General features: G+C 37.2%; 41 protein-coding genes and 2 tRNA genes (1 of these 43 running past the window's edge). 17 read left to right on the plus strand and 26 right to left on the minus strand.

The window, feature by feature from the left end:
• From Q0947_RS14490 to Q0947_RS14500, 3 genes are all read left to right on the plus strand, one after another.
• Window positions 1-1,182 carry the 3' portion of a M3 family metallopeptidase gene (locus tag Q0947_RS14490; RefSeq protein ID WP_299399322.1) on the plus strand. 852 nt of this gene lie to the left of the window's left edge, so only the last 1,182 of its 2,034 coding nucleotides appear in the window; its start codon lies beyond the left edge, outside the window; its stop codon occupies window positions 1,180-1,182.
• A 134-nt stretch (window positions 1,183-1,316) separates the two neighbouring features.
• Window positions 1,317-1,871, plus strand: a complete 555-nt coding sequence (locus tag Q0947_RS14495; RefSeq protein ID WP_299399327.1) for a sigma-70 family RNA polymerase sigma factor — start codon at window positions 1,317-1,319, stop codon at window positions 1,869-1,871.
• A 7-nt stretch (window positions 1,872-1,878) separates the two neighbouring features.
• Window positions 1,879-2,145, plus strand: coding sequence for a hypothetical protein (locus Q0947_RS14500; RefSeq protein WP_299399331.1), 267 nt, complete (start codon window positions 1,879-1,881; stop codon window positions 2,143-2,145).
• Here Q0947_RS14500 and Q0947_RS14505 read toward each other — a convergent pair.
• Window positions 2,116-2,874 (minus strand): hypothetical protein, encoded by a 759-nt coding sequence (locus Q0947_RS14505; protein ID WP_299399334.1) that lies wholly within the window; start codon window positions 2,872-2,874, stop codon window positions 2,116-2,118. The two genes, Q0947_RS14500 and Q0947_RS14505, sit on opposite strands and share 30 nt — an antisense overlap.
• Window positions 2,875-3,065: 191 nt before the next feature.
• Here Q0947_RS14505 and gcvP point away from each other — a divergent pair, with 191 nt between their 5' ends.
• The 3 genes from gcvP to Q0947_RS14520 all read left to right on the plus strand — a co-directional run bounded on the left by gcvP (window position 3,066) and on the right by Q0947_RS14520 (window position 8,340).
• Window positions 3,066-5,915 carry an aminomethyl-transferring glycine dehydrogenase gene (gene gcvP / locus Q0947_RS14510; protein ID WP_299399338.1) on the plus strand — a complete coding sequence of 950 codons (2,850 nt, stop codon included), beginning with the start codon at window positions 3,066-3,068 and terminating at the stop codon, window positions 5,913-5,915.
• 183 nt (window positions 5,916-6,098) lie between these two features.
• Entirely contained in the window at window positions 6,099-7,157 is a 1,059-nt protein-coding gene (locus Q0947_RS14515; RefSeq protein ID WP_299399343.1) for a 3-oxoacyl-ACP synthase III family protein, read from the plus strand.
• Between the two features lies 1 nt (window position 7,158).
• Window positions 7,159-8,340: a glycosyltransferase family 4 protein gene (locus Q0947_RS14520; RefSeq protein WP_299399348.1), complete on the plus strand. Its 1,182-nt coding sequence runs from the start codon at window positions 7,159-7,161 to the stop codon at window positions 8,338-8,340.
• Between the two features lies 1 nt (window position 8,341).
• On the opposite strand, the gene Q0947_RS14525 is transcribed toward Q0947_RS14520, so the two are convergent.
• Together Q0947_RS14525 and pafA are read right to left on the minus strand one after the other, a co-directional pair.
• On the minus strand, window positions 8,342-9,145 hold the full coding sequence (locus tag Q0947_RS14525; RefSeq protein ID WP_299399352.1) for a DNA/RNA non-specific endonuclease: 804 nt from the start codon (window positions 9,143-9,145) through the stop codon (window positions 8,342-8,344).
• Window positions 9,146-9,147: 2 nt separating this feature from the next.
• Window positions 9,148-10,815: an alkaline phosphatase PafA gene (gene pafA / locus Q0947_RS14530; RefSeq protein WP_299399354.1), complete on the minus strand. Its 1,668-nt coding sequence runs from the start codon at window positions 10,813-10,815 to the stop codon at window positions 9,148-9,150.
• A 113-nt stretch (window positions 10,816-10,928) separates the two neighbouring features.
• Here pafA and Q0947_RS14535 point away from each other — a divergent pair, with 113 nt between their 5' ends.
• Complete coding sequence (locus Q0947_RS14535; protein ID WP_299399358.1) at window positions 10,929-11,666, plus strand: ABC transporter permease; 738 nt, start codon at window positions 10,929-10,931, stop codon at window positions 11,664-11,666.
• Window positions 11,666-12,433, plus strand: coding sequence for an ATP-binding cassette domain-containing protein (locus tag Q0947_RS14540; RefSeq protein ID WP_299399361.1), 768 nt, complete (start codon window positions 11,666-11,668; stop codon window positions 12,431-12,433). Before Q0947_RS14535 ends, Q0947_RS14540 begins: the two co-directional genes overlap by 1 nt.
• 35 nt (window positions 12,434-12,468) lie before the next feature.
• Here the strand turns inward: Q0947_RS14540 and Q0947_RS14545 are convergent, their stop codons facing one another.
• The 3 genes from Q0947_RS14545 to Q0947_RS14555 form a co-directional block, all read right to left on the minus strand.
• Entirely contained in the window at window positions 12,469-13,941 is a 1,473-nt protein-coding gene (locus Q0947_RS14545) for a DUF389 domain-containing protein (RefSeq protein ID WP_299399364.1), read from the minus strand.
• Window positions 13,942-14,018: 77 nt separating this feature from the next.
• Window positions 14,019-15,098: a mannose-1-phosphate guanylyltransferase gene (locus tag Q0947_RS14550; protein WP_299399369.1), complete on the minus strand. Its 1,080-nt coding sequence runs from the start codon at window positions 15,096-15,098 to the stop codon at window positions 14,019-14,021.
• A gap of 94 nt (window positions 15,099-15,192) precedes the next feature.
• Window positions 15,193-15,804 carry a SprT-like domain-containing protein gene (locus Q0947_RS14555; protein ID WP_299399373.1) on the minus strand — a complete coding sequence of 204 codons (612 nt, stop codon included), beginning with the start codon at window positions 15,802-15,804 and terminating at the stop codon, window positions 15,193-15,195.
• Window positions 15,805-15,992: 188 nt separating this feature from the next.
• On the opposite strand from Q0947_RS14555, the gene Q0947_RS14560 reads away from it, so the two are divergent.
• The 5 genes from Q0947_RS14560 to Q0947_RS14580 all read left to right on the plus strand — a co-directional run bounded on the left by Q0947_RS14560 (window position 15,993) and on the right by Q0947_RS14580 (window position 20,172).
• Complete coding sequence (locus tag Q0947_RS14560) at window positions 15,993-16,901, plus strand: J domain-containing protein (RefSeq protein ID WP_299399376.1); 909 nt, start codon at window positions 15,993-15,995, stop codon at window positions 16,899-16,901.
• Window positions 16,898-17,191 carry a chaperone modulator CbpM gene (locus Q0947_RS14565; RefSeq protein WP_299399380.1) on the plus strand — a complete coding sequence of 98 codons (294 nt, stop codon included), beginning with the start codon at window positions 16,898-16,900 and terminating at the stop codon, window positions 17,189-17,191. The genes Q0947_RS14560 and Q0947_RS14565 overlap by 4 nt, the downstream gene beginning before the upstream one ends.
• A 404-nt stretch (window positions 17,192-17,595) precedes the next feature.
• On the plus strand, window positions 17,596-18,183 hold the full coding sequence (locus tag Q0947_RS14570; protein WP_299399384.1) for a YceI family protein: 588 nt from the start codon (window positions 17,596-17,598) through the stop codon (window positions 18,181-18,183).
• A 28-nt stretch (window positions 18,184-18,211) separates the two neighbouring features.
• Window positions 18,212-19,480, plus strand: a complete 1,269-nt coding sequence (locus Q0947_RS14575) for a hypothetical protein (protein WP_299399389.1) — start codon at window positions 18,212-18,214, stop codon at window positions 19,478-19,480.
• Window positions 19,481-19,587: 107 nt separating this feature from the next.
• Window positions 19,588-20,172: a YceI family protein gene (locus tag Q0947_RS14580; protein WP_299399392.1), complete on the plus strand. Its 585-nt coding sequence runs from the start codon at window positions 19,588-19,590 to the stop codon at window positions 20,170-20,172.
• Between the two features lie 74 nt (window positions 20,173-20,246).
• Here Q0947_RS14580 and Q0947_RS14585 read toward each other — a convergent pair whose 3' ends face one another.
• Complete coding sequence (locus tag Q0947_RS14585) at window positions 20,247-20,621, minus strand: DoxX family membrane protein (RefSeq protein WP_299399395.1); 375 nt, start codon at window positions 20,619-20,621, stop codon at window positions 20,247-20,249.
• A 112-nt stretch (window positions 20,622-20,733) separates the two neighbouring features.
• On the opposite strand from Q0947_RS14585, the gene Q0947_RS14590 reads away from it, so the two are divergent.
• Window positions 20,734-21,405 carry an RNA polymerase sigma factor gene (locus Q0947_RS14590; protein ID WP_299399398.1) on the plus strand — a complete coding sequence of 224 codons (672 nt, stop codon included), beginning with the start codon at window positions 20,734-20,736 and terminating at the stop codon, window positions 21,403-21,405.
• A gap of 24 nt (window positions 21,406-21,429) precedes the next feature.
• Here the strand turns inward: Q0947_RS14590 and Q0947_RS14595 are convergent, their stop codons facing one another.
• The 8 genes from Q0947_RS14595 to porU form a co-directional block, all read right to left on the minus strand.
• Window positions 21,430-22,074 (minus strand): HAD family hydrolase, encoded by a 645-nt coding sequence (locus tag Q0947_RS14595; protein ID WP_299399402.1) that lies wholly within the window; start codon window positions 22,072-22,074, stop codon window positions 21,430-21,432.
• A 2-nt stretch (window positions 22,075-22,076) separates the two neighbouring features.
• Window positions 22,077-22,760, minus strand: a complete 684-nt coding sequence (locus Q0947_RS14600) for an SDR family oxidoreductase (RefSeq protein WP_299399404.1) — start codon at window positions 22,758-22,760, stop codon at window positions 22,077-22,079.
• Complete coding sequence (locus Q0947_RS14605) at window positions 22,753-23,751, minus strand: M20/M25/M40 family metallo-hydrolase (RefSeq protein ID WP_299399409.1); 999 nt, start codon at window positions 23,749-23,751, stop codon at window positions 22,753-22,755. The genes Q0947_RS14600 and Q0947_RS14605 overlap by 8 nt, the downstream gene beginning before the upstream one ends.
• A 103-nt stretch (window positions 23,752-23,854) precedes the next feature.
• Window positions 23,855-25,522 (minus strand): pyruvate dehydrogenase complex dihydrolipoamide acetyltransferase, encoded by a 1,668-nt coding sequence (locus Q0947_RS14610; RefSeq protein WP_299399413.1) that lies wholly within the window; start codon window positions 25,520-25,522, stop codon window positions 23,855-23,857.
• A 3-nt stretch (window positions 25,523-25,525) separates the two neighbouring features.
• Window positions 25,526-26,524, minus strand: coding sequence for a pyruvate dehydrogenase (acetyl-transferring) E1 component subunit alpha (gene pdhA / locus Q0947_RS14615; protein ID WP_299399417.1), 999 nt, complete (start codon window positions 26,522-26,524; stop codon window positions 25,526-25,528).
• A 198-nt stretch (window positions 26,525-26,722) separates the two neighbouring features.
• Window positions 26,723-27,205, minus strand: a complete 483-nt coding sequence (gene cdd / locus Q0947_RS14620) for a cytidine deaminase (protein ID WP_299399420.1) — start codon at window positions 27,203-27,205, stop codon at window positions 26,723-26,725.
• A 104-nt stretch (window positions 27,206-27,309) separates the two neighbouring features.
• Window positions 27,310-28,512 carry a type IX secretion system outer membrane channel protein PorV gene (gene porV / locus Q0947_RS14625; protein ID WP_299399423.1) on the minus strand — a complete coding sequence of 401 codons (1,203 nt, stop codon included), beginning with the start codon at window positions 28,510-28,512 and terminating at the stop codon, window positions 27,310-27,312.
• Window positions 28,513-28,584: 72 nt separating this feature from the next.
• Entirely contained in the window at window positions 28,585-32,442 is a 3,858-nt protein-coding gene (gene porU, locus Q0947_RS14630; protein ID WP_299399427.1) for a type IX secretion system sortase PorU, read from the minus strand.
• 327 nt (window positions 32,443-32,769) lie between these two features.
• On the opposite strand from porU, the gene gldJ reads away from it, so the two are divergent.
• On the plus strand, window positions 32,770-34,437 hold the full coding sequence (gene gldJ / locus Q0947_RS14635; protein WP_299399430.1) for a gliding motility lipoprotein GldJ: 1,668 nt from the start codon (window positions 32,770-32,772) through the stop codon (window positions 34,435-34,437).
• Window positions 34,438-34,504: 67 nt separating this feature from the next.
• A complete protein-coding gene (murF, locus tag Q0947_RS14640) occupies window positions 34,505-35,791 on the plus strand; it encodes a UDP-N-acetylmuramoyl-tripeptide--D-alanyl-D-alanine ligase (protein ID WP_299399433.1) in 1,287 nt (428 codons plus the stop codon).
• 51 nt (window positions 35,792-35,842) lie between these two features.
• Here the strand turns inward: murF and Q0947_RS14645 are convergent, their stop codons facing one another.
• From Q0947_RS14645 to Q0947_RS14690, 10 genes are all read right to left on the minus strand, one after another.
• Entirely contained in the window at window positions 35,843-35,992 is a 150-nt protein-coding gene (locus tag Q0947_RS14645; RefSeq protein ID WP_299399436.1) for a hypothetical protein, read from the minus strand.
• 82 nt (window positions 35,993-36,074) lie between these two features.
• Complete coding sequence (locus Q0947_RS14650; RefSeq protein ID WP_299399438.1) at window positions 36,075-37,613, minus strand: arylsulfatase; 1,539 nt, start codon at window positions 37,611-37,613, stop codon at window positions 36,075-36,077.
• A 253-nt stretch (window positions 37,614-37,866) separates the two neighbouring features.
• Window positions 37,867-37,941 (minus strand) — tRNA-Val (locus Q0947_RS14655).
• A 43-nt stretch (window positions 37,942-37,984) separates the two neighbouring features.
• A tRNA-Val gene (locus Q0947_RS14660) sits at window positions 37,985-38,059 on the minus strand.
• 60 nt (window positions 38,060-38,119) lie between these two features.
• Entirely contained in the window at window positions 38,120-39,340 is a 1,221-nt protein-coding gene (locus Q0947_RS14665) for a folylpolyglutamate synthase/dihydrofolate synthase family protein (RefSeq protein WP_299399441.1), read from the minus strand.
• Entirely contained in the window at window positions 39,341-40,228 is an 888-nt protein-coding gene (locus Q0947_RS14670) for an energy transducer TonB (RefSeq protein ID WP_299399444.1), read from the minus strand.
• Between the two features lie 31 nt (window positions 40,229-40,259).
• Window positions 40,260-40,652, minus strand: coding sequence for a biopolymer transporter ExbD (locus Q0947_RS14675; RefSeq protein ID WP_133759086.1), 393 nt, complete (start codon window positions 40,650-40,652; stop codon window positions 40,260-40,262).
• Between the two features lie 117 nt (window positions 40,653-40,769).
• Window positions 40,770-41,465 carry a MotA/TolQ/ExbB proton channel family protein gene (locus tag Q0947_RS14680; RefSeq protein ID WP_243835866.1) on the minus strand — a complete coding sequence of 232 codons (696 nt, stop codon included), beginning with the start codon at window positions 41,463-41,465 and terminating at the stop codon, window positions 40,770-40,772.
• A 210-nt stretch (window positions 41,466-41,675) separates the two neighbouring features.
• Entirely contained in the window at window positions 41,676-42,902 is a 1,227-nt protein-coding gene (locus Q0947_RS14685) for a Glu/Leu/Phe/Val dehydrogenase dimerization domain-containing protein (protein ID WP_299399451.1), read from the minus strand.
• 123 nt (window positions 42,903-43,025) lie between these two features.
• Window positions 43,026-44,090, minus strand: coding sequence for an anhydro-N-acetylmuramic acid kinase (locus tag Q0947_RS14690; protein WP_299399454.1), 1,065 nt, complete (start codon window positions 44,088-44,090; stop codon window positions 43,026-43,028).
• Between the two features lie 89 nt (window positions 44,091-44,179).
• On the opposite strand from Q0947_RS14690, the gene Q0947_RS14695 reads away from it, so the two are divergent.
• Window positions 44,180-45,322 carry an acyl-CoA dehydrogenase gene (locus Q0947_RS14695; protein WP_299399457.1) on the plus strand — a complete coding sequence of 381 codons (1,143 nt, stop codon included), beginning with the start codon at window positions 44,180-44,182 and terminating at the stop codon, window positions 45,320-45,322.
• A gap of 69 nt (window positions 45,323-45,391) precedes the next feature.
• On the opposite strand, the gene Q0947_RS14700 is transcribed toward Q0947_RS14695, so the two are convergent.
• A complete protein-coding gene (locus tag Q0947_RS14700) occupies window positions 45,392-47,842 on the minus strand; it encodes a helix-turn-helix domain-containing protein (RefSeq protein ID WP_299399461.1) in 2,451 nt (816 codons plus the stop codon).
• Window positions 47,843-48,052 lie beyond the last annotated feature (210 nt).

The following is a 48,052-nucleotide window of genomic DNA, read 5'->3' on the forward strand; positions in this document are numbered from 1 at the left end:
CGTATGGCAAAAGCACCTCAAAAGGTTGAAGAGTTTTTAGAAGAATTAGCCGTAAAAGCGAAACCTGCTGCTTTAAGAGAATTTGAGGAACTTCAAGAGTTTGCTAAAGAATTGGACGGGATAAACGACTTACAAAAATGGGATTCTGCGTATTATGCAGAAAAATTAAAACAAAAACGTTTTGATTTAGATGATGAGAAACTTAAACCATATTTCAAATTAGAAAACGTTATTGACGGCGCATTTAAAGTCGCTCAGAAATTATTCGGACTTGAATTCGAGGAAATCGACACCATCGATAAATATCACGAAGAAGTCCTTACCTATAAAGTAACAAATGCGGAAGGCGAATTAGTCTCCATTTTTTATGCAGACTTTTTCCCAAGATCAGGAAAACGAAATGGGGCGTGGATGACCGTTTACAAACCTCAATTTGTAAAAGAAAACAAAAATGAACGTCCGCACATTTCAATCGTGTGCAATTTCACAAAACCAACAAAAACAAAACCATCACTCTTAACATTTAATGAAGTAACAACGTTATTTCACGAATTTGGCCATGCGCTTCATGGCATGTTAGCCAATACGACCTACCCTAGTTTATCAGGCACAAGTGTTTATTGGGATTTTGTAGAATTGCCAAGTCAAATATTTGAAAACTGGTGTTACGAGAAAGAAGCCTTAGAGTTATTCGCCACCCATTATCAAACGGGAGAACTCATCTCAATGGATTTAGTACAAAAAATAAAAGATTCCTCAGCGTTTCATGAAGGAATGCAAACCTTACGTCAACTAAGTTTCGGACTATTGGACATGAGCTGGCATGGAGCAGACCCAACAGGAATTACGGATGTAAAAGCACAGGAATTGAAAGCATTTGAAGGCACTCAGTTATTTCCTGATGTAAAAGAAAATTGTATGAGCACCTCATTTTCTCACATCTTCCAAGGCGGGTACTCTTCAGGATACTATAGCTACAAATGGGCTGAAGTATTGGATGCAGACGCTTTTGAATTCTTTAAGGAAAAAGGAATTTTTGATAAAGAAGTCGCCACTAAATTCAAGGACAATGTATTATCGCAAGGTGGCATTGAAGACCCAATGATTCTTTACAAACGCTTTAGAGGTAAAGAGCCGCAACCAGAAGCATTACTAAAACGTGCCGGTCTTATTGAGAAATAAGGGATTTTGTGTAGCGTAGGTATCGATAGTAGTGTGAGATAAACTTATCATTTATAGCGTTAAATGCGCTGATGAAATAGCTCCATAATTAGGAATTAATTACCTACTTTTGATACAAACAGCGACAAACACAGATGTCAGAACATCAAATCGACCCAAATAAGTGGATTGAACATTACTCGGATTATCTCTTTAATTATACCATTTCCAGGGTTAATGACCGAGATATCGCCAAAGACCTTATTCAAGACACTTTTTTTGCAGGCTTAAAGTCAATGAAAAATTTCAAAGGCGAAGCTAGCGAACGCACTTGGCTTATATCTATTTTAAAGCGGAAAATCATCGATTATTATCGGAAAATAAATTCCAATAAAGGTCAAGCTGAAGTCAGAATGACCTACAATAATACTGAAGAACATGAAGGCGATTGGCTTGAAGAACGTATAGAAGATGAAGGCTATTTAAACGCATTGGAGACTCTTGAAAACACTGAACTTGGTGATGCCATTTATGATTGTTTGGATAAATTACCTGAAAAGCAGGCGACGGTATTTAAACTGAAAACCATTTTAAATTATGAAACGGAAACCATCTGTAATGAATTAAATATCACTCCGTCTAACTTATGGGTCATTATTCATCGCGCTAGGATTGCTATGGCAGAATGCATGGAAAAAAACTGGTTATAATTTAAGCATGTTAAAATCATTATTTATTTCAAAAGAAGAGGCATTCCACATTTGTGATAAATCACAATATAAGGAATCATCATTATGGGAAAAGATGAAACTTATGTTTCGCTGTCTGTTTTGTCGCACCACCCGCCACTACGTGGACCGTAACACCAAATTAACACAAGCCATTGCATCTTCTAAAGTAGAATGTTTAAAGCACAGTGAGCGCGAACTTTTAGAGGCGCAATTAAAAAAGCACCTAAAAAATAAAGTGCAGCAGCAACCATAATATAGGCACACTTTCTACCCAAAAAGAACTGTAATAGTCCTTCCTGTTCTTATTGGAGAACGCAATAAACAGAACCGTTACAAAAGTAATTGTTAAGGTTAGTAAGATGAGTTTTAGAGTTAGTGTTTCTTTCACGAATTCTAACATAAAAAACACCATTGCTAATGCAACACCAATAATTTTCGTGTTCTTTACCCCAATTTTCTGCGGAATGGTTGCTAATTTTAAGCTGTCATATTTCAAATCTCTAATCTCGAACGGCAACATGAGCAACATCACCAATATAAAACGCTGAACCGCCGTAATCCAAACGTCCATATTAAAAATAGCATCCTTATTTAGTACAGGAAGCAAGACCGTTACGCCGGCCCAAACCAAGGCAATCACATATACTTTTAATCCGCCGATATTTCTAAGGTTCCGACCTTTATCCATAAATAAATGCCGCGGTAAAAATGGAATGGCATATAAAAAGGTGACTGCGGCAAAAACGGCAATATAAACTAAGGTCTGATACTCCAATTGCAACGCAAACCACAGCATTAACAAGAAGCAAAAGAATGAAAATACCTGAATAATTTTCAACCATTTTGCCAAGCTTCGGTGGTGGAATTTCGCCAAACCAAAATACTTTACAAAATTATAACCTGTAATTGTGGAGAAAAACACGAAGCATAACAACGGCCAATCGGGTCCTAATTGGAGTTCCAAAAGTGTTACGTACGTCATTGAAAGCACCGCTAAGGCCACGTGGAAACTACTGTTGATATAAAAATCAAATAAAGACCTCAAACGCTTCATCTTACAAAAATAAGCATTGTGTTAATAAGACTTTCAATTGGTTAAAAACTTTAGATTTAGTTAACTAAAAATGGTCATTATTTCCGTAAATTCGCGCTTCAAAACACAACTATATTGTAATGAATACAAACGCTTTTGCTCTTCGACATATTGGTCCTGATGAAAACGACCAAAATCAGATGCTCAAAACCATTGGAGTTGACAGTTTAGATCAACTTATTTCTGAAACTGTTCCTGATGATATCCGATTGAAAAACGGATTGAATCTTGACGAACCAATGACGGAATATGAGTATATCAACCACGTTCTTGAACTTTCAAAAAAGAACAAAATCTTCAAATCTTATATCGGTTTAGGCTACCACCCTACTATTGTACCTGCTGTAATTCAGCGTAACGTACTTGAAAATCCGGGATGGTATACTGCTTACACTCCTTACCAAGCGGAAATTGCGCAAGGGAGATTGGAAGCTCTTTTAAATTTCCAAACCATGGTTACGGATTTAACCGGAATGGAAATTGCCAACGCATCTTTACTTGATGAAAGTACTGCAGCTGCGGAAGCTATGAGCTTATTGTTCGCAGTTCGTGATCGTGATCAAAAGAAAAATAACGTCAATAAATTTTTCGTTTCTGACGCTATTTTGCCTCAAACATTATCATTGTTAATGACAAGATCAACACCAATCGGTATTGAATTGGTTGTTGGTAATAAAGACGAATTTGACTTCTCATCAGAATTTTTTGGTGCAATCCTACAATATCCTGGAAAAGACGGATTGGTGAGCGACATTAAATCGTTTATAGAAAAAGCAAATGCCAACCAAATTAAAGTAGCGGTTGCTGCTGATATTTTGAGTTTGGTAAAATTAGAAGCTCCAGGTAAATTTGGTGCTGATGTAGTTGTTGGAACAACGCAACGTTTCGGAATTCCTATGGGTTACGGTGGTCCACACGCAGCATATTTTGCAACAAAAGAAGCTTACAAACGCGATTTGCCAGGTCGTATTATTGGTGTTACAAAAGATATGAACGGCAACAGAGCATTACGTATGGCGTTGCAAACACGTGAGCAACACATTAAACGTGACAAAGCAACTTCAAACATTTGTACTGCACAGGTGCTATTAGCGGTTATGGCTAGTATGTATGCGGTTTATCATGGGCCAAAAGGCTTAACATTTATTGCAGACAAAGTACACAATACAGCATCTAGCGTTGCAAAAGCCTTGACACAATTAGGATATAAGCAAAAGAATACTTCATTTTTTGACACCATCAAAATTGAAGCGAATGCAGAAAACATCAAAAAGATTGCAGAACGTCATGAAGTGAATTTCTTCTATCCAAATGCGGATACGGTAACGATCTCTATCAACCAAACCACGTCTTTGCAAGATGCTAATAAAATCATTGCCATTTTTGCTGAGAACCGTGAGAAAGAAACCATCACCCTTACAGCTATTGAGGATGCTAATAACATCAATGCAGACTTACAACGTCAAACAGAATTCTTGACTTTAGACGTGTTCAACAAGCACCATTCTGAAACTGAATTGATGCGTTATATCAAAATGTTGGAGCGTAAGGATTTGTCTTTGAACCACTCTATGATTGCTTTGGGTTCTTGTACGATGAAACTTAACGCTGCTGCAGAAATGTTACCGTTAAGTTGGCCAAATTGGGGAAGTATTCACCCATTCTGTCCTATTGAACAAGCTGAAGGTTACCAAATTGTATTAAAAGCTCTTGAAGAACAACTGACTGAAATCACAGGTTTTGCAGGTACTTCATTACAACCAAATTCTGGTGCTCAAGGTGAGTTTGCAGGATTAATGGTGATAAAAGCATATCACGAATCTCGCAACGAAGGACACCGTAATATTTGTTTAATTCCATCATCAGCTCACGGTACAAACCCTGCGAGTGCAGTTATGGCCGGGATGAAAGTTGTGGTTACCAAATCTACGGAAGAAGGTAACATTGACGTTGATGATTTACGTGAAAAAGCGATTAAGCATAAAGATAATTTATCTTGTTTGATGGTTACTTATCCATCAACACACGGTGTTTACGAATCTGCAATTAAAGAAATTACTCAAATTATTCATGACAACGGTGGCCAAGTTTATATGGACGGCGCTAACATGAATGCACAAGTTGGTTTGACTAATCCAGGTAATATTGGAGCAGATGTATGCCATCTTAATTTACATAAAACGTTTGCCATTCCTCACGGTGGTGGCGGACCAGGTGTTGGCCCAATATGTGTGGCTGAACAATTAGTTCCATTTTTACCAGGCAATCCATTAATTAAAACTGGAGGAGACCAAGCAATTACGGCTATCTCAGCAGCACCATTTGGTTCATCTTTGGTGTGTTTAATCTCTTATGGTTACATCAAAATGTTAGGCGCTGAAGGCTTAACAAAAGCGACAACCACTGCTATTTTGAATGCCAACTACATCAAGCAACGTCTGCAAGGTCATTTTGACACGTTATATTCAGGAGAACGTGGTCGCGCAGCTCATGAGATGATTGTAGATTGTCGTCCATTTAAAGAAAATGGAATTGAGGTGACTGATATTGCAAAACGTTTGATGGATTACGGATTCCATGCACCAACTGTTTCTTTCCCAGTGGCAGGAACATTGATGATTGAACCTACTGAAAGTGAAAGCAAAGAGGAAATGGATCGTTTTTGTGATGCCTTGATTTCTATCAAAAAAGAAATAGACAATGCTTCGAAAGATGATGTTCAGAACGTTCTTAAAAACGCACCACATACTTTAGCAATGCTTACTGCTGATCAGTGGGATTTCCCATATTCTAGAGAAACGGCAGCATATCCATTAGATTATATCGCAGAAAACAAGTTTTGGCCAAGCGTTAGACGTGTTGACGATGCATATGGCGACAGGAATTTAATATGTACCTGTGCTCCTATTGAAGACTATATGGAAGCTTAATTTTGCTATCTACTACTATCATAAAGCGCTCTTTAATCTATTTAATGGGCGCTTTATTATTGATTTATATTTGAAGTATGGTTTTTTTTTATAATTTGGCAAAAATCGCTAAAAATCATCCTAATTAGCCATACGCAAAACGAATATTAAGTACATTAGAGAATTGAATAAATTTCAAAGAAAATGACAATAAAGATTACTGGCACCGGTAGCTACATCCCTGAAAGTATTGAAAAAAATGAAGCCTTTCATAATCATCAATTTCTAAATGTTGACGGTTCGAACATTACACAACCTAATCCTGTGATCATTGAAAAATTCAAGGCCATTACAGGTATTAACGAACGCCGCTATGCTTTTGATCATTTAACCTCATCTGATCTCGCATTTTTTGCGGCTGAAAAGGCCATTGCCAATTCCAACATTGATCCTGAAGAATTGGATTATATTATCATGGCTCATAATTTTGGTGATGTAAAACACAATACAATTCAGACTGATGTATTGCCATGTTTAGCCTCCAGAGTTAAACACAGTTTACGTATTAAGAATCCGAAATGTGTGGCTTATGATATTCTTTTTGGATGTCCAGGGTGGATTGAAGGTGTCATTCAAGCCAATGCCTTTATAAAAGCGGGTATTGCTAAAAAATGCTTGGTAATTGGGTCTGAAACTTTATCTCGTGTAGTTGATAAACACGATCGTGATTCCATGATTTATAGTGATGGTGCTGGCGCGACGGTTATTGAAGCTACAGATGATGAAGGCGGTATTTTAGCACATGAAACGGGCAGCTATACCTATGATGAAGCGTATTACCTGTTTTTTGGAAACTCTTACAATAAAGACTTATGCCCTGATACGCGTTACATCAAAATGGACGGGCGTAAAATCTACGAATTTGCATTAAAGCATGTGCCTTTAGCTATGAAAACTTGTTTAGATAAAGCTAATTTAGACATTACTGATCTTAAAAAGATATTCATCCATCAAGCCAATGAAAAGATGGACGAGGCCATATTAAAACGTTTCTACAAACTTTATAACGCTGAAATCCCTGAAGGCATCATGCCAATGAGTATTCAGGAATTAGGTAACAGTTCTGTCGCTACCATTCCTACTCTTTTTGATTTGGTGAGAAATAACAAATTAGAGAACCAAAACTTGAATAAAGGCGATATTATTATGTTCGCCAGTGTTGGTGGCGGGATGCATATTAATGCGATAGTTTATCAATACTAAAATGAATATTGGTGTTGTTGTAGACAATGAATTTGATCACGATCATCGTGTTCAAAAGGAAATCCGTATGCTACAACAGGAGGGCCATAGCATTTCTGTGCTCTGTTTCGATTTTAAAAAAACCTATAAAAGTTATCCTGATCTAAATGTAAAACGGGTTCGTATTCCTAGAAAAGTTCGAGATCTATTAGTGCTTTTGAGTACGAATTTCAGCTTTTACGAGGCTTTATGGCAAAAACATATCGCTGAATTTATCAAAGAAAACAATCTGGACGTTTTACATGCTCACGATTTATATTTAGCAAAAGCCGCTAGAAAAGGCATCCAACAATCCAAACGCGCTATTCCGTTAACTTTAGATTTACATGAAAACTATCCTGCCGCAATCAACTCTTATGAATGGGCGATAAAAGGATGGCGAAAACATGTGGTACAACCTAAAAAATGGTATCAAAAGGAAGGCGACTATTTAGGGTATGCAGACAAACTCATTGTTTTAAGCGATTCTTTTAAAGACGATTTAATTAAACGATTTCCTTTTTTAAACCCTGAGAATATTTTCGTGCATCCTAATATGCCCGATTTTGAAAGTTATCAAGACTTTGAAAAAACGGATTATTCGGTAGATTTTGAATCAGATCTTCCCACTTTATTTTATTTTGGGGTAGTTGCGAAGCGCAGGGGCATTATGGATATTTTGCCTTGGATTATTGAACTATTGGAAGAAGGCACCAAATTCCACACTCTTATTATTGGCCCTACCGATAAAGCAGATAAAGCAACTTTTCAAAGCTTTATTGATCATCCCGTTTTAAAAGATTACATCACATATATACCGTGGTCAGACGTGAACTATCTGCCTGCGTATTTAAAGAAAATCACCATTGGTTTAGCACCTTTTCAGGTGAATGCACAGCACGATTCCGGTGTGGCCAACAAATTATTTCAATACATGTATGGGGAAATCCCAATATTGGCTACAAAGTGCAAAGCACAACAGCAGCTCATTGAGGATTCAGAATGTGGCTTACTCTATGACACCAAAACCGAATTTAAGTCTGCCGTAAAACAACTCATCGAAAGTGAGTCTTTACGAAAACAACTTGGTGCTAACGGCAAGAAGAAATTGCTCGAACTTTATCAGGATAAAGCAGATCGGCAATTTTTAAAAATCTACCAATAGGCTAATTAAATTTCCAACCTTTATAGTCGGCCGAAGCTTCTAATCGATCTTCAAGTGAATCTTCCAATGCCGGAAAGAAATCAATTCCGGTTAAAACCTCAACAGAATCTACAGGAACCACAAAATTATATAGCGGCTCATTAGAATCTTTATGAGGCATCAAAAATGCAATCATTTTATTATGTGTAGCATCAAAAAGCACTTTATAAAACTGATTAGGCACTGCTACCTTTTCATTTCCTATCGTTTCCATGTCGCCTTTTAAAACCCCGCCAGTGACGACAAAAACGCCGTCATACTTTTTAGCCCATCGACGTACCTGTTGCTCCAAGTCATTCCAAATTCCCGAATTAAAATCGTGAACTTGGGGAGATATGTTACTGGTCAAGAACGTTTCGTCATGTGCTTCCTTACTATAATTTTTATCTCCCGCAGGAACCAAATGCCCGCGATCATATCCAGAGTTTTTATAATTGCGCCAACTTGCCGCACCGGTTTTTACCGCCTGATCAACTTCAAAATAAGGACGCTCAAATTTAGATCTTGAAAGGTGGGATTTCTTAAGTTCATAAGCTACCCATTCCGCCTGTTCATGTGGTTCACTATAGGAAAGCGAATACCCATTATGATGAACAACCTGTCCCGTTGTACTTGTGGGCAGGAAGAAAGTTCTTGTATCCGACTTAACGCGTTCGCCTTCTTGAACTAACTCTGTAACTTCTTTTTGATTTAGGAAATGCTCATAGCCGTAAACTCCTAAAACTAGAAGTAACGCGACAAATCCGTAAACTTTTCTTTTTCTCAAAACTAATCTAATACAAATTCTAATGGTTGACCTGTAGCTGCATTCGGGAAGCTAATACCCAAAATTGCAGAAATTGTAGGTGCAATATCAGTGATATGTGTTTTTTGATACGTACTTCCTTGTTTGATACCATGGCCAAAGAATAGCAGTGGTACGTGTGTATCGTAATTAAATGAAGAGCCATGCGTAGAGCCCGTTTGGCTATAAGAAATTACGGCCGGATCAAGCACATAGATAACATCTCCAGAACGCTTCTGGTTATAGCCATTCTGAATCAACTCTTCAATTCCTGTTGTAAAAGAAGTCTGCGACATTGAAATACCTGAGTATGCTTTATCAATATGGGTATATGCTATAATTTCATTCACGATGGCTTTCTGAACATTTTCAAGCTCAATCCCCATTTCAGAAATTTTAGCTCTGTTTAAGAAAATTTGATTATTGCTGATGGTTTCAACAAGTTCCTCTGATTTATATTTCTCTTTTAAAAACGCGTATAATTTTTCTTTAAATACTCTCCCATCAAAATATCCTGACGGAATATTCACACTTGTCAAATATGCAGGCACTTCCACCGCAGCATGGTCTGCCGTAAGAAAAACAGTGTAATTACCCTTTCCTACTTTCGCATCCAAACCTTTAAACAAACGCTCTAAATCCTTATCAAGACGCAAATATGTGTCTTGAACTTCTTTAGAATTCACACCAAAATTATGACCTACATAATCTGGACTGGAATAACTGATGGCCAAAACATCAGTAAACTCATCCTTTCCTAACGCCTCACCATCAATTGCAGCCAATGCAAAATCAGTAGTAATACTGTTTCCAAATGGCGTCGCTTTAAGAATATCAAAATTGCCATTTTTAGTCTTTATCGCCATTAAATCATAAGGAAACGTAGCAGTTTCTTTTCCATTAAAACCACCTTCAAAAGTGTTTTCATCAGGACCACTCTCAGTATACGTCTTAATGTCATATAAAGTGTTCCACTCCTTCAAGTAAGACTGAACCTGGTTTGAGGCATTGAATTTTGTAACCCATTGCGGCAATTCAGTCATATAATACGTACTTGTAATCCATTGTCCTTCATCAGCACCATGAAACCAATACGCAGCATTTGCAGTATGACCCGCAGGAAGAATAGCACCTCTATCTTTAAGCGCAATACCGATGGTTTTCCCTCTCATTTGCGTAAAAAGCCTGTTTTCATCAGTAAATGTGGTTGTTTTCATTCTTCGTGGCGACATTTGCCCAGCAGCATCTGTAGTACCTACAGACTGCACTGTGTCGTCACCTGCACAGTAGACAGATTGTTTAATCTCTTTGTCGTACCAGTTATTACCGATGATACCATGATATTTTGGAGTCGTTCCCGTATATACTGATGTATGCCCAGGACCTGTATAAGTAGGGACGTAATTAAAGTGATTATTTTGACAATTAAAGCCTTCATTTATCATGCGCTTAAAGCCACCATAACCATATTTATCATTAAAACGGGTTAAATAATCATAACGCATTTGGTCCACAACAATGCCTACAATTAATTTTGGTTGCGCATTAATAGTAGTACCTTTGTTGGTCTTGTTTTTAGAATTCTGTTGTTGCGCTTGAAAAGTAGACACAAAAAGAAGGGTAAGAATAATGCTGGAAATAATCGCTTTCATTTTAATCTGGTTAGGTTTAAATTTCAAAAATACAGCTTTTTAAAATATCAAAAATTTAAATAAAGGTTAAATACAACACAGTTTTTTTTACTTTAGCAGTAATAAAATTTAATATGAGCTACCTACATAATATTGGTCAATATTTTTTGATGATAAAGGCAATGTTCCGCAAACCAACAAAGTGGTCTGTGATGCGCCATCTTATTTTTAAGGATATTGATGATTTGATCATTAACTCCATAGGTATTGTATCTTTTATAGCATTTTTTGTTGGTGGCGTTGTTACCATTCAGACTGCTTTGAACATGACCAATCCGCTAATTCCAAAAACTCTAGTAGGTTTTGCAACACGACAGTCGGTTATTTTGGAATTCGCCCCTACTTTTATCTCCATTATTATGGCGGGAAAAGTTGGATCGTTCATCACCTCGAGTATTGGAACTATGCGGGTAACTGAACAAATTGATGCTTTAGAAGTTATGGGAATTAATGCCATAAACTATTTGGTGTTTCCAAAATTTGTGGCCTTAATGCTTTATCCATTTTTGATTTCTATTGCTATGTTTCTAGGAATCTTAGGGGGAATGGCGGCTTGTGTTTTTGGAGGCTTCGCTTCGTTAGATGATTATATTGCAGGAATCCAAATGGACTTTATTCCTTTTCACATGTTCTATGCATTTGTTAAGACCTTTGTTTTTGCTTTTTTATTAGCAACTATTCCTTCCTATCATGGCTTTTTCATGAAAGGTGGCGCCTTAGAAGTGGGTAAAGCGAGTACCACATCCTTTGTTTGGACGAGTGTGGCTATTATCCTATTAAACTATATTTTAACCCAAATGATGCTAAGCTAATGATTGAAGTAAAAAACATCCATAAATCCTTTGGTGATGCTAAAATCTTAAAAGGCATTTCAACCACGTTCGACAAAGGTAAAACAAACCTTATTATTGGTCAGAGTGGATCTGGAAAGACTGTATTTTTAAAGACATTGCTTGGCTTATTTACGCCAGATCAAGGAACCATTTCTTATGACGGAAAAGATTATTCTGATTTGACTTCTGACGAGAAAAGCGAATTAAGAGCAAAAATGGGAATGGTATTTCAAGGCAGTGCTCTTTTCGATTCCATGACTATTGCTGAGAATGTCAAATTTCCGTTGCGCATGTTTACGAAACAAAGCAAAAGCGAAATGGAAGATCGGGTCGATCTTGTATTAAAAAGAGTCAATCTTGATGATGCACATAACAAACTCCCTAGTGAAGCCTCAGGAGGAATGCAAAAACGGGTCGCAATTGCCAGAGCTATTGTTAACCAACCAAAATATTTATTTTGTGATGAGCCTAACTCAGGACTAGACCCGAGAACGGCAACGGTTATTGATAATCTTATTCAGGAAATCACCCAAGAATATGATATTACAACCATCATCAACACACATGATATGAACTCTGTAATGGAAATTGGGGAGAAGATTGTGTTTTTAAAAGATGGTCTTAAAGAGTGGGAAGGAACAAATAAAAATATTTTTAAAACCGATAACGAAGCGGTTACCGGTTTTGTGTATTCGTCAGATTTATTTAAACGCGTCCAAAAAATGTATTTGGACGAAGATTTATAGTCCGTTATTTCGCTTACACATTTATATTGGATAACCTATCGTTGGCGCTTTACAACCAATGAGTCCATCTTATATTTTTGCTTTAACCAACGTTCAAGCTTTGCTTGTTCTTTGTTAATTTCATCCTCCTTAACTTTCTTATTCCATTGTACAGTAAACTCTGCGATGGTATCCAGCTTTTTAAAGTTAGATGAAATCACGCTGGAATAGGACAGTCTATCGATATTTTCATAGTTGATTTTAACCTCTTTGGTCAAGTCTTCAAAAGGAATTTGAAGCGCTTCGTATTTTGCAAGCTTTCTAACTTTATCCTCCAAAAACACAATCTTTTGACTTTGAGACAATAAGTCTAACGAATCGCGATAGCGTAATTGCGACATGTATCTCAAGTTATCCATGTTCTTAGATCGATTCTGATTGAATATCAACTTCGCATTTGCAAGAGCAGGATAATCATTTAGGCGACTTCTTAAAACGGAAATTGTAGTTTCCGGAATTTGATCCAATCCAAAGCTGTTAAATTCCAAAACAGAAGGCTCCCCTTTTACATTCGAAAACCTAGGAACGGCATTAGATTTAATATAATCCGCATGCGGCAAGCCTTCCAATTCATTTTTTATAAAAGCGCGTGCTTCATTTTCAAACTTACTTTGTTTCCAAACATCTATAAAAGTTATCATAGCAGGAATCATTACGACGATAGCAACAATTGTAGCAATTCTAGAAGTGCGTTTACGCTTTGCAGAATTAGCGTATTTCAACATTGGGAACCCTAATATTTTCACAACGATAAACGTCGCCAACGCTATAAAAATAGTATTGATGGTAAACAAGTACATGGCACCAAAAAAGTAAGGGAAATTACCTTTTGCCAATCCGTAACCCGCAGTACATAAAGGTGGCATTAACGCTGTTGCAATGGCAACACCAAAAATAACAGAAGCGATGGTTCCTTTCTTGGTTCTGGCAATTATTAATGCCAATCCGCCAAAAAATGCAATCATCACGTCGCGAATATCTGGTTTTACACGTCCTAATAATTCTGATGTATCCTCACTTAATGGAAAGAATTTAAAGAATAAAAAAGCCGTAGTCAAACTCAAAACAATCATAATGACCAAATTGACCAAGGATCGTTTTAAAGTATCAATATCATTGATGGCAATAGAAAGTCCAACCCCCAAAATCGGCCCCATTAAGGGAGAAATTAACATGGCTCCAATAACAACAGCGGTAGAATTGGCATTCAACCCGATTGATGCCACAAAAATGGAGCAAATAAGAATCCAAGCGGTTGCACCTTTAAATGGGATATCACCTTTTATGGCGGCTAAAGTTGCATCTCTATCAGTGTCTTCGCGGAAATCCAACAATTCACTGAAAAAGGTTTTAATACTTACCCATAAACCTTTAGCGTCCTTTTTGACAGCTTCTTTAGAGGCTTCTACAGCCTTATCCTGTTCTTTTGCTTTTTCTTCCTCTGAAAAATTGAACTTATTTTCTTCCATCAATTCAATTATTGTTTTTTATAGCGTCGCCTTAATTGCCTAAATTAATAAAAAGGAGATTTTAAATATCGAAAAAGTTAACCGTAATTTTCTCCAAATTCTTTCTTAACCTTTTGAAGTACGGTCTTAATATCCTGCTCTTTTGATTTAGGAAATATAAGCAAAACTTCGTCCTTGTCTACAATGATATAATCCTTTAAACCGTCTATAACAACGATTTTATCACCTTTGGTTCTGATCATATTACCAGAAGCATCTTCGGTCAACGTTCTCGCATTTACCACAGCATTCTGATTTTGATCTTTACCAAGTTTATCATACAGACTACCCCACGTTCCTAAATCATTCCAATCAAATTCTGCAGGCAGCACAAACACATTATCTGAGGTTTCCATAATGGCATAATCCACTGAAATGTTTTCCGATTTCCCGTAATTCTCTGCAATAAACAGCTCTTCGTCGTCAGTATTATAAATATTGATTCCCTTTTCGAATAATTCAAATAATTCTGGCTGATGAAACTGGAAGGCATTAATTACACTTTTGGCGCTCCACATGAAGATTCCGGCATTCCATAAAAAATTGCCTTGATTGATAAACGCCTTGGCAGTGTTATAATCCGGCTTTTCCCTAAATTGTTGCACCGGTTTTATAGCGTCACTTGAAGATTGGTCGTATTCAATATATCCATAACCTGTATTTGGAAATGTTGGCTGAATACCCAAAGTCATTAAGACATCATTGGTTTCGCAAAACTGAAAAGCTTGTTGAACATTTTGGGTAAATTTCTCTTCATCTTCAATCCAATGATCACTCGGCGCAACGATCATCACCGCATCTGGATTCTCCTTTTGGATTTTCAAAGAAGCATATAAAATACAAGGTGCTGTATTGCGCATTGCAGGTTCTAACAATACTTGTCGTTCTGTGACTTCAGGCAATTGCTGAAACACTAAATCTTTATAAATAGCGTTTGTAAGAATAAAAATATTCTCTTTAGGGATCAACTTCGACAGTCGTTGAAAGGTTTTTTGAATTAAGGTATCTCCAGTTCCCAACATATCATGAAACTGTTTTGGAAAATCCTGCGTACTTACAGGCCAAAACCGCGATCCTACTCCTCCTGCCATTAAAATGGCGTAATAATTACTGTTCATTCTATCTATTTTTTATCCCTTACAGGACAATAAGTTATTAATTTTTAAATTGAAATATCGAATTGGTGCTAAAACCCAGTCCCAATAAATGTAACTACTCTGACTGCAAACTTTTCACCAATTCTACTTCCGCATTCGGATTAAAAAGGTACAGTTTTCCTGATGCAACCTCAACCCCTTCATAACGCGTTCGTCTTTTAACTCCCTTTCGGAAAACGCGTCCATTATAGAGTTTAAACTCACTTCCCAACGGAACCTCAAAAATATAGGTTTTATCGTTAGGAGGATCAAATTGTTTCAAGGCTAATGCTAATTTAACATCCGTATCACTACTCGCCTTGGGGTTTTTGAAATGTCGGGCCAACAACGGCAATAAATCATTAGGGAATACATTCGGATTTAAGAAGGGTAACATTAATCTTTGAAAAGTATGCTTCCACTCCTTCCCATGTGGTTTAATGTATCTTCCATAACTGTTAAAAGCTTCAAAATGTGCAATTTCATGAATCAAAGTTATCAAAAACTGATAGTGGTTTAAGTTGGAATTGATCGTAATTTGATGCTTGTTATTTGGTAATTTCCTGTAATCTCCATGCCTGGTCTTACGCTCATTCTTGATTTTAACCACCAAATTATCATGCTTTAAAAGCTCTATAACACCAGGAATTGCCTGATGCGGAATGTATTCTTGAAGCGTATTGTGCATAGTGGCAAAAATACGGGATTTAGGTATAATCTGTAAAGATTTTCGTAATTTTAGATAACAAATAGTTACCAAAAAATCAAAGCTAGCTTACTACGCTTTGAATATGTTTAACAACGTCTGATTTAGGATATAATAAACTAGCCTAGAATCAGATAAACATAGACATTTCAAATAAAAACTAATACTATATGGCGTTTATAGACTATTACAAGATATTGGGTATTGATAAATCGGCCACTACAGCAGAAATTAAGAAAGCCTACCGAAAATTAGCACGTAAATACCACCCTGACGTCAACCCTAACGACAAAGCTGCTGAAAAGAAATTCAAGGAGATTAATGAAGCCAATGAAGTTTTGAGCGATGCAGATAAACGTAAAAAATATGACAAGTATGGTAAAGATTGGGAACATGGCGAAGCCTATGAACAGGCACAGCGCCAACAACAATCCCAACGTCAGTATCAACAACAAGGTTCAGGGAATTTTGGCGGCGGTAATTTCTCAGATAGTGACTTTTCAGATTTCTTTGAATCTATGTTTGGGGGCGGAGGCGCTTCACGAGGACGCGGAAGAAGTGCAGGTTTTAGGGGACAGGATTACAATGCGGAATTGCAGTTGGACTTAAGAGATGTTTACGAAACTCACAAAAGAGTGCTCACCGTCAACGGAAAAAACATTAGGCTAACCATTCCTGCTGGTGTTGAAAATGGTCAAGTTATAAAGATCAGCGGAAAAGGCGGCCCGGGCGTAAATGGTGGTCCGCATGGCGATTTGCTGATTCAATTTAACATCAGTAACAGTACAAAATTTAAAAGAGATGGCGCTAACTTATACAGTACAGAAGCCATTGATCTTTACACTGCCATTTTAGGAGGTGATGTAACTGTAGATACCTTTGATGGCAAGGTAAAACTAAAAATAAAACCAGAAACACAAAGTGGTACTAAAGTGAAGCTTAAAGGCAAAGGTTTTCCTGTTTACAAAAAAGAAGGGCATTTTGGCGACCTTTATATCACCTATGAAATTGCGATGCCTACCAACCTTACTTCCAAAGAAAAAGAACTGTTCGCGCAACTTAAAAACTTACGATCATGAGCACAGAAACTTATATCCCATTAGAAACATTGTGTACTTACTATAAAGTGGAAACCTCGTTTTTTCAGGGTTTGAATGATTACGGTCTGATTGAAATAACCACCATTGAGCATGCGCCATGCATCCATCATAATCACATCAAGAACCTGGAATCTATGGTGCGCTTGCATCAGGATTTACATATAAACTTTGAAGGCATTGACACCGTGATGAATCTTTTACAGAAAATCAATAGTCTGCAGGAGGAATTAATCGCTACAAAAAATAGATTACGGATCTTCGAAGAATAATCTTGAGCAGATTTTTCACTTATTATTCTTCAAGCCTACTTCATCAAAAGACTTACAAACTTATCGTTTCTTATGTAACGAAAACCCTTCATTTTTTCTACTCGATTATAATTGGTACTCTTCAGAGTTATTCCTGGCTCTTAATCAATCACCTCACTATTCGTAAATATTTCCTTCTGAAATAAAAATGCTTAAAACAACTTTTCAAGCACTTTTGACAACTTTCCATTTTTTCAATTTTCACAATCCATTTAGTATAACCTTTTGAACCGATAGCGGTTAGGAACCTCCTTATATGTGCATTTTAAAAAACTTACAATCGCATAATAGTAACATGATATTTATCATTATTTAAGCTTTAGTTAATGCTCAACTTTGCAGTATAATTATAAAATCACACTATTATGACAACTACTAAAAAATACCTTAGACCACTTTGGAGCTTATTAATTTTGTTCTTATTCGCTACACCACAAATTTATGCTCAAACGTATACTCTAAATAATTCAGCATCTAAACTTACAGTATCTGGAACTTCCAGTTTACATGATTGGGATCTTGATGCCGAGCAACAAAAAGGACAACTAGTTTTAAACAGTGCTACCGAAATGAGCATTGAAAAACTAACGCTTCAGGTGACTGCTGAAAGCCTGAAAAGTGGTAAAAGCGCCATGGACAAAAACACTTATAAAGCTTTAGACACTAAAAAACACAGCACCATAACATTTCAACTCACTGAAGTCAAAAACATTAAAGCTTCAGGAGCTGACAACTATAAAGTGGACGTTGTAGGAAACCTCACTATTGCTGGCGTAACCAAGAAACAACAGATCAGTTTAGACATGCATGCAACTGCAAATAAAGTGACTTTAAAAGGCAAAAAAGCATTCAACATGAGTGACTTTGGAATTGATCCTCCTAAAGCACTGTTGGGAACTATTACCACCGGAGATCAAGTAACTATTACATTTCATACCATTTTAAACAAATAACAACCAGAACACTAAATAAACCCATACTATGAGAACACTAATTAAAAACTCAGCAATTGCTTTTGTACTTCTTGCAGGAGTTACTACTTACGCTCAAAAAGACAACAGAAGTATTGACAACTATAGAGAGCCAAACAAAAACGGAATTAATGTATTTGAGGCCGTTAAGGACACCACTTCAACTTTTGAAAATGTAAAAGTCAGAATCGGCGGCTCGTCTACCCTTCAATTTCAAGCCATTGACCACGAAAATTCTGGCGCAGTTGAGCTGATTAAAATTGGATCAAACTTTAATCTTGCAACCGCAAATCTTGATTTAGATGTGGCATTGTATGATGGTATTAGAATGCATTTACGTACATACTTATCTTCTCGTCACCATCCAGAACCATACGTAAAAGGTGGATATTTTCAGATTGACAAACTAGACTTTATCAAAGAAGGGTTTATGGAAGATATCATGAAGTACACCACAATTAAAGTTGGACACATGGAAAACAACTACGGTGATGCACATTTTAGAAGAACTGATAACGCACAAGCAATCTATAACCCATTTGTAGGAAACTTAATTATGGATTCTTTTACAACTGAAGTAGGTGCCGAAGTGTACTACCAACGTAATGGGTTTATTGGAATGCTAGGGTTTGCAAATGGTAAATTGAATCAGGCTGTGGATTATCCTGATACTGGAGGCGCTTCCTTCTTGGCAAAATTAGGCTATGACAAACAAATTAATGAAGATTTAAGATTCCGACTAACAGGATCTATATATAATACAGGCAAAGTTGCTACATCATATCTTTACAGTGCTGACAGAGCTGGTTCTAGATATTACTTAGTTCTTGAACCAACAGGATCAAAAACATCTAGCGCATTCAGATCTGGGCGTTACAACCCGAATCTACAGAATAAAATCACTGCCATTATGTTCAACCCGTTCGTAAAATATAAAGGCTTGGAATTCTTCGGAACCATTGAATCTTCAAATGGCAAAGGAAAAGCTGAACTTGAAGAAAGAACAGCAAACCAATTTGCGGGAGAATTAATCTACAGATTTGGAAACGACGAGAACTTCTTCTTAGGCGGACGTTACAACAAAGTAGATGCAGAGGATATTAGTGGAAGTGATATTGAAATCTCTAGAGTTCAATTGGGTGCTGGATGGTTTATGACCAAAAACATTCTTCTAAAAGCTGAATATGTGAACCAAAAATATGACGGATTTGGTAACGGAAGCATCTTTGACGAAGGTAAGTTCAACGGACTAATGGCTGAGGCTGTAATTAGTTTCTAATACAACAAGACTAGTTACAATTAGCAAACCTCAATTTTTTAGTCGACCACTAAATAATTGAGGTTTGTTTTTTAATAAATATATTGCAAACGTAAAATTCGAGAACGATGAAAAGATTACTCTATTTGTTACCCTTGCTGGTTTTAGTTTCCTTTACTAAGTTAGAAACAGGAACTAACAGCACATCTGTCCGCATCACGCCTCAAAGTAAATTACACATTAAAGGCACTAGTAACGTTACTGATTTTACCTGTCAATACAATATCAAAAACCTCAACGCACCTATTCGCATCCATTACGAAAGCGCTGATAATGTTATCAAATTTGAAAAATCAGAATTAATTTTAGAAAATTCAGGTTTTGATTGTGGTGGAAAAGGCATCAACAGAGATTTTCAGGATTTATTAAAATCAGATACTTATCCTGAAATTACGCTGAGTTTAAAACAAATTAAACTCAACCCCAACAAAAAAAATACTGCAGACGCTTCCATTGAAATAGAAATTGCCGGACAAAAACACACGTATCATATGGCAACAAAATTCCATCAGAATAATGGTTGGCATATTTCTGGTTTATTGAAATTGAACATTAATGATTTTGATCTTGAAGCTCCTAAAAAAATGCTCGGTCTTATCGTCGTTTCAGAAGAAATTGAAATCAATTTCAAATTGGTGGTTGAAGAATGTTAGTTGTAAGCAATATCAATAAATATTAAAAGCATGATTGCCATTCCGCAATCATACTCAAATCATCTTCCGACTTCTTAATTGTTAGTTTTTACTTCCGTTAGCTTAGCTAGCGAAAATGCTCCAATAGCCATAACAATATCTCTCACTGCAACATCCAAATAGGAGCCAATTAATATTAACGTTAAGGCGATTAATACCAACCAGAGCGACACCAGATACGCTCCAAATTGGGTCTTTGTAAACAGCAAAACTCCTGCAACTACTTCAATTACCCCAACAATCATCATAAAAACTGAAGGTTCAAATGGCAGCATAGCAGCCATACCATCTGATAGATACTGCGACCAATTGGTCAATATATTGGTGAATTTATCTAATCCCGCTACTATCGGAACAAGTCCGAAAGTGTATTTCAAAAGGGTTTTTACGAACTGTACATTTGATTCCATGATTCCTAAGTTTTAACATTACTATAATCTTTTGATAGGAATCCAGTAAAAAGGATACAAAATGTTGTAACTTTTTAATGTTTTAGCCATCTAAAGCTAAAATCATGGTATCATGGAAGCACTACACCTCAACAATTTCAACCGTCATACAATAACAGAACCCGAAATTATCAGACGGATTCTATCCGGAGAAAAAGAACTTTTTGAAATTCTAGTCCGGAGAAACAACCAAAAACTGTTTCGAGTAATCAGAAGTTATTTAAAGGATGAAGCAGAGATTGCTGACATCATGCAAAACAGCTATATAAAGGCATATACCAAGCTTTATCAATTCAAACTTGAAGCCTCATTTTCAACTTGGCTCATACGCATTGCTATTAACGAAGCTTTAGCAAGACTAAAGGAAAAAGGGAAAGTTTACCATATTAATGAGCAAACTGAGCGTCTGAACAAAAATAGCATCTTAGAAATACCTGATAATAAGCAATTGAATCCACAGCAAAAAATGATACACAAAGAAGCTAAACTCCTGTTGGAAAACGCCATTGATCAATTAGACACCAAATACAGCGTTGTTTATATGATGCGGGAAGTAGAAGACATGAGCATGCAAGAGATTGCAACTGCTTTAGATTTGACTTTGGCTAATGTGAAAGTGCGTTTGCATCGATCAAAAGTGATGTTAAAAAACAAACTCTTTGAAATTTCAAGCGATAAAGAAATTTTCGAATTTGGAAACAGCAAATGTGATCGGATCACGGAATATGTGATGCAGAATATTTAATTCAGACAGAGATTAACCAGACAATTAGCGTTCGCCTATCATCTTTAAAAGTTCAGACATAGTATTAAAGGTTCGTGTAGCCTGCCCTTTTAGTTCATTATGATAGTCATGTGCTGTATATCCAAACACGTCAAAGCCACCATTTTTGGCAGCAGTTACGCCTGTTAAGCTATCTTCAATTACCACACATTCGTCCGGTTGAAACCCCATAGTTTCCGCAGCCCATAAAAACACACCCGGATCAGGTTTCCATCTTTTTATGGTGAAGCAACTAAAAATACGGTCTTCAAAATGTGGCAGTAACCCGGTGAGCTCCAAATTCAATCTGATTTTATTTTCTGGTCCACTAGACGCTACACAAAAAGGAAGTGTCAATTGCTCCAAAACTTCAGTAACACCCTCTACTGGTTTAATATTATTTTTGAACGATTCAAAACTGCGCGTTCTGAAATTTGGAATAAAATCATCAGGCAACCGTTCGGGAATTAAGTCTGCAATTAGTTCCAGACACCGGTGAATGGAAGCACCTTTAAAGTTTTTAAGGGCATATTCCAAATTGATATTGGCTCCCAGTTCATTTGCCATATCTACCATAACTTGGTTGGCAATAGACTCACTATCTACCAATACGCCATCGCAATCAAAAATAACACACTTATATTGGGACATTTCTAAGGTGTAGAATTTGAAACTTGAAGCAACTTCCCATTAAAAAACTTTTGTCCTTTTAATGAAAAATCAACAATATAATCGGCTATTTCTTCTGGTGTGATTGGTGCTTTATATCCAGGAAAAGCTTCTTCCAACATTTCGGTTTGAACCGCTCCTAATGCTAACACATTAAACGAAATACCAGAATCTTTATATTCTTCGGCAAGCAATTCCGTTAAGGTAATCACCGCTGCTTTACTAGAACTATATGCCGCAAGCCCAGCAAACTTCATACTTCCTTGAACACCACCCATTGAACTCATGGTTACAACATGACTGTTTTTAATCATATAAGGAATTAAAAGTCGTGTCAATTCAGCCATTCCAAATACGTTGGTACGGTACACCTCTTCAAAATCGCTGACCGTGGTTTTTGCAAAAGGCTTATTTAACACCAATCCGGCATTATTGATTAACACGTCCACATGTTTCCAATGTTCAGAAATATGATTTTCCACTTTCTGATAGGCTTCAGCGTCGCCTAAATCAAAACAAAAAGCAGTTACATTTTTCAATTTCAAGGCTTTTACAGGAATATCATTTCTAGACAATGCCAAAACTTGATGTCCTTGCTTTGCGAATAATTTCACCAATTCGAAACCTATGCCTCTACTTGTACCTGTAATAACGATATGCTTACTCATTCATTTTAATTTCTGGGGTTGTTGTATTGCTCATGGTTTCAAAGGCAGGAATTAACCTGTTTACCAAATCGGCCATAAATTCATAATCCATTTTGTCGGCTTCATCACCAACTTTATGGTAATGGTCAAAATTAGTAAAATCGAAGGTAGAAATAGCATGTGCGGGCTTGTTAAAAGCTTTAAAAAATGAATAATTATCAGAGCGATAAAACAACTGGAATTCTTTGGCTTTTGGCAACAATCCTAATAAGTTATAATCTACGTATGCATTCATCTTCGGTGCCATATTAGATAGATCATACCCAGTAAAATAGGCCATATATGCTTTATCAACCATTGGGATTCCAATCATTTCAAAATTAATCATGGTATAAAGATTAATATTCTGTTCTTTTAATCGTGCTGCCAAATGCTTAGACCCTAATAAGCCCATTTCTTCGCCAGAATATAGTGTAAAAAGTATGCTGCGCTTATTATTCTTCTTAGTCGCGAAGTATCGCGCCATGGCTAAAACAGCCGCAACACCCGTAGCATCATCATTTGCACCATTGGCAATCGAGTCCCCTTCTACGGCTTTTATAATACCAACATGGTCATAATGCGCACCAAGAATAATAATTTCATCTTTCAAAACTGGATCGCTGCCTTCAATGAAGCCCACAACATTGTAAGCATCTAAACCCTTTGCCTTATAATGATCGCGATAGGTTTCAAAATACGGTTTCACATTATAAGACTTTAATTTGTTCTCAATATAAGTGGCGGCTTTTTCAATGCCTTCTGAACCTGTTGCGCGACCTTCCAATTCGTCAGACGCCAAATAGTAGACGCTTTCTTTAAGTTCATCACTAGTGACAAAATCTAAGGACTTTGCCATTGCTGTATGTTCAACAACTGCAAGATCTTTAATACCGGAGTTAGGAGATTCCTGAATTTTGCTTTTACAGGACAGGCATACTAAAAGGACACCAAAAAAGAGACTATTTTTCATACGATTTTTATATTTGATTGAAAGGTAAAAAAAATCCTGCTTCTTACATAGAAACAGGATTTTACTTTTGTTATATCAATCCCTGCTTGGGGATGGTTTTGGATTATACCAACATCGTTACCGGATTTTCAATAAACCCTCTTAAGGTTTGAAGGAATTCCGCTCCAGTTGCACCATCAACCGTTCTGTGGTCACATGCTAATGAAAGTTTCATGGTATGGCCAACAACGATTTGTCCATTTTTTACCACAGGCTTCTCAATAATAGCGCCTACAGATAAAATTGCAGAGTTTGGCTGGTTAATGATTGATGTAAAACTTTCGATACCAAACATTCCTAAGTTAGAAACTGTAAACGTACTACCTTCCATTTCTTGAGGTGTCAATTTCTTGTTTCTTGAACGTTTTGCGAAATCTTTAACAGCCGCTCCAATTTGAGGTAAACTTTGCTCATTAGCAAACTTAACAACCGGCACCACCAATCCGTCTTCAACAGCCACTGCTACACCAATATGTACGTGATTGTTTAAGCGCATTTTATCAGCAAACCATTGCGAATTTACTTGAGGATGTAATTTCAATGCCAAGGCACATGCCTTAACAATCATATCATTGTATGAAATTTTTGTATCTGGAATAGAATTAAATTGCTCTCTAAAAGCAATCGCATTGGTCATATCCAACTCTACGTTCAAATAGTAATGTGGCGCAGTAAATTTAGATTCAGCCAAACGTTTTGCAATCACTTTACGCATTTGCGAGTTCGGTTTCTCATCAAAATCTTCTTGTCCAGTAGGTACAAATTTACCAGCAGTTGCAGGTGAACTTGCGCCAGGAGTAAAGTTTTCAATATCACGCTTAATCACACGACCGTTTTCTCCCGATCCTTTTACTTCCGCTAAGTTGATTCCTTTTTCTTCCGCTATTTTTTTAGCTAATGGAGATACAAAAATACGACTCGTATCTGAGCTTGAAGATGCTGTAGAAACAGACGATTCTTTCTTTTCTTCTTTTGCAGGCGCACTTACTACTTCTTTCTTAGGAGCGTCTGCAGACTCAGCCTTTTTAGGAGCTTCCTCTTTTTTCTCAGAACCTTCTGATTTGAAATTCTTCGCAATTGCTTTCCCATCCGTTCCTTCAGGGCCGATAATCGCTAATAAAGAATCAACTTTTGCTGATTCGCCTTCTTGCAATCCAATATAAAGTAGGGTTCCAGATTGGAAGGATTCAAATTCCATCGTTGCTTTATCCGTTTCGATTTCAGCAAGGATATCTCCTTCTTCAACTTTATCGCCTTCTTTTTTAAGCCAAGTTGCTACAGTTCCTTCTTCCATGGTATCACTCAAACGTGGCATGGTAACAACTGTAACGCCTTCTGGCAATTCATTAGAAGTTTCTTCTTTTAGAGTTTCTTCCTTAGGAGTTTCTTCTTTATCAGAATCAGATGATTCAGCCTCAGCAGGTGCTTCAGCTTCTGATGTTTCTTCTTTTTTATCTGAACCACCACCATTAATCAAAGCAGAAATGTCTTCACCTTCTTCTCCAATAATAGCTAATAATTCATCTACTTTGGTAGTTTCACCTTCTTGAATACCAATATATAGCAATGTACCTTCATGAAAAGATTCAAACTCCATTGTGGCTTTATCGGTTTCAATTTCAGCCAAAATATCGCCTTCCTCTATCTTATCTCCAACTTTTTTTAACCACGTTGCCACGGTTCCTTCTTCCATGGTATCACTTAAACGTGGCATATTTATTACTTCTGCCATAGCTTATATTTTGTGTTGTATAAATGGATAATCTTGTTGGTCATAAACCACATCATACATAACGTTCTTATCTGGATAAGGAGATTCGTCAGCGAATTTTTCACATTCCGCAACAAGTTCCTTAACGCGTTTATCGATTACCTTAAGATCTTCTTCAGTAGCGTATTTTTCTTCAAGAATAATATCTTTTACCTGAGTGATAGGATCTATTTTTTGATACTCAGCAACCTCATCTTTAGTTCTATAATGTTGCGCATCACTCATTGAGTGACCTCTGTATCGGTATGTTTTTAACTCTAAGAATGTAGGTCCATCTCCACGTCTTGCACGTTGAATAGCTTCATCAAAAGCTTCAGCAACTTTTACAGGATTCATTCCGTCTACTGGTCCGCAAGGCATTTCATACCCTAAACCAAGTTTCCAAATATCTGTATGGTTTGCCGTACGAGCTACTGAAGTTCCCATAGCATATCCGTTGTTTTCACAAACAAATACTACAGGTAGTTTCCACAACATGGCCAAATTGAATGCTTCATGCAAAGAACCTTGACGTGCGGCACCATCACCAAAACAACAAAGTGTCACAGCATCACTACCGTTATATTTGTCGCCAAAAGCAAGACCAGCACCTAAAGGAATCTGACCTCCTACAATTCCGTGACCACCATAAAAACGATGCTCTTTAGAAAAAATATGCATTGAACCACCAAGACCTTGGGAAGTTCCCGTAGCCTTACCATATAATTCAGCCATAACACGCTTAGGATCTTCTCCCATACCAATAGGTTGCACGTGATTACGATAAGCGGTAATCATCTTATCTTTAGTCAGGTCCATGGCGTGCAAAGCACCTGCCAATATAGCTTCCTGTCCATTATACAAGTGAAGAAAACCTCTTACTTTTTGTTGAATATACACTGCAGCAAGTTTGTCTTCAAACTTTCTCCAGAACAACATGTCTTCATACCATTTGAGGTAAACCTCTTTTGTTATTTTTTGCATTCGAAATAATTTCTAAAAAATTAAATACATCATTAAGTTTAGAGAACCGTTCATCCCAACTCGCGTGGAAATAGTCCAGCTCTCCATTTTTGGTTCGTTTTCAAACTCGCAAAAATTGTTCGTCACTAAACGATTAACAAAAGTAACACTTTAAGCAGTAATGAAAAAACTGAAAATCGTAAAAATTATACGAAAACGTTATAGAACGGATTTATCAAAGACCAATGGCAACAGATTTGCCAAAGAATGGGATTTTACCACCTTTCCCTTCTCTCCCATAAAATAGAGTTCGATAGGTTGGTTTTGTTTTACTTCATATTCTGCAATAGACTGACGGCAGGCGCCACAAGGGGGAATTGGAGCATCAGTAACCTTATTTTTTGACCCAGCTATGATAGCCATTCTTACCATAGCAACCCCAGGATATTGTGCACCAGCATAAAAAATTGCAGTTCGCTCTGCACATAAGCCAGATGGATAAGATGCATTTTCTTGATTACTGCCCGTTATAATTTCATTATTTTCTAGAAGAATGGCAGCGCCAACACTAAAGTTTGAGTATGGTGAATATGATTTGTCCCGTGCTTCCATCGCTTTTTCCATTAACGAAATTACATCCTTTGGAAGTTCGTCTAAACTATCATAAACAGTAAGTAGGGATTCAATTTTAATTTCCTTCATAGGTTTTATATCTATTCTTAAAAATACGACACTTATTGAGACAAAAAAACTATTGTTTTTAAATAACAATAGTTTTTCTGTAATCTTAAATCTATTTGATACTACTAGAATTCACTGTACTGCCTGTCGCCAAAATTAAATGTCAACGAAAAACGCAAGGTGTTTTCTAATGGACTTTGAATTTTTGAAGCTGAGAACAAATAGGACATATCAATATTAATGGTTGTGTATTTGAATCCTGCACCTAAAGCAAAAAACTTACGTGCGCCTTTATCTTCACTTTCATTAAAATAACCCGCTCTAAAAGCAAATGAATCTTGGTATTTATATTCCGCACCTAATGCCCATGTAAATTCTTTCATTTCTTCACTAAATCCATCTGGTGCATCACCAAAAGATTGGAAAACACCGGTGAGGAATCCAACATCTTGAGATTTCCCCTTAACGATAAACGTAGGCTCATCGCCATCTTGTCTTCCGTTACCATTAGTATCCTCATAACCGATAATTGGTGGTGTTGGCACCAATAATTTAGTAACCTCAGCTGTTAATGCCAAAGTATTGTATTCATCAAAAATAAAATCGAATCCACCACCAAGTCTCATATTGGTTGGTAAAAAGTTTTCACGTCCACCATCATCATATTTAATTTTCGGACCTAAATTTTGAATTGCGAATCCTAAACGGGTTCTTCCGTTGAAATCGCCATAAGCTTGTTCTTCACTTTGATAGTATCCAGAAATATCAACAGCAACTGAACTTGCGGCGCTAGCCGAATTATCTAAGGCTTGAATCTTTAAATCCGAACGCAAATAACGCAATCCGACCGCCATAGAAAACTGATTTGACAATCTCAAGGCGTAAGAAGCATCAATAGTCAATTCGTTTGGTTTTGCAATAAGTGCTTCAGAAAATTCATCCTGAACCAATTCAATTTCCCCTAAACTAAAGTATTTGAAACTTGCAGCGAACGCACTTCTTTCATTAATTCTATTGAAATAAGTGACATTTCCTAAGAAAATATCATTTACCAATTTGCTCAAATAAGGCGTATAACTCACACCAATTCCAGATTTTGCTTCAGAAAACGCATATTTAGATTGATTCCACTGTTGGGAATAAGCATCTACAGAAGTAGCAACTCCAACATCTCCCATACCAGCGGCTCGCGCGTCAGAAGCAATTAACAAAAACGGAGTTCCTGTTGTAATAACACGACTCCCATTAGGTTGAATGATGATCGTTTCTTGTGCTGAAGAAAAATTATAAACGGTTAACGTGATAAGTATAAGTACGTATTTTTTCATATGATTTTAAGTATTACTGCAAGAGCTTTCTGACCTCAGTATTTAACAAATATAAATTATTATTATAGATTATTATAATATGACAAGTTTTTGAATCTTCTCAACTTGCTTATTTAATTGACTCGAACGTACTTTAAGCTTGTAAACGTAAACGCCTTTTCCAATTTTATCTCCAAAGTCATCACTACCATCCCATACAATATCCCTGGACAGGGACGAAGCGCCTTCATTACAGCATCCACCGGCATTTGTCTGCGCATTTATGGTTTTCACTAACTTACCTGAGACGGTGAATATCTGTATAGAAACGTCTAAAGGTTGCGAACTATTGTGGTTGAACCAAAATTCTGTGTAATTTATAAAGGGATTTGGGTAATTTAGAACGTTTTCAATTTGTAATTCCTGATCTTTATCGTGTACCACAAACTGAATTTCAGCACTGCTGGAGTTATTGTAGACATCCCAAGCTTTCAGCGTTAGGGTGTGAAGTCCGGGTTCAAGATCGCGAAATCCATACGTCACTTCACCTTTTGTATAGTCGTCTACTTGCGCTTTGTAGTAATCATTCAGCACAAAAGGATTAGTTTCATCACCATCAATTATGGCCACAATATCATGACCAATGCCACTAGCGGTATTAATACCATTACGATCTTCCAATTTGGCTGAAAGTGTTGGCGCTTCATTGGTAATTCCTCCTGACACAAAATTTTCATCATTCATATAGAGTTTAACGATTGGTCCCGTATTATCAATCTCTGCATTTTTATTGATGCCGCCAACCAAAATATCAAAATTGGCTCCTGCCTGATCTTGTACAGGACCTTCTGTTTGGGCATAAAAACTCACTTTCCCTTTCCCTACAGGCACACCAATATCTCTAGGCACCACAAATTCAAAATCAAAATGGCCATTGGTGACGGTTGCTTGACCAATAAATATTTTTTCGCCCAAGGTGGTAAAATCCATTTGAATCTTTTGTCCGTTCTGAGCCACATTATTATTCCCCAATGTTTTGCGCTGTATTTCTTTATCGAAAATTGTTGGGGTAAGCACACCATTGTAATTGGACATCACATTCCCGGCAGGATCAAGAACCTCACCAGACATTTTGATTTTGCTCAATGCTTTTAAAGTATCATTAGTTTGTCCTAAAGGCTTATCGTTGATTTTTGTCAGCTGAATGTTTGGTTTCGCGATGGCAAGTTTCATAGCCGGATCTCCTATAAAAAACACCAATCGTCTTTGTTGTATCCCGGATATCGCGGGGTCATTTTTAGTGAGACGCAAGGCTTCGGCCATTGAAGGTTGCTGGTTCGGCCCAAATCCGAACAGGTACTTTTCTAATTTGACATTAAAAGTAACGCCCACATTTACAAAAATTTGACGTGTTGTTGTAATCAAACTAATGGCCCCTCCATTTGTATTCCAATAGGTATATTCTCCTGCCGTTGGGCGATAAGGATTATCAAACCGCGTATATTCACATGTTACCGTCACAAAACAATGAAACTTGCAGAAATTGCTGATTTCCTGCGAATCATTTTTATCGAAAATGCGCTCAGATGCTAATCCGTCTTCACCTCCATGTCCAAAATAATTCACCACTAAAGCGCCTACTTCAATAGCATCTTTCACCGACTTGTTAACGTCAGGATAACGCTCCCCACTTGCTGAAGCTTGTTGCTGATAAGCATCGGAATGAATTTTAACCACGTTCAAAAATGGTTTTTCAGCTGTAATCGTATTTCCTATCTCATCAGTAGTTTCCTGTAACACACGTTCCCATGCCACATCAACATCGTCAGACAGGACAATAACATTATTTCTCCAACTGCCGTAAGACGCATCTTTATAATACAACGCAATTTTATCGACCATTTCCTTGGCGCGCTGCGGCGTTTCAACTAAAATTCGGCCTACAGCAATATCAAGTTTGTTTGATGATTCCATATCGCCCTCATTACTATCCATCATCCCAAAAAAATCATCAGACACAAAAGCATTTGTCAAACTAAAACTATCTAAGGAATGCCAGGATGGAACGATGTTGGTGTTGTTCGGAATTCTATCCTTATAATCAAAAGAAGCATCACCAAACAGGCATAAATATTTCAATCTTTTATCAGAGCTGCTTGCGTTATGATAAACGTAACGAACGAGATTTCTAATGGCCGCAATGTCTTGATTGCCGGAACTAAACTCCGTATAAATCTCATTTAAAGTGACCACCTTTACATTGAGATTATTCTGTTCTCTATTGATTTGTGCCAAACGTTCAGCTTGAGACAGCAAATTATTTGGTGTAATAATAAGATAGTCCACATCCTTAAACTGACCTTGATCATCCTTAAAAATGTTGCCTTTAATATTCTGATTGTTCACATTGCTTTTTCCATCCCGTAATGGTTCATAATAATCAGAAGGCGTTAAGGCTAAATAGGTTTTGGCTATTCCGGAAACCGACTTGAAATTCAATGTCGAGTTCTTATCAGTATTAACCACACTGGTCACATTATATTTATCGGTAATATCCCAAATTTCAGAAACCGCAGCAGCATTGCCCATAGAATATGCGACAATCCCTGGTTCGCTTGCCACTTTCCTGTTTCTAAATGTGAATTGCTTGCCTGAAAAAGCCAATCCTCGTGTAGCTTCAATGGAGATATAATCTAAATAAGCATGAGCGGTTGGGTTACCTGAATTATTATAAGTCAGTTTAACATTGACGTCGGGCGACGTTAAGTTGACATTACTATTGAAAAATTTACCATCCGCCAAAACAGGCATACCAATTGGGGCAAATGAAAGATTAGAAACGACGTTTTCATTAATCTTTACTTCCATATATGTAGGCACGTCAGAAGTGGAAGCCGCATAAACTCTTACATGCGCAGGCTCTGAAGTGACAAGATTTGGAAAACTAAATTTGAATTCCTTTTGATGTTCTATGTCAAACCGATCTCCGAACCAACGTCTGCCAACACGTACAACATTAACCTCATCAACTTCATGAAACTGATAATCCTGAAAGGTATTTACCGTGTAAGTTGAAGCAGCTTCAGGTTGCGGCATCGTTTGGATACGTTTCCCAAAACCACTACTTACATTTATAAAATAATAACTTTTATCTGTAAACACATTATGATTGGTGTTACTATCCGCATTATATCCCGTTGGTCCTTCCGCATAAAATAAGATGTAATCATTGCTGTTAAACTCCCCATCGTCCTCTCCTACAAATTTGATGGCATTTTCGGTAAGGTCTAAAGGGTACGGGTCAGCATTAGCCAAAGGCAACATGGCGCCGCCGTTCCCGTAAATTTTAATAGTTCTCGGATCGACAGTGTTTGTGTTTACGCCTAGACTATTTAAAAAACTTTTGGTCAATTTAAAAACGCCAGACTTATCCACATAAAAGCGGTACCAATTTCCGGAACTCAATACGGAATTTCTTATCCCAACAGCATCGTCAAACGGAACATCGCCTCTATTTAATCTAGTATTATAGGATATCGAAAATGAACTAATCTTTTTATAAACACCATTCTCCTTAATTATAGGAGAAATCTCAAGATAGGCGAATGCTTTTTCTCTAGCGCTTACATTTTGGAAGTGCAGTTTTGGGGTTGCCGGGATAGTTTCCAAAGGAATGGAAGTCAATTCGTCTACAGAAATAGTCTCATACGAAACGTTGGTAAGCACCACGGAATTTTTGTTGATTGTTCCTTCAGATGGCCATTGCACAAAATATTTAAGTCCAGAATGCGTATCAAAGCTAAAATGGTCTTTGTCAAATGAAGGAACTTGGATTGTGGAATACGCTGTTTCCAAGATTACAGTCCCGTTCCAATGGATATCAAAACGCTTTTCTTGCGCAAATCCGAAAGATGCTATTAAAACAAAAAGACAAAGCAGTATTTTCCTCATTTGCATGTATGATTCATTCTCAAAAAATAATGATAATTAATTGATATTCCTACCATTAGAAACACCATAATAGACTGAAATAAGAAGTTTTACGACCCCACCACCAAATGAAGGCATCTATAATTATTAAAAATCACTACAATAATACCATTTTTCTGACGTTATTCAACTACTAAATACATCGACAAAACGACCAAAAATCCGACGTTGTGTGCAAAAAAAGGGATGAAATGCAACTTTTTTTTAATCTATTTGATAAAAACAGTTGTTAATTTCTCTTTAATTACTATATTGCGTCACTAAATTTAATCAGCTTACTTAAAAAGTATGGATATGAAAAACATCATTAATATAAGGATTGCATTTGCCCTAATGCTTTCTTTAGCAATGGTTGGGTGTAAAAAATCTTCATCAAACGAGTCCAGAGCAACGGGCTGGAAAATAAATGATAAGAATGGAGGCTTTCAATACAACACCAATTTTAAAGAACAAGAAACTTCTCCAGGTTTAGTTTTTGTTGAAGGTGGAACTTTTACCATGGGTAAAGTGCAAGATGATCCTATGCACGATTGGAATAACACTCCAAGCCAACTTCACGTTCAGTCATTTTACATGGATGAAACTGAGGTAACTAATGCAATGTATCTAGAGTACCTAGATTATTTAAAGCGTGTTTATCCTCCAGAAGATCCAAATTACCGTTTAATCTATCACAGTGCCCTACCTGATACATTGGTATGGAGAAACCGTCTTGGTTATAGTGAGATGATGACTGAAAACTACTTGCGTCACCCAGGTTATGGTGAATATCCTGTAGTTGGTGTAAGTTGGATACAAGCTGTTGAATTTGCAAAATGGAGAACTGACAGAGTTAATGAAATGTACCTTGAAAAAGCCGGTTATTTAAAGAAAGATGCACGTTTAACAGACGTTAGTGCAGAAGCCACTTTTAATACAGATACCTACATCAACAGCCCTAGTTCTACTTATGGTGGAAACGCTGAAATTCTTGAAGGCGGGAAAAGAAAACCACAAACGGATGCTGAAGGTAATCCAATCAATATCTATGCTAAAAGAGAATCAGGAGTTATCTCTCCAGAGTACCGTTTACCATCTGAGGCTGAATGGGAATATGCAGCACTTGGGTTGAATGAATTAAGAAACTACAATGCTATTCGTGGTAGAAAAAAATACCCTTGGAGTGGCCAATACACACGTTCTGGAAAAAGAAAATCTAGAGGTGATCAATTAGCTAACTTCAAACAAGGTAAAGGTGATTACGGCGGAATCCAAGGCTGGTCTGATGACGGGGCTGATATTACCAATGCTGTAAAATCTTATGAGCCAAACGATTTTGGAATCTATGATATGGCAGGTAACGTAGCGGAATGGGTTGCGGATGTTTACAGACCTATTGTTGATGATGAATTCAATGATTTCAACTACTACCGTGGAAATGTGTACACTAAAAATGCAATTAACGAAGATGGTACTGTAAAAGTACTTACGACTCAAGATATTGTTTATGACACTTTAAGTAACGGACAAGTTGTTCCTAGAAATTTACCAGGAGAAATTTTACAAGTGCCAATTACTAAAGATGATTCTTATTTAAGAACAAATTTTGACGTCAGCGATAACAGAAACTTCAGAGATGGAGATAAGAGATCGTCACGTTATTATAGCGATAACTTCGATGAAGGTGAAGCTGGATCTGGCACAAGACAAATGTACAACTCTCCAAAACATAGAGTAGAAGTTGATTCTACAGGGGCGATGATCAGATCATTTGACAAATCGAATGACAGAACATCTTTAATAAACGACAATGTGAGAGTTTATAAAGGTGGATCTTGGAAAGACAGAGCGTACTGGATTGACCCTGCACAACGTCGTTATTTCCCACAAGATATGGCAACGGATTATATCGGATTTAGATGTGCAATGTCTAGAGTTGGTTCAAAATCTAAAGGAAGCCACAAATCAAGAAACTAATTTTTATAGTTAATAATTTTAAAAGAGTCCTAACCTTGTGTTAGGACTTTTTTGTTACATTTATTTCATGATTATAGAAACACTTTATAAGCATTTTTTAGAATGCACATCAGTATGTACTGATACTCGTAAAATTGAAAAAGATTGCCTGTTTATCGCACTTAAAGGCGATAATTTTAATGGCAATAAATTCGCAACGCTTGCTTTAGAATCTGGGGCCAAGTATTGTATTATAGATGAAAAGGAATTCGCGAAAGATGAACGCTATCTATTAGTAGATGACGTTTTAGAAACCCTTCAGCAACTTGCCACCTACCACAGAACGCAGTTGAACATCCCAATTATTGCGCTTACTGGAAGTAATGGAAAAACCACAACCAAGGAGTTAATCAACGCCGTATTGTCTAAGCGCTACAAAACATCAGCTACGCAAGGCAATCTAAACAACCATATTGGAGTTCCACTCACGCTGCTGAAGATGAATGAGACCATTGAAATCGGTATTGTGGAAATGGGCGCAAATCATCCGAAAGAAATTGAATTGCTATGCAAGATTGCGCGTCCAGATTATGGACTGATCACCAATTTTGGAAAAGCGCATTTGGAAGGATTTGGAAGTTTAGAAGGCGTTATTAAAGCTAAATCTGAGCTCTATGAATTCTTAGCGAAACATCATAAAACAATCTTTGTTAATGAAAATGATCCAACGCAAGTAAAGCAAACCTTAAACTACGAAAACGTTTATAAATTCGGATTGCGGACGTCTTCAGATACTATGTTAGAGCTTATCAAATCACAACCTTTTGTGACGCTCAAGTACAACGATTCTGAAATTCAAAGTCAGCTTGCAGGCACCTATAACTTTAATAATATTGGAGTCGCAATTGCTGTTGGCTCCTATTTTGAAGTTAATAATGAAGCCATCATCAATGCCATTGAAAATTACACGCCAACAAACAATAGGTCTCAAATTCTTAAAAAAGGCAGTAATACCATTATTATGGATGCGTATAATGCTAATCCGACAAGCATGTTAGCAGCTTTAGAGAATTTTAACCAACTGCAACAAGATGATAAAATACTTTTTTTGGGTGATATGTTTGAATTGGGAGAGACTGCAGAAAGCGAACATCAGTTTATAGTCGATTACTTAGAAAAGAATAAACTGGGCGACGTTTATTTGATTGGTAAAAATTTCTACAAGACTACAACAGTGAACAGTGATAGGATCAAGAAATTTGAAGCGTTTGAAGATTTAAAATCCCATTTTAACAGTAAAGATATAGAAAACTCATTCCTGTTGATTAAAGGCTCACGAGGGATGGCTTTGGAGCGTGTATTAGATATTTTATAAAATCACACACCGATTCCATTCTATATTTACGAGCGAAGTCTTAAAGTACAATTAACTTTCAGACTTCGCTTTTTTGATAATAGCCTTCAGTCGGTCCTTTCGAAGCGCTTCTTCTGCCTTCTTCTTATTAATTTTCCTATTGAGTAATTTGGTGTGCTTGGCCTTATTCTTCGTGTTTTTCTGACCTTTTGGTTTTGGCATGTGTTTCTTTTTAACAGTTTACAATTAATAAGACGCTTTCAGGTAATTAACTACTTCACCTCCATTCAAACGATTTCAACAATTATTTGGCATCATCCTTCCCGCGGATGACATTAAAAGTATTTATCATTTCCGTAAGTTTCTCAGGATGCTTATCCGCTAAATTGTATTGTTGCCCAACATCTTCATTCAAGTTGTACAATTGATAGTCTTGACTATTGCCAAGTTCTATATTAACATGATCATTTTTAGCGGGTCCGTTGTACGGCGGAATCATTAGCCATTCCCCTTTTCGTAAAGCCGTTTTTGTTGCAGCTTCAAGAATGAGATCATTCCGACCTTGATTATTCTGTCCCATAAAAACATCCATCATTGCTTCGCTATCCTGCCCTTTTTTATCACTTCCAACAAGACTCGCAAGTGATGAGAGTAAATCTACCTGACTCACCAATGCATCGGATACCTGATGTTCAATTTTACCTTTCCAATAGGTAATAAATGGCACCCGAGTACCCGCTTCAAACAAACTGTACTTCCCTCCTCTCAATCCACCATTTGGATCATGATTTCCAATCTTTTCAACAGCATCATCAAAATACCCATCATTTAAAACAGGTCCGTTATCACTGGTAAAAACAATTAAGGTATTTTCCATTAATCCTTCTTTTTCAAGGGTATTTAAAAATTCACCAATACACCAATCAGCTTCCGCGATAACATCGCCTCTAGGTCCCATTCCGGTTTTCCCAACAAATCGAGGATGTGGCGTACGTGGCACATGTGGTTGTTGCATTGCATAATAAAGAAAAAATGGTTCGTTTTTATGATTTCGAACAAATTGTTGTGCTTTATCTAAAAACACATCCGCCATATCGACATCACTCCATTTTGCGGCTTCCCCACCTTTCATAAAACCGATTCGTGGAATGCCATTCACAATACTATTATTATGTCCATGATGCCATTTCATTGTTACCAATTCAGGACTCTCAAGAGCTGTGGGCTCACCTTCAAAATTACGGGAGTAATCAACTTCAATAGGGTCATTAGGATCTAAATTAGCCACCAGTCCATCTTCAATATAAACGGTTGGAACGCGGTCTTGCGTAGCGGCCATAATATAAGAATAGTCAAACCCGACTTCATTAGGACCTGGAGTTACGCGTTCGTTCCAATTGACGTGCCCATCACCCAATCCGAGATGCCATTTACCCACAATTCCCGTAGTGTAGCCTTTTTCTCTTAACATTTTAGGGATTGTTAACTGATCCGTACCAATTAATAAAGGTGCCGTTCCTGAAAGAATTTTAGCATCCTTATTCCGCCAAGGATACACACCAGTTAGCAAGGCGTATCTGCTAGGCGAACACGTTGCTGAAGATGAATGGCCATCAGTAAACATAACGCCACCATGTGCCAATTTATCAATATTAGGAGTCGCTAATGCTTTAGCTCCGTAAGCGCTTACATCGCCATAGCCCAAATCATCCAAATAAATAATTATGATATTAGGACTTTTTGTAGATGCGGCTACTTCTTTAGTGATAGTAGTCTTGCACGATAAAAAAAGCCCACTGAGCATTAGAACCAAAAACATCTTCCTGAATAAATACGACTTCATAAGTATTGAATCTTTAATTTAAATATGTAAATAATTGCGTGCGACTAGAATATTATAAATTCAATTATGACAATCTCAAGCCACCCAATAAGTAGTTGTAAAGTAAATAAAAAAAATTGAATTCTTTAGTGCGTATGCTGAAAGCGGACGCTTGGATATAAATTACAATATCTCTTTACCAGAAAAAGATCTTGAACCAAAAGGCTATAAACGAAAAAAATCAACTTCTATAAAGAAGTTGATCTCTTAAAAGTGGTCCATACTGGATTCGAACCAGTGACTTCCACGTTGTCGACGTGACACTCTGAACCAGCTGAGTTAATGGACCTGGTAACCAAAAAAAAAGTCCATACAAATTGTATGAACTTTAGTGGGCGATGAGGGGTTCGAACCCCCGACCCCCTCGGTGTAAACGAGGTGCTCTGAACCAGCTGAGCTAATCGCCCTGTTACGGGATGCAAATATAAAGGAGTTTTTGATATTGCAAAAGCTTTTTTGAAAAAATTTTAAATTATTTCTGCAACTACAAATGTGCTCCCTCCTACATAAATAACATCCGATTTTGTAGCATGTTGTTTTGCAGCACTTAAGGCTTGCGCAACACCCTCATAAGCCTCTCCAACAAAACCGTGATTTAAAAAAATATTTTTTAGTTTTTCGGCATCTAAGCCACGTGGAATATCTGGTTTGCAAAAATAATAGAGTGCATTCTTAGGTAAAAGTGGCAAAATAGGTTCCACATCCTTGTCATTGACCACTCCAAAAACCATATGAAGCTGTTCGAAATTTTCGTCTGACAGTTGTTTCATGGCATATTCTAAGCCATCTTTATTATGTGCCGTGTCGCAAATAACCTTTGGTTCGTTCTGAAGCACTTGCCAACGACCGTTCAGTCCTGTGTTCTTTACAACATTTAAAAAACCGTTTTTAAGCGCTTCTTCAGATATATCAAAAGATTTCTGACGGATTATAGATATGGCCGCTAATACGGTGGCTTTGTTCTTTTCTTGATAATAGCCTTTCAAATCGCTTTCATAGCTCACGACATCCTTTTGTTGATCTGCAAAATGAATCTCTGAACCACGTGTATTCACAAGCTCTTTAAAGACCTTTTCGGTTTCAGGTTGGGTTTGCCCAATAACCACAGGAACCCGAGGTTTTATAATCCCTCCTTTTTCAAAAGCAATCGCTTCTAAAGTAGATCCTAAAAACTGTGTGTGGTCTAATCCGATATTGGTTATAACCGAAACTTCTGGTGTTATGATATTGGTAGAATCCAAGCGGCCTCCCATTCCTACTTCAATAATGGCGATATCGACCTTTTCTTTTGAAAAATAATCGAATGCCATTCCGACGGTCATTTCAAAGAATGACAATGAATGCGATTCGAAAAAATCCTTATGGTTTTCGATAAAGTCCACTACAAAATCTTCAGAAACTTCGTTCCCATTGATTTTGATGCGTTCTCTAAAGTCTTTTAGATGTGGCGATGTATAAAGTCCCACCTTATAGCCTGCCTCCTGTAAAATGGACGCGAGCATATGGCTGGTTGAGCCTTTACCATTGGTGCCGGCTACGTGAATACTTTTAAAATTAAGTTCGGGGTTTTGGAGGTGTTTCGCTAAGAGCAGTGTATTATCCAAGTTGGCTTTGTAAGCTGTTTTGCCTTGGTTTTGATACATTGGTAACTGTTGAAACATCCAGTTGACAGTATCTTGATAAGTCATTTATTGAGTTACGCTAAAATCGATTTTTACAAATCCTATTTGTGTTGCTGGTGCTTTTGAATCGGCCGGCCATTTATAGGTCATCGCCGTTTTTCTAGCGGCTTCATAGAGACATAAGTTACCTGTAGTTCCTTTTTTACCTGGTATTGCATTGACCACACGGCCTTCTCTATTCACATGAATTTCTACAACCACTCGACCTTCTTCATCACAATCAGGCACTACTTTACCATTGGTTGGTCTACCTCTTCCGTTTAAGCCATAGCCACTTCCGCTGCCACCACTTCCGGTACCAGGTTGTCCAAAATAACTTGGTGCATATGGATCACCATCCAATTGTCCTTTATCTCCTGGCCTTCCATCATTTCCTTCGCCGCCGGTTGTTGTGCCTTCAGATTTTTTAACACCACCAATTAAGGCATCCAATTTCGCGCGTTTATCCGCTTCCTCTTGACGCTTTTTAGCTTCTGCAGCTTCTTTTGCTTTTTGGGCACGTTCAACTTCAGCTTTTGCTTTCGCCTCTGCTTGCGCTTTAGCATCAGCCGCTTCTTTTTGCTTTTTCATTGCAATAGCTTCTGCATTATCTGCGGTCATTACATTTTCTGCAGGCTGTTGCGATTTTATAGGCTCAGTTTTTACCTCCTCTACTTTTGTTTCTTTTACAACCGGTTCACTAACCACTTCTTTTGGTTCAGATTTGACAGGCTGTAGTGGCTGTACATCGCCACTTCCTACTTCTGAATTCCCGAAGTTTACCGCTACACCATATTCTAAAGGCGGATCCATATAAGGAGGCCCAACCACAAATAATAGCAACAACAAAATGACCACAATAAGTGTGGTAATTTTTGCAGAATTGCGTTCATGTTTGGTCTCAAAATACTTCATGTGTGTGCTATGGTGCTAAAATGGTTCTATACTAATTAGGCTTTACGGCCAAAATCACTTTAAATTTATTTCTATTGGCAATATCCATCACTTTAACAACATTTTCAATGGATACTGATTTTTCAGCTCTTAAAACTATTGTTGGCTGCTCCTGATTTGCAAGCGCTTCTTTCAATTCGTACTCCAAAACAGATTCTCCTACAAGTTTTTGATCGATGTAATAATTTAGATCTTTCGTAATACTTACAGCTACTGATTTTTTGTTTTCCGTTTTTCCATCTGCTTTTGGCAACAGAATGTCTATAGCATTAGTGGTTACCAAAGTTGATGCCAACATGAAAAATATTAATAACAAAAAGACAATATCTGTCATTGACGACATATTAAAGTCTGGTGTTACTTTATTTCTTCCTCTTATATTCATAGATACGAGTTACTCAAAATTATTCTTATTCCTTAGTTTAGATACATGCATCACGCATTCATATCAATCTTCACTATAAAACTCAAGTCGCAAGACTTAAGATTTTAAGTTGCTGATTTAGATTGGCTCGTTCAAGTGATCTAAAAACTCCAATGAGTTGGCCTCCATTTGATACACCACTTTATCTGTCTTAACAACCAAGTGATTGTAGGCCATATACGCTACAATACCAACAATTAATCCACCAACTGTAGTGGTCATTGCTGTATAAAGTCCGTCAGCCAACAATTTAATATCAATTTGACCTCCCGAGTTTGCGATTTCAAAAATGGATAAAATCATCCCGATAACTGTTCCTAAGAATCCAATCATTGGCGCTACTCCAGAAATAGTAGCAAGCACACTCACGTTACGCTCCAATTCATAAACTTCCAAACGTCCTGCATTTTCGATGGCAGTATTAATATCTTCCAAAGGTTTCCCGATACGGCTGATTCCTTTATTGATCAAGCGTGATACAGGCGTATTCACTTGTGCACATAATATTTGTGCAGAATCCGTTTTGCCATTAGACACATGATCCTTTATTTGATTCATAAAATTGGCATCGATTTTAGAGGCTGCCTTTATAGCGAATAATCTTTCGAAATAAATATAAATTGCAAATACTAACAATACGAATAAAAGGGCAATTATGACCATTCCGGCGGTACCACCACTTCCGATCAATTCAATAATTGATAAGGTTTTTTCTACTGATTCACCATCTGGAATTAGTTCTGCTCCCTCTTGAATTTCATTCTGTAACATCATATATGTAATGATTAAAATTTTTGTAATTAGTGTTTAAACGTCTAAAATTTAACTTAAGTATAATTTAAAATTGTGTTCTGCAAACATAATGGTAATTGCTCGAGTTTGAAAGCTGAATAGTGCTGATAATAAGACATTTTAGCATCTTACGGCTCACCTATTATTTTCCTGACCTAAACAAAAACTTGTTTTGCTGCCATAAGCCGAAGCTTATATCAGTTGGCTCAAAGCAATTTCAAAGGCAGTTTCACTCACCCCTGTTTTACTTTGATTTTTACTATATACTCTTTTTATGGCTTGCTTAATTCGGTTTGATGTGTCATTAAAAATAGCATCATCCGTCATTTGCACTTTTTGTTCCATAAAATAAGCAAACACTCTTGCCATACCGCAATTGGATATGAAATCAGGAATAAGGCTTATTTTATTGTCCGTATACTCCATTATCGGCCCAAAAAAGATTTCTTTATCTGCAAATGGCACATTCGCACCACACGAAATAACCTCTAGTCCAGAATCGACCATTTGATCAATCTGAGCTCTAGTAATTAAACGGGATGCAGCACAAGGCAAGAAGATCTCTGCCTCTAAAGACCAAATTTTAGTGTTGATTTCATCAAAAGGAATGAGCGCATCACTAACGAGTGTATTCCCCGTTTTATTGAGATATAGTGTTTTTATTTCTTCAAATGTAAAGCCTTCCTCATTAATAAGACCGCCTACAATATCAATAATACCGACCACCTTTGCTCCCATTTGAGAAAGATAAAATGCTGCCGCAGCACCTACATTCCCAAATCCTTGTACGATGGCACGTTTCCCTTCAACACCATCACCGTGAACATCATAAAAATGTTTGACGGCTTCTGCAACACCAAAACCTGTAATCATATCGGCTACAGTATATTTTCTGCTGACGTCTGGAGAATATTTTGGATTTTCGATAACCTTAATTACACCATGGCGTAATTGCCCGATGCGGTTAATTTTATCTGCTTGGGTTGGTTTAAAATGGCCTTCAAACACGCCTTCTTGAGGATGCCAAACGCCAGTTTCTTCGGTCATTGGAATAACTTCATGTATTTCATCAACATTCAAGTCGCCACCTGTACCATAATAACTTTTCAGTAATGGTGAAACTGCTTTATACCAGCGCTCTAAAACGCCTTTTTTTCTTGGATCTTGAGGATCAAAATTGATTCCTGATTTAGCACCACCAATGGCTGGTCCGGAGACCGTGAATTTCACTTCCATGGTTTTGGCCAAGGACAATACTTCATTAAGATTAAGCCCTTTGCGCATACGTGTGCCACCACCGGCAGCTCCGCCTCGTAGTGAGTTGATGACGGTCCACCCTTCTGCTTCAGTTTCTGGATCTTTCCAATTAAATACTATTTCTGGTTCTTTGTCTTCGTACTTCTGAAGTAATTCTTTCATTTGGTATTGTTGGTTCAATTTGGTTATGTTAATCTCTAAGCTAAAACATCGCTTCAAGAGTTTAAAATTTCCCTAGCAAATATAAAAAACAATGGTTCGGTTTAAATTAATTTTATAATAATATTATGGATTATATATTTTACCTGAGGAATGGTCTTTTATGGCTGCAGTAACACTGCTCAAACAATTATTTTCATTGCGAAGTTTTAAAACCCCAAGAAAAGCGAATATGAGTGCTTCCTTATTTTCTACAATTGATTTGTCAGGAATTATGATCTTGTTTTGTGTGTGATGCGCTATTCGTTCCATCAAAAAAGTATTAAAAGCACCACCGCCTGTCGTGAGCACAGATGCTTGTTTTTGTTGATTGATTTCATTGGATATTTGATTAGCCACATGCTCTACAAAGGTGTGCAAGATATCTTTCATGTCCAGATGATAAGCATCTATTAAAGGAAGGATTTCACTTTTCACCCATTCCAATCCTAATGATTTTGGATAGGGACTTTTATAAAAATCTAAAGCATTTAGAGCGTCTAGTAACGGTTGATGTACTGTGCCAGAACGCGCGATTTTTCCACCGTCATCATAGGCTAAGCCTAACGTGCTTACATAATGGTTAAGTACAATGTTTACAGGACAAATATCATACGCAATACGCTTGCCATTAATATGAGTAGAGATATTGGCGAATCCGCCAAGATTTAAACAGAAATTATACTGAGGAAAGAGTAATTCATCACCAATAGGTACCAATGGCGCTCCTTGTCCGCCTAATTCCACGTCTTCAACCCGAAAATCGCACACTACAGTGGCATTCAAAAGCGTTGCAAGTTTTGGTAGGTTTCCAATTTGATAGGTAAGCTTATTTTCAGGTTGGTGTAGGGCAGTATGGCCATGAGAACAAATTGCATCCAAACCTTCGATGTTATGTTCTGTTATAAACTTTTGAATCACTTCACTCAAAAACAAGGTATATTCTTCATCCAATTCCCTTAATTCATCCAGATTTAATTTTACCAAATCTTTCAACTTCGTAAGCCAATCGGCAGGATAACTATAGGTTTCTGACGCCTTAATTTCAAATTTCCATGCGCCATTTTTTTCGAATATACAGTGTGCCACATCCACCCCATCCAAGGATGTACCTGACATTATTCCTAAAACGTTGTAGTGATTTTTGTCCATACTGTAAAAATAATCATTCAAATTGATAAAATACTAGTAAAACCCTATCTTTGTAGCCATTATTAAAATTAACAATACGCACATAACATATGGATTTTACCCTTACAGAAGAACATAAATTAGTACGCGACGCTGCTCGCGATTTCGCCATCACTGAACTCCTTCCGGGTGTTATTGAACGTGACAATAAACAAACATTTCCACAAGAACTCGTCAAAAAAATGGGTGAACTTGGTTTTATGGGAATTATGGTTGATCCTAAATATGGCGGCAGCGGAATGGATGCTATTTCTTATGTGCTCATCATGGAGGAATTATCTAAAATTGATGCGTCTGCTTCAGTAATTGTTTCTGTAAATAATTCGTTGGTGTGTTATGGTTTAGAGGCTTTTGGAAGTGAAGAACAAAAACAAAAATACCTTACAAAACTTGCTACAGGTGAGTTTGTTGGTGCATTTTGTTTGAGTGAACCAGAAGCTGGTAGTGATGCTACATCTCAGAGAACTACTGCGGAAGATAAAGGAGATCATTACGTAATTAACGGTACAAAAAACTGGATCACTAATGGCGGTCGCGCTGATGTTTACTTGGTAATTGCTCAAACTGACAAGCATAAAGGCTCTCATGGCATTAATGCTTTTATAGTTGAAAGAGGAACTCCTGGATTTGATATTGGACCAAAAGAGGATAAATTAGGAATTAGAGGAAGTGATACGCATACGCTACAATTCAATGATGTTAAAGTTCCCAAGGAAAACAGAATTGGTGAAGATGGCGCTGGATTTAGATTCGCAATGAAAACGCTTTCTGGAGGGCGCATTGGTATTGCTGCCCAAGCATTAGGAATTGCTGCAGGCGCTTATGAATTAGCACTTAAATATTCTAAAGAACGTAAAGCTTTTGGAACGGAAATCTGCAACCATCAAGCTATTGCTTTTAAACTTGCCGATATGCATGTAGATATTGAAGCTGCGCGCCATTTGGTAATGAAAGCTGCTTGGGATAAAGATCAAGGTAACAATTATGATGTTTCTAGCGCAATGGCAAAATTATATGCTTCTAAAGTAGCAATGGAACATACGGTTGAAGCTGTTCAAATTCACGGTGGAAATGGTTTTGTGAAGGAATATCATGTAGAGCGATTAATGCGTGATGCAAAAATCACCCAGATTTATGAAGGAACTTCTGAAATTCAAAAAATCGTTATTTCGCGAAATATTATTAAAGCTTAAATAGTTTTAAATTTTATAGAAAAAGGCGCAACTTGAGTTGCGCCTTTTTTATGCATTGTAATTTCCTTACTAACGTTGTTTTGTATTCAAGGTTTCCAAAACCAACTTAATATCGTTGTAACTATATTTCTGATCCAACTTCGTTTTTAAATCCGTCAGGTTATCATACGTTTGCTTTGGGATGAGTTGTCGCAATTCCTCATAATGCGTTTCTGAAATTAACGCAGTTACTTCTACTTCGCCTGTTGCTACAAATTTTGCTAAATGACCAAATATGGTTGTTTCGGCCAGTTCGCGCTCCTTCGCTATTTCTGATATCGACTTTCCGGCCTGAAATAATTCCAAGGATAATTTATGGGAATCACCCTTCTTTACTTTTTTTTTTGACGCAACAGGTTCTTGAAACTCTAACGTATCATCAGTTTCAATATTATTTTCGTCACAGTAAGCTCTTATCACTTCCAATATTCGACTCCCGTATTTATCAACCCGCACTTTTCCAAATCCGTTGATTTCCAAAAGCTCGTTTTTATTGATTGGAAGCACTTCACATATTTCATATAATGCTTTCTGCGTAAATATCTGGTAATGGATCAGATCATTTTCAGCAGCTATTTCATTACGCAATTCGCGCAGCAATTCAAAAAGTTCAATGTTAACCGTGCCATCTACAACCGTCGCCTTGGATTTTTTTGGTGCCTCTTTTTTCAAGAAAATAGATTTTGCCCTTAATGCAAGAAACTCATGAGTCGTAAATCCATCGTTAAAGCCATTAAAGTAAGAGCGTTTCACAGTTAACAATTCTTCAAGCGTGTCTAACTGTTTTTCAATGTCCTTTTCTATCGCTTTATTATCTGTGGTATAACTGAGCGAATTCAGTGCAGCTATAATTTTAGTTTCTGTTTCAGATTTAAAATAGGCCTTAGCTTTCATAAAACGCTCCTGTAGAATTGCATTTTGCTCCGGTAATACATCGGTATCCGACAGTTGTCTCAACTGATTATTGAAACTACTGCTCACCTTAAGTAAATTAGGGAGCACATCTTTTACAGTGATTAATGGCTCTTCCATACGACCTGTGATGCTGCCTCTATTTTTATAGAACACATCCAATAAGCGATTAATAGGAAACAAAAACGGATAGAAATCAAACACCTCCTGAATGCCTTCCAATTGAAAAGTAGCTCTTGCAGAATGCAGAATAGTTTCATTGGGTTGTTGTGCTTCAGCTGTCTTGTTGAATGAGGTGACATGCACATCATTAATAATTTGATTAGAATCGATTTTACTTTTAAGAACTAAACCTTCTAAAGATTTGCATCTACTTAAAGCCACATAAGTCTGTCCGTGTGCAAACGCTCCTTGTGCATCAATAATGGCCTTTTCAAAGGTTAACCCTTGACTTTTATGTATGGTAATAGCCCAAGCCAAGCGCAACGGCATTTGGGTAAAAGAACCTATTTTATCTTCGGTGATGGCTTTTGTTTCTGGGTGAACGGTGTACGTGATATTCTCCCAAACTTCGGGCGTCGTCACAATATTAAAATCGTCGTCAGGACAACTTACCACAACTTCATCTTTATCCAACAGAATTACCTTCCCAATTTTCCCATTGAAATAACGTTTTTCAGGTGAACTGTCATTTTTAATAAACATGACTTGCGCACCGACTTTAAGTTTTACTTCCTCACTATTTGGATAGGAGAACTCAGGGAATTTACCTTCAATTTTTGCTCTGTAAGTCCTTTCTTTGGATGATAACGCTTCTAACTCTGCACTATTAGCACGTTCTGCGCGATTATTATGTGTGGTCAATTCGATATAGCCTTCTTTAGGATCAGGGCTAAAATCTTTAATGTAGCGTTTATTTAATTCTTCAGCTGCAGCAGCAGATAAGGTATTCGTCCTAATTTCATTCAAAATTTGAATGAATTTTGGATTTTCCTGTCTGTAGATATGCCTAAGTTCTATAGTGATTGTATTCGCCTCCTGATACGCTCTACTACTAAAAAAGAAACCCGTTTGATAGTATGATTTCAATAATTGCCATTCATTATCCCTAATCACTGGCGATAATTGTTGTAAATCGCCAATCATCAAAACCTGAACTCCACCAAACACTTTATCACGTGTTCTATAACGACGTAAGGTTTTATCGATGGCGTCCAAAACATCAGCACGCACCATACTGATCTCATCAATAACCAATAAGTCCATTGATTTGATGATGTCAATTTTAGTTTTACTGAATTTCTTATTGAAACCTCCGGAATTACTGAGTTCAGCATCAGGGAGAATGGGACCAAATGGCAATTGAAAGAAGGAGTGAATCGTTACCCCTTTTGCGTTAATAGCGGCAACACCCGTTGGTGCTACAACAACCAAGCGCTTTAAAGAATCTTTTTTTAGATTATGCAGGAAGGTTGTTTTACCAGTCCCCGCTTTTCCTGTCAAGAAAATACTTCGGTTGGTATTATTAACAAAATCCTTGGCTAATTCTAATTCTTTATTGGTATCCATGTCACGGTGTTCTAAACAGATTGGAATTTACGCAAATTCGATAAGATTGCGGCAGAGCGCATCCTTAAATTAAGGAAGAAAGTATCGTTATGATGATTAGGCGAAGATCCGTTCAAACTGGTGGATTGAAAAGTATACAAACAAAAAAATCCCCAACAAATAAATGTTGGGGATTCTCTAAAAAAGGCGATGTCCTACTCTCCCACGAGG

The organism is uncultured Gelidibacter sp. (assembly GCF_947500795.1).
In the GTDB taxonomy this organism is placed as follows: Bacteria; Bacteroidota; Bacteroidia; order Flavobacteriales; family Flavobacteriaceae; genus Gelidibacter.

Excerpts from the sequence above, each read along its gene's own strand:
- Q0947_RS14665 (WP_299399441.1), bottom strand. The coding sequence starts at position 39,340 with ATGACTTATCAAGATACTGTCAACTGGATGTTTCAACAGTTACCAATG.
- cdd (WP_299399420.1), bottom strand. The coding sequence starts at position 27,205 with ATGAAGGAAATTAAAATTGAATCCCTACTTACTGTTTATGATAGTTTA.
- Q0947_RS14610 (WP_299399413.1), bottom strand. The coding sequence starts at position 25,522 with ATGGCAGAAGTAATAAATATGCCACGTTTAAGTGATACCATGGAAGAA.
- Q0947_RS14700 (WP_299399461.1), bottom strand. The coding sequence starts at position 47,842 with ATGGATACCAATAAAGAATTAGAATTAGCCAAGGATTTTGTTAATAAT.
- Q0947_RS14590 (WP_299399398.1), top strand. The coding sequence starts at position 20,734 with ATGGAAGCACTACACCTCAACAATTTCAACCGTCATACAATAACAGAA.
- gldJ (WP_299399430.1), top strand. The coding sequence starts at position 32,770 with ATGGATATGAAAAACATCATTAATATAAGGATTGCATTTGCCCTAATG.
- Q0947_RS14515 (WP_299399343.1), top strand. The coding sequence starts at position 6,099 with ATGACAATAAAGATTACTGGCACCGGTAGCTACATCCCTGAAAGTATT.
- porU (WP_299399427.1), bottom strand. The coding sequence starts at position 32,442 with ATGAGGAAAATACTGCTTTGTCTTTTTGTTTTAATAGCATCTTTCGGA.
- Q0947_RS14545 (WP_299399364.1), bottom strand. The coding sequence starts at position 13,941 with ATGGAAGAAAATAAGTTCAATTTTTCAGAGGAAGAAAAAGCAAAAGAA.
- Q0947_RS14540 (WP_299399361.1), top strand. The coding sequence starts at position 11,666 with ATGATTGAAGTAAAAAACATCCATAAATCCTTTGGTGATGCTAAAATC.
- Q0947_RS14695 (WP_299399457.1), top strand. The coding sequence starts at position 44,180 with ATGGATTTTACCCTTACAGAAGAACATAAATTAGTACGCGACGCTGCT.
- Q0947_RS14595 (WP_299399402.1), bottom strand. The coding sequence starts at position 22,074 with ATGTCCCAATATAAGTGTGTTATTTTTGATTGCGATGGCGTATTGGTA.
- Q0947_RS14575 (WP_299399389.1), top strand. The coding sequence starts at position 18,212 with ATGAGAACACTAATTAAAAACTCAGCAATTGCTTTTGTACTTCTTGCA.
- Q0947_RS14675 (WP_133759086.1), bottom strand. The coding sequence starts at position 40,652 with ATGAATATAAGAGGAAGAAATAAAGTAACACCAGACTTTAATATGTCG.
- Q0947_RS14505 (WP_299399334.1), bottom strand. The coding sequence starts at position 2,874 with ATGACGTACGTAACACTTTTGGAACTCCAATTAGGACCCGATTGGCCG.
- Q0947_RS14535 (WP_299399358.1), top strand. The coding sequence starts at position 10,929 with ATGAGCTACCTACATAATATTGGTCAATATTTTTTGATGATAAAGGCA.
- pafA (WP_299399354.1), bottom strand. The coding sequence starts at position 10,815 with ATGAAAGCGATTATTTCCAGCATTATTCTTACCCTTCTTTTTGTGTCT.
- Q0947_RS14585 (WP_299399395.1), bottom strand. The coding sequence starts at position 20,621 with ATGGAATCAAATGTACAGTTCGTAAAAACCCTTTTGAAATACACTTTC.
- Q0947_RS14690 (WP_299399454.1), bottom strand. The coding sequence starts at position 44,090 with ATGGACAAAAATCACTACAACGTTTTAGGAATAATGTCAGGTACATCC.
- Q0947_RS14550 (WP_299399369.1), bottom strand. The coding sequence starts at position 15,098 with ATGAACAGTAATTATTACGCCATTTTAATGGCAGGAGGAGTAGGATCG.
- Q0947_RS14520 (WP_299399348.1), top strand. The coding sequence starts at position 7,159 with ATGAATATTGGTGTTGTTGTAGACAATGAATTTGATCACGATCATCGT.
- Q0947_RS14645 (WP_299399436.1), bottom strand. The coding sequence starts at position 35,992 with ATGCCAAAACCAAAAGGTCAGAAAAACACGAAGAATAAGGCCAAGCAC.
- Q0947_RS14605 (WP_299399409.1), bottom strand. The coding sequence starts at position 23,751 with ATGAAAAATAGTCTCTTTTTTGGTGTCCTTTTAGTATGCCTGTCCTGT.
- Q0947_RS14650 (WP_299399438.1), bottom strand. The coding sequence starts at position 37,613 with ATGAAGTCGTATTTATTCAGGAAGATGTTTTTGGTTCTAATGCTCAGT.
- Q0947_RS14495 (WP_299399327.1), top strand. The coding sequence starts at position 1,317 with ATGTCAGAACATCAAATCGACCCAAATAAGTGGATTGAACATTACTCG.
- porV (WP_299399423.1), bottom strand. The coding sequence starts at position 28,512 with ATGAAAAAATACGTACTTATACTTATCACGTTAACCGTTTATAATTTT.
- Q0947_RS14580 (WP_299399392.1), top strand. The coding sequence starts at position 19,588 with ATGAAAAGATTACTCTATTTGTTACCCTTGCTGGTTTTAGTTTCCTTT.
- Q0947_RS14685 (WP_299399451.1), bottom strand. The coding sequence starts at position 42,902 with ATGAAAGAATTACTTCAGAAGTACGAAGACAAAGAACCAGAAATAGTA.
- Q0947_RS14570 (WP_299399384.1), top strand. The coding sequence starts at position 17,596 with ATGACAACTACTAAAAAATACCTTAGACCACTTTGGAGCTTATTAATT.
- gcvP (WP_299399338.1), top strand. The coding sequence starts at position 3,066 with ATGAATACAAACGCTTTTGCTCTTCGACATATTGGTCCTGATGAAAAC.
- Q0947_RS14500 (WP_299399331.1), top strand. The coding sequence starts at position 1,879 with ATGTTAAAATCATTATTTATTTCAAAAGAAGAGGCATTCCACATTTGT.
- Q0947_RS14600 (WP_299399404.1), bottom strand. The coding sequence starts at position 22,760 with ATGAGTAAGCATATCGTTATTACAGGTACAAGTAGAGGCATAGGTTTC.
- Q0947_RS14680 (WP_243835866.1), bottom strand. The coding sequence starts at position 41,465 with ATGATGTTACAGAATGAAATTCAAGAGGGAGCAGAACTAATTCCAGAT.
- Q0947_RS14560 (WP_299399376.1), top strand. The coding sequence starts at position 15,993 with ATGGCGTTTATAGACTATTACAAGATATTGGGTATTGATAAATCGGCC.
- pdhA (WP_299399417.1), bottom strand. The coding sequence starts at position 26,524 with ATGCAAAAAATAACAAAAGAGGTTTACCTCAAATGGTATGAAGACATG.
- Q0947_RS14555 (WP_299399373.1), bottom strand. The coding sequence starts at position 15,804 with ATGCACAATACGCTTCAAGAATACATTCCGCATCAGGCAATTCCTGGT.
- murF (WP_299399433.1), top strand. The coding sequence starts at position 34,505 with ATGATTATAGAAACACTTTATAAGCATTTTTTAGAATGCACATCAGTA.
- Q0947_RS14670 (WP_299399444.1), bottom strand. The coding sequence starts at position 40,228 with ATGAAGTATTTTGAGACCAAACATGAACGCAATTCTGCAAAAATTACC.
- Q0947_RS14565 (WP_299399380.1), top strand. The coding sequence starts at position 16,898 with ATGAGCACAGAAACTTATATCCCATTAGAAACATTGTGTACTTACTAT.